Raw genomic sequence first — 56,375 nt, 5'->3', positions numbered from 1 at the left:
GGCTGATGAGGCGGCCGGTCACCCCGGTCACACGCCGCGAGCTCCAGGCGTTCGGCCTCGTCCTGCACGGTGAGCCGCCCGAAGAACTGCTGTCGCCCGTGCCGGACGCGGAGCTGCGTGCCTTCGTCGTGCGCGACCAGAAGGAGTTCTGGCGGCCCGCGCTCGACAAGGCCCGGCGGTGGGAGCAGGACGTGTGGGTCGACCTCGGCATGGTCACCTTCGCGCGGGCGACGGTCACGCTGGAGGACGGGCGTCTGATCTCCAAGCGTGAGGCCCTGGAGCTGCTGCCGGGCCTCGGCGCACCCGGCGTCGTCGTCGACGACATCCGGCGGCGGCGCTACGGCGACCCGGCGCCGCACGCCGACGGGTGGGCGGCACGGCGGGCCGGCCTGACGCGGAGTTTCCTGGGCCCGGCGATCGACGGTCTGGTGGCCGCGTACGAGCCCGTCACGCGCGGTTGACGGCCCTCCGTCGCGCGTGGCTGACGCCGTCACGCGCGGTTGAGACCTGTACCCGCCGACGAGGGGCCGCGGCTCACGTGCGCGTGGGCCGCGGCGCGGGGCTCACGCGCGGGTGAGTGCCGACTCCGCCGAGGGGCCGGGCAGGTCGGCGACGGCGTCCGGGCGTTCGCGCAGCGAGAGCAGGACGCGCAGCACCGCGATCCAGACCAGGCAGGACCCGAGCATGTGGAGGCCGACCAGTGCCTCGGGCAGGTCCGTGAAGTACTGGACATAGCCGATGACGCCCTGGGCGAGCAGCACGAGGAACAGGTCACGGGTCCGGTGCAGCGGGCCCTTGGGGGCGTCGACAGCCTTGAGCACGAACCACAGGGCGAAGGTGAGCGTCACCACGATCCAGGCCAGCACGGCATGCAGCTTGGCCACGTTCTCCCAGCCGACGTGCATGCGGTCGACCTCGCTCGAGTCACCGGCGTGGGGGCCCGCACCGGTGACGACCGTGCCGACCGCGATCAGCAGGACTGCGGCGGCGACCAGGAACCACACGAGCTGCTGCACCGACTTGCCGACGAGCGGACGCGCCTCGGCGTCGCCCTCGCGGGTGCGCTGCCACATGAGGGCCGCGACGGTGATGAGCGCGGTGGAGAGCAGGAAGTGGGCGGCGACCGTGTACGGGTTGAGGCCGACCAGGACGACGATGCCGCCGAGGATCGCGTTGCTCATGACGATCCAGAACTGCGCCCAGCCGAGCCGGGTGAGGCTGCGCCGCCACGGCTTCTGCGAGCGGGCGGCGATGATCGCCCAGCCGACGGCCGCGCACAGCACGTACGTCAGCATGCGGTTGCCGAACTCGATGGCGCCGTGGAAGCCCATCGCGCTCGTGGCGGTGAGCGAGTCGTCGGTGCACTTCGGCCAGGTCGGACAGCCGAGGCCGGAGCCGGTGAGCCGTACGGCGCCACCGGTGACCACGATGACGACCGCCATCACGAGCGCGGCGAGGGCCGCGCGCCGGACGGTCCGGGACGTCGGGGTCCAGCGTCCGGCGATGAAGGCGAGGGGGTTGCGCACCGCGCTGATCGCGTCGGCTCGGGTCACGTTTGGCACGCACACCATCGTAGGGGGCCGCTTGTGCACGTCTTCACGAGGGCCCCGCACCCGGGCATGGCGCTACTCCCAGCGGAAGAACCGGCCCGCCGCGGCGAGGCCCACGACGGCCCACCCGGCGAGGATGCCGAGGTCGCCCCACGGCATGCCCGCCCCGTGCTGGAGCACGTCGCGCAGCCCGTCGGAGAGCGCGGAGATCGGCAGCAGGCCGAGGACGTCCTGGGCGCCGGACGGGAACCTGTCGAGCGGCACGACGACCCCGCCGCCGACCAGCAGGAGCAGGAAGACGAGGTTGGCGGCGGCCAGCGTCGCCTCCGCCTTCAGCGTGCCCGCCATGAGCAGGCCGAGTCCGGAGAAGGCGGCCGTGCCCAGCACGAGCAGGAGCAGCACGGCGAGGGGGTTGCCGTGCGGCGACCAGCCCAGCGCGAAGGCGATCACCGTGAGCAGCACGACCTGGAGGACCTCGGTGACCAGGACCGACACGGTCTTCGCGGCCATCAGGCCCCAGCGGGGCAGCGGGGAGGACGCGAGCCGCTTGAGGACGCCGTAGCGCCGCTCGAAGCCGGTGGCGATGGCCTGCCCGGTGAACGCGGTCGACATCACGGCGAGCGCGAGGATGCCCGGCGCGAGGAAGTCGACCGCCTCGCCCTTGCCGGTGTCGACGACGTCGACCGAGCTGAACAGCACCAGCAGGAGCGTCGGGATGACGACCGTCAGCAGGAGCTGCTCGCCGTTGCGGAGCAGCATCTTCGTCTCCAGCGCCGCCTGCGTGCCGATCATGCGGGGCAGCGGTGCGGCGCCGGGCTTGGGCGTGTAGGTGCCGGCGGTGGTCACGAACGCAGCTCCTCGCCGGTCGGTTCGAGACCGTGTCCTGCCGGGGGGCGAACCCCGGACCCCCGGCCGACGTAGAGGCGAACCCGGGTCATGCGCGCAGCTCCTTGCCGGTCAGTTCGAGGAAGACGTCTTCGAGGGTGTGGCGCTCGACGGAGATCTTCTCCGGCAGCACGCCGTGCTGGGCGCACCACGAGGTCACGGTCGCCAGCAGCTGGGGGTCCACCTTGCCGGTGACCCGGTAGGCGCCGGGCGTCAGCTCGGCGGCCGTGCAGTCCGCGGGCAGGGCCTTCAGCAGGGAGGCCACGTCGAGTCCGGGGCGGCCGGTGAACCGCAGGGTGTTCTCGGCGCCGCCCCGGCACAGCTCCTCGGGGGTGCCGTGGGCGATGACCCTGCCGGTGTCGATGATCGCGACGTCGTCGGCGAGCTGCTCCGCCTCGTCCATGTGGTGGGTGGTGAGGATGACGGAGACACCGTCGTCGCGCAGGTCGCGGACAAGGTCCCAGGTCGCGTGGCGGGCCTGGGGGTCGAGGCCGGCGCTCGGCTCGTCGAGGAAGACCAGCTCGGGGCGGCCGACCACGGCCATGGCGAGGGCGAGGCGCTGCTGCTGGCCGCCGGACAGGCGCCGGTAGCTGGTACGGCCGCAGCTGCCGAGGCCGAGCCGCTCGATGAGGGTGTCCACGTCGAGGGGGTGCGCGTGCAGCCGGGCCACGTGGCGGAGCATCTCGTCGGCACGGGCGCCGGAGTAGACGCCGCCGGACTGGAGCATGACGCCGATGCGGGGGCGCAGCGCGGCGGCATCCCGGACCGGGTCGAGGCCGAGGACACGCACGGTGCCCGAGTCGGGTCTGCGGTAGCCCTCGCAGGTCTCGACGGTGGTGGTCTTGCCGGCGCCGTTGGGGCCGAGTACGGCGGTGATGCCCGCCTCGGCCACCAGGTCGAGGCCGTCCACCGCGGTCTTCGTGCCGTACCGCTTCACCAGGGCCTGGACCTGGACGACGGGCTCGCTTCGCATGAGGCGCAATTCTAGGGACGTCGTCGGGGTGCCGGGGCGCCGGGGGCCGTATCGACCGCGAGCTCGCGCGGGCGGTGCAGCGCGAGCCAGCGCTCCGCGTACGCCACGGCGTCGGCGACCGGGAAGAGCCGGGCGACGGCGGCGCCCACGGTGCCCCGGACGACGGGGCGGTCCCGTTCGTAGTCGGAGCCGAGCGCGTCGAACCCGTCCGAGGTGATCGACACCTCACGGACCGTCCGCCAGCCCTGGGGGGACGGCCGCCCCACGTCGACGACGGGCGACGCGATGCGGTACTCGGCCAGATGGAAGCTCGTGCAGGTGTCGTAGCCGGCCCCCAGCAGCAGGACGCGGGCGCCGTCGGCCTCCAGGCGGGCCAGCGGGCTCCGCTCGCCGAGCCGGCAGTCGGGCGCGTGGCCGTCGAGGATCGCCGCGGCGCGTGGACCGAGCGCCGCGAACGAGGTCTCCGGGTGCGCGCTGCGCAGGGCGCCCGGCCAGGTGCGCACGGTCTCCGGGATCACGCCGACGCCCCGGCTGGGGGTCACCCGCGGGTCGTACACGGGCATGGTGGCGCGGATGGTCGCCCACCACTCCTCGGGCACGGGCGGATTGCTCCACAGCGCCGGGTCGGACAGGTCGCCGGACTGCGTGGGGACCACCAGGGTGCCGTCGGGACCGAGCGTGTCGAGCAGTGCCTGGACGGCGGCGACCGGGCCTCCGTTCACCCAGCCGAGGGCGCTGAGCGAGGAGTGCACGAGAAGTGTCTCCCCGGGCCGCACCCCGAGCGTGCGAAAGTCCGCGGCGAGGGTGTCCCGCGTGACGAGTGGGCCGGTCGGAGGGGGTATGGGCATGGTTCGGGAGTCTCCCGGACGGCCTGGCCCGGCGCCACCGAATTGATCGATCAAAGATCGTTTCCGCAGGTCATCTTAGGTATACCTAAGTGATGCACGGCACCGCCGACTGTCGGGGCGCGGCTTGTCAGGCTCTGAGGAATTACGCAACAATGGCGTTGTGAAAAACGTTGGCGAGGCTCCGCGAGAGGATCTCGCGGCCGGGTTGCCCACACGCAACCGGGTCGCGCGGTCCATCCTGGACCACGGCCCGTCGACCGTGGCCGACCTCGCCGGGCGGCTGGAGCTGACCCAGGCCGCCGTGCGTCGCCACCTCGACGCACTCGTCGCCGACGACGTCGTGGTCGCGCGCGAGCAGCGGGTCTACGGAGCGCGCACCCGCGGCCGTCCCGCCAAGGTGTTCGCCCTGACCGACTGCGGCCGGGACGCCTTCGACCAGTCCTACGACAAGCTCGCCGCCGACGCCCTGAGCTGGATCGCGGCCCGCGAGGGCGGGGACGAGGCGGTCCTCTCCTTCGCCCGCGCCCGGATCGCCGCGCAGGCCCGCGCCTACCGCGAGGCCGTCGACGCCGCGGACCCCGAGGAGCGCACCGAAGCGCTGGCCAAGGCCTTGAGCGCCGACGGGTACGCTGCTACGGCGCGCAGCGCGCCGCACCCCCAGCGGGGCGAGCAGCTCTGCCAGCACCACTGCCCCGTCGCCCACGTCGCCGAGCAGTTCCCGCAGTTGTGCGAGGCGGAGACCGAGTTCTTCTCCCAGTTGCTCGGCACGCACGTCCAGCGGCTGGCGACCATCGCCCACGGCGACGGGGTGTGCACCACCTTCATCCCCAAGATTTCCAAGAACACCGACAACGCATCTGCAAGCACGGCCGGGAGGAACCCCGCATGACTCTCCCCACGGAGACTGCCCACCCCGAACTCGAGGGTCTGGGCAAGTACGAATACGGCTGGGCCGACTCCGACGAGGCCGGCGCCTCTGCCAAGCGCGGTCTGAGCGAGGAAGTCGTCCGGGACATCTCGGCCAAGAAGAACGAGCCGGAGTGGATGACCAAGCTCCGCCTCAAGGGCCTGCGTCTCTTCGACAAGAAGCCCATGCCCAACTGGGGCTCGGACCTGTCGGGCATCGACTTCGACAACATCAAGTACTTCGTACGTTCCACGGAGAAGCAGGCGGAGTCCTGGGAGGACCTGCCCGAGGACATCAAGAACACGTACGACAAGCTCGGCATCCCGGAGGCGGAGAAGCAGCGTCTCGTCGCCGGTGTCGCGGCCCAGTACGAGTCCGAGGTCGTCTACCACCAGATCCGCGAGGACCTGGAGGAACAGGGCGTCATCTTCCTGGACACCGACACGGCGCTGAAGGAGCACCCGGAGCTCTTCAAGGAGTACTTCGGCACCGTCATCCCCGTCGGTGACAACAAGTTCGCCTCGCTGAACACGGCCGTGTGGTCGGGCGGCTCGTTCATCTACGTGCCGAAGGGCGTGCACGTCGAGATCCCGCTCCAGGCCTACTTCCGTATCAACACGGAGAACATGGGCCAGTTCGAGCGGACGCTGATCATCGTCGACGAGGACGCCTACGTCCACTACGTCGAGGGTTGTACGGCGCCGATCTACAAGTCGGACTCTCTGCACTCCGCGGTGGTCGAGATCATCGTGAAGAAGGGCGCCCGCTGCCGCTACACGACCATCCAGAACTGGTCGAACAACGTCTACAACCTGGTCACCAAGCGCGCCGTGGCGTACGAGGGCGCGACCATGGAGTGGATCGACGGCAACATCGGCTCCAAGGTCACCATGAAGTACCCGGCCGTCTACCTGATGGGCGAGCACGCCAAGGGCGAGACCCTGTCCATCGCCTTCGCGGGCGAGGGCCAGCACCAGGACGCCGGCTCCAAGATGGTCCACATGGCGCCGAACACCTCGTCGAACATCGTCTCCAAGTCGGTGGCGCGCGGCGGCGGCCGTACCTCGTACCGCGGTCTGGTCGAGATCGGCGAGGGCGCGGCCGGCTCGAAGTCGAACGTGCTGTGCGACGCGCTGCTCGTCGACACCATCTCCCGCTCCGACACGTACCCGTACGTCGACGTCCGTGAGGACGACGTGTCCATGGGCCACGAGGCGACCGTCTCCAAGGTCTCCGAGGACCAGCTCTTCTATCTGATGAGCCGTGGTCTGACCGAGTTCGAGGCGATGGCGATGATCGTGCGCGGCTTCGTCGAGCCGATCGCCAAGGAACTGCCCATGGAGTACGCCCTCGAGCTCAACCGGCTGATCGAGCTGCAGATGGAAGGCGCGGTCGGCTAGGACCGCCCCCTCGACAGCAGCCAGCAATTTCTGACGCAGGAAGAGAGCAGACCGACAGCCATGGCTGAGGCTCAGAACTCCCCCACCCTCAACTCCGTTCGGGCGGGGGGACCCCCACCGCTGGGGTCCACCACCGCCGGCCAGATCGCGGTGGCCGCCGAGTCGACCGTCGCCACGCGCATGAGCGCGCCCCCGTCCTTCGACGTGGCGGACTTCCCCGTCCCCCACGGCCGCGAGGAGGAATGGCGGTTCACGCCGCTGGAGCGACTGCGCGGGCTGCACGACGGCACCGCCGTCGCGACCGGCGACGGCGTGAAGGTCGACATCGAGGCGCCCGAGGGCGTCGTCGTCGAGACCGTCGGCCGCGACGACGCGCGGCTGGGCAGGGCCGGCACCCCGGTGGACCGCATCGCCGCCCAGGCGTACTCGGCGTTCGAGAAGGCCGGTGTCGTCACCGTCCCCAAGGAGACGGTGCTCACCGAGCCGATCCGCATCGCCGTGCGCGGCGAGGGCGGTGTCGCCTACGGCCACCAGGTCATCGAGCTCGGTGCCTTCGCCGAGGCCGTCGTGGTCATCGACCACACCGGTGACGCGGTGCTCGCCGCCAACGTCGACTACATCCTCGGCGACGGCGCCAAGCTCACCGTGGTCTCCGTCCAGGACTGGGACGACAAGGCCGTCCACGTCGGCCAGCACAACGCGCTGATCGGCCGGGACGCCGGTTTCAAGTCGTTCGTCGTCACCTTCGGCGGTGACGTGGTCCGGCTGCACCCGCGCGTCGCCTACGCCGGCACCGGCGGCGAGGCCGAGCTGTTCGGCCTGTACTTCACGGACTCCGGCCAGCACCAGGAGCACCGTCTCCTCGTCGACCACAACACCCCGCACTGCAAGTCCAACGTCGCCTACAAGGGCGCGCTCCAGGGCGACGGCGCGCACGCGGTGTGGATCGGTGACGTCCTGATCGAGGCCAAGGCCGAGGGCACCGACACCTACGAGATGAACCGCAACCTCGTCCTCACGGACGGCGCCCGGGTCGACTCGGTGCCGAACCTCGAGATCGAGACCGGCGAGATCGTCGGCGCGGGCCACGCCTCCGCCACCGGCCGCTTCGACGACGAGCAGCTGTTCTACCTGATGGCCCGCGGCATCCCGGCCGGCGAGGCCCGCCGGCTGGTCGTCCGCGGCTTCTTCGCCGAACTGGTCCAGCAGATCGGCGTCGACGACATCGAAGAGCGCCTTCTCGTGAAGATCGACGAGGAGCTGGAGGCGTCGGTCTGATGACCACCACCTTCGTACGCGCCTGTGGACTGAGCGAGCTGGAGGACGACACCCCGAAGCGGGTGGAGCTCGACGGCACGCCGGTCTCGGTCGTCCGCACCGAGGGCGAGGTGTTCGCGATCTACGACATCTGCTCGCACGCGAACGTCTCCCTCTCCGAGGGCGAGGTGGAGGACTGTCAGATCGAGTGCTGGCTGCACGGCTCCAGCTTCGACCTCCGCACCGGCAAGCCGTCCGGCCTTCCCGCGACGCGCCCCGTCCCCGTATACCCCGTAAAGATCGAAGGGGACGACGTGCTCGTCTCCCTCACCCAGGAGTCCTGAGGAACCCATGGCAACGCTTGAAATCCACGACCTGCACGTCACCGTCGAGGCCGACAACGCCACGAAGGAGATCCTCAAGGGCGTCGACCTCACCGTGAAGCAGGGCGAGACCCACGCCATCATGGGCCCCAACGGCTCCGGCAAGTCGACGCTCGCCTACTCGCTCGCGGGCCACCCCAAGTACACGATCACCGGCGGCACCGTCACCCTCGACGGTGAGGACGTCCTGGAGATGTCCGTCGACGAGCGCGCCCGTGCCGGCGTGTTCCTGGCGATGCAGTACCCGGTCGAGGTCCCCGGTGTCTCCGTCTCCAACTTCCTGCGCACCTCCGCCACCGCGATCCGCGGCGAGGCCCCCAAGCTGCGCACCTGGGTGAAGGAGGTCAAGGAGGCCATGGAGCACCTCCACATGGACCCGTCCTTCGCCGAGCGCAACGTGAACGAGGGCTTCTCCGGCGGTGAGAAGAAGCGTCACGAGATCCTCCAGCTGGAGCTGCTCAAGCCGAAGATCGCGATTCTCGACGAGACCGACTCCGGCCTGGACGTCGACGCTCTGCGCATCGTCTCCGAGGGCGTCAACCGCGTCCGCGAGACCGGCGAGGTCGGCACCCTGCTGATCACTCACTACACGCGCATCCTGCGCTACATCAAGCCCGATCACGTCCACGTGTTCGCCGGCGGCAAGATCGTCGAGTCGGGTGGCCCCGAGCTCGCCGACAAGCTGGAGAACGAGGGCTACGAGGCGTACACGAAGGGTGGCGCATCCGCGTGACACAGCTGCCGGGCCTCCTCGACACCGAGGCGATCCGCAAGGACTTCCCCATCCTGGACCGTCAGGTCCACGACGGCCGGAAGATCGTGTACCTGGACAACGCGGCGACCTCGCAGAAGCCGCGCCAGGTGCTGGACGCCCTCGCCGAGTACTACGAGCGGTACAACGCCAACGTCCACCGCGGTGTGCATGTGCTCGCCGAGGAGGCCACGGCGCTGTACGAGGGCGCGCGCGACAAGGTCGCCGCGTTCATCAACGCGCCGAGCCGCGACGAGGTGATCTTCACCAAGAACGCCTCCGAGTCGCTCAACCTCGTGGCCAACATGCTCGGCTGGGCCGACGAGCCCTACCGGGTCGACCACGAGACCGAGATCGTCATCACGGAGATGGAGCACCACTCCAACATCGTGCCGTGGCAGCTGCTGTCGCAGCGCACGGGCGCGAAGCTGAAGTGGTTCGGCCTCACCGACGACGGCCGCCTCGACCTCTCCAACATCGAAGAGGTCATCACCGAGAAGACGAAGATCGTCTCCTTCGTGCTGGTGTCGAACATCCTGGGCACCGTCAACCCGGTCGAGGCGATAGTGCGCCGCGCCCAGGAGGTCGGAGCCCTGGTCCTGATCGACGCCTCGCAGGCGGCACCCCACATGCCCCTCGACGTCCAGGCACTCCAGGCCGACTTCGTGGCCTTCACCGGTCACAAGATGTGCGGGCCCACGGGCATCGGCGTGCTCTGGGGCCGCCAGGAACTCCTCGAGGACCTGCCGCCGTTCCTCGGCGGCGGCGAGATGATCGAGACCGTTTCGATGCACTCGTCGACCTACGCGCCGGCGCCCCACAAGTTCGAGGCGGGCACGCCCCCGATCGCGCAGGCGGTCGGACTCGGCGCGGCGATCGACTACCTGTCCTCGATCGGCATGGACAAGATCCTCGCTCACGAGCACGCGCTCACCGAGTACGCGGTGAAGCGGCTCGCGGAGGTCCCCGACCTGCGGATCATCGGCCCGACCACGGCCGAGGACCGCGGGGCCGCGATCTCGTTCACGCTGGGTGACATCCACCCGCACGACGTGGGCCAGGTCCTGGACGAGCAGGGGATCGCCGTCCGCGTCGGGCACCACTGCGCACGACCGGTCTGCCTGCGGTACGGAATTCCTGCGACCACGCGAGCGTCGTTCTATCTGTACTCCACGCCGGCCGAGATCGACGCGCTGGTCGACGGCCTGGAGCACGTCCGGAACTTCTTCGGCTGAGGGGCTGGCTGGAACGTGAAGCTTGATTCGATGTACCAGGAAGTCATCCTGGACCACTACAAGCACCCGCACGGGCGGGGCTTGCGGGATGGCGATGCCGAGGTGCACCACGTCAACCCGACGTGCGGCGACGAGATCACGCTGCGCGTGAAGTACGACGGCGAGCGGATCGAGGACATCTCGTACGAGGGCCAGGGCTGCTCGATCAGCCAGGCCTCGGCCTCCGTACTGAACGAACTGCTCGTCGGCAAGGACGTGTCCGAGGCGCAGAAGGTCCAGGAAACTTTCCTGGAACTGATGCAGTCCAAGGGCAGGGTCGAGCCCGACGACGCGATGGAGGAGGTGCTGGAGGACGCGGTCGCGTTCGCCGGTGTCTCCAAGTACCCGGCCCGGGTCAAGTGCGCCCTGCTGAGCTGGATGGCGTGGAAGGACGCGACGGCCCAGGCACTGGGTGACGAGCCCGACAAGGCTGCGAGGAAGACGGCATGAGCGAGAACGAGACCCTGACGACGAAGCCGGCCTCCGAGGAGGAACTCCGCGAGGCGCTGTACGACGTCGTCGACCCCGAGCTGGGCATCGACGTCGTCAACCTCGGTCTGATCTACGGCATTCACATCGACGACGCGAACATCGCGACGATCGACATGACCCTGACGTCGGCGGCCTGTCCGCTCACCGACGTCATCGAGGACCAGGCCAAGTCCGCCACGGACGGCCTCGTCAACGAACTGCGCATCAACTGGGTCTGGATGCCGCCGTGGGGCCCGGACAAGATCACGGACGACGGCCGCGAGCAGCTTCGCGCGCTCGGCTTCAACGTCTGAGCAACCCCCGCCTCCGACGCGCGAGTCGACGACGGCCCCCGGCAACCGTGCCGGGGGCCGTCGTCGTGGCGTACCGGTCCCGCTTCGCGCTGCCGGGGTTCACCCGGCTTCCCAGCGGCCTCCCAGGGCGGTCTCATTGGGCGCGACAGCGTGGGGTGGTGCCAGAATCCGCTCCACGCGCCGGTGGCGCAGCAGTTCGGCGGGGGTGGGCCGGGCCCGGAGGCCGCCGAAGCCCAGCCTCCCCTCGCAGGCCCGGCGGGACGAACCGCATCTCGGGCGTTCTTGCGACGGACCGCCCACGCCAAGCGGCGGATGCACGCGTGGCGCGGGTGCGGGAACGGGTCCCGCCGCCCGCAGTCCGGCCGCCCTGTCCGGGGCGGCGCGGAGCGCCTCGTGACCCGGCGATCCCTCAGACGCGCGGGTTGGCCTGCGCCGCCCGCAGCAGGACGTCGGCGAGACCTTCGCGGCGGATACGCCGGTCGATGTAGAGCAGGGTGGTGATCAGCGGTATGAAGACCATCGTGAACACCTGGGCGACCACGCTGAGGAGCGTCGAGACCGTGAACGACAGGCCCAGGTGCGGCAGGCTCTGCGCGAACGCGTCCGACATGGTCGTGGGCTGCGGCGACGAGGGGTCGTACGGCTGAGGTCTCGGTGTCGTGAACACCGTGGGGAGTCGCAGCACCAGCGAGACGATCAGCACCGTCACTCCGCCGAGCAGCGTGATCCCGAACGTGCGCCACCAGGCGCCCCGCATCAGCCGCACCGACCGCCGCAGCGCCTCGACCGGCCGGGCGGCCTCCAGCACGGCGGCCGCCGGGGCGAAGGAGAAGAGAACCCAGAGCCAGACCGTCAGCGGCAGGGTCAGCAGCAGGAGCAGGAAGAAGATCCCGAACAGGCTGTCGCTGCGGGCGAGTATCGCCGCGAAGAGCGAGACGACCATCGCGGCGAACAGCAGCATGGGGATCAGCAGGATCAGACCCATGAGCAGGTTCACGCCGAGCACGGACAGCGTGCGCGGCCAGGTGCGGCGCCACACCTGACCGATGGTGGCCCGCCGGCCGAGGACCGCGTCGTGCAGGGTGGCGACACAGGACGCCTGCACGAAGGCGTTCGCGACCAGCACGGCGATCATCGCGAAGGCCCACACGCTGCCGAAGGCGACCAGGACGGGCTGGACGTCGCTCCAGCGCGGGCGCCGGTCGGTGTCGTACAGGACGTCCAGCCGGTCACTCACCGAGAAGTACGCGAGGACCGCCGCGCCCCCGATCAGCACCGCCAGGGCGAGCTGGACCAGCGCGGCGAGCCCGAACAACGGCTTGGCGTACCGGCGCATCGTCGTGAAGGCACCGCCGAAGACATGGTCCACGCCGAGCGGGGCGAGGGGTATGACCCCCGGCTTGGGCGGTGGGGGCGGCGGCGTCCAGCCCCAGCCCGCCGGAGGGCCCCCGTACGGCCCCGCTGGTCCCCACCCCGATGTGTCCGACATTCTTCTTGCGCTCCCATGCTCCGGAAGTCCGACGACTCCGCCCCCACTGTGGTGATCGCGAACGATATCCCGTGTGCCGCCTGGTGCCCATGCTGGAGGGGCGGAGCATTTTGCGTACGGGCGTACGCATCGATAAGTACACTCGTACGCATGGGATATGTGCTGCTCGGCGGAGCCATCGCCGCGGAGGTGGCCGCGACCACCGCCATGAAGTACAGCGACGGTTTCAGCAGACTGTGGCCGTCGCTGGTGACCCTCCTCGGGTACGTCGTCGCGTTCGCGCTGCTCGCCCAGACCCTGAAGACCGTCTCGGTCGGCACGGCCTACGCGATCTGGGCGGGTGTCGGCACCGCGGTCATCGCCGCGATCGGCATGCTGTTCCTCGGGGAGGGGATGGGCACGGCCAAGCTCGCCGGCATCGCCCTGATTATCGGCGGGGTCGTGCTGCTGAACCTCGGCGGTGCGCACTGATGGCCCGCCGGTACGACCCCGAGCGACGGCAGCGGATCATCGACGCGGCGATCCGTGTCGTGGGCGTCAGGGGAATCGCCGGGCTGAGCCACCGGACCGTCGCGGCCGAGGCCGATGTGCCGCTCGGCTCCACCACCTACCACTTCAGGACACTCGACGAACTGATGGTCGCCGCCCTGCGCCAGGCCAACGAGGGCTTCGCCAAGGTCGTCGCCGCGCGCGGCGCGCTGGAGGACCCCCGGACCGACCTCGCCGCCGACCTCGCCGGCCTGGTGGGCGAGTGGCTCGCGGGCGACCCGACCGGCGTGGAGCTGGAGTACGAGCTGTACCTCGCCGCGCTGCGCCGCCCGGCCCTGCGTCCCGTCGCGGCCGAATGGGTCCAGAGCCTCGTGGACCCGCTCGCCCGGCGCACCGACCCCGTGACCGCGAGGGCGCTGGTCGCCCTCATGGACGGGATCTGCCTCCAGGTGCTGCTGACCGGCACGCCGTACGACGAGGCGTACGCCCGCGAGGCGCTGCGCCGGCTCATCGGCTGACCGCACACCGCCGCGCACGGCGTGCGGTCCGGCGGCGTGCGGCCGGCCGCAGAGGGACGGCACCCGGACGTTTGTCGCCGCCGTGGACGACGAAGCGGTCCCCGAATGTCGCCCTGGTCGGCAAGGAGACGAGCGGCCTCGACATCGAGCCGGGCGCACGGTGGGCCCACACGCCGAGACGCCGGGCGCACCGGTTCGCCCGCGCGGCCCCCGCCAAGTTAGGTTTCACCCATGACCGACACGACTGCTACTCGCACCACCGGCGCCGTCGCCGCCGGGCTTGCCACCGTCACCGCCGACGGCACCGTCCTCGACACCTGGTTCCCCGCTCCCGGACTGTCCGCCGAGCCCGGCCCGGCCGGCACCGAGCGGCTGTCCGCCGAGCGCGCGGTGGAACTCCTCGGCGCGGGTGCGGCCAAGGCCGTCGGCCCGGACGCCCGTCGTGGCGTCGAGGTGGTCGCGGTCCGTACGGTCATCGCGTCCCTGGACGACAAGCCGCTCGACGCGCACGACACCTACCTGCGGCTGCACCTGCTCTCGCACCGCCTGGTGAAGCCGCACGGCCAGAGCCTGGACGGCATCTTCGGCCACCTCGCCAACGTCGCCTGGACCTCGCTCGGCCCGGTCGCCGTCGACGACGTCGAGAAGGTCCGGCTGAACGCCCGCGCGGAGGGGCTGCACCTCCAGGTGACGTCGATCGACAAGTTCCCGCGCATGACGGACTACGTCGCCCCGAAGGGCGTCCGCATCGCCGACGCCGACCGGGTCCGCCTCGGCGCGCACCTCGCCGAGGGCACGACGGTCATGCACGAGGGCTTCGTGAACTTCAACGCGGGCACCCTCGGCACCTCCATGGTCGAGGGCCGCATCTCCGCGGGCGTCGTGGTCGGCGACGGTTCCGACATCGGCGGTGGCGCCTCCACGATGGGCACCCTCTCCGGCGGCGGCAACGTCCGCATCACCATCGGCGAGCGCTGCCTGGTCGGCGCCGAGGCGGGCGTCGGCATCGCGCTCGGCGACGAGTGCGTGGTCGAGGCCGGCCTGTACGTCACCGCGGGCACCCGTGTGACGATGCCCGACGGCCAGATCGTCAAGGCCCGCGAGCTCTCCGGCGCCTCCAACATCCTCTTCCGCCGCAACTCGGTCACCGGCGCGGTCGAGGCCCGGCCGAACAACGCCGTGTGGGGCGGCCTCAACGAGGTCCTGCACAGCCACAACTAGCCCCGCCCGCCCGCGCCGTGTGCCCTCCCGCCGTCCGCGGGAGGGCACACGCGTCACCGGGGCAGGGCCGCGGCGAACTCGGCCAGCGCCGTGAAGTCGTCCTGGCCGAGACCCAGCCGGGGACTGACGTGGCGCAGCAGGGCGGGCGCGGGGTGGCGGGCGGCGACGTACGCGTCGTCGGCCGGGCTCTGTTCGTCGTCCACCCACGCGAAGGGGCGGTCCTGCGCGTACGCGACGATCCGCTCCGTCTTCCAGTGCACCCCGTCGGGCCGCTCGGCGAACAGGGCGCCGGTGAAGTCGACGTACGGGATCTCGGGCAGCCCGATGACGGGACCGATCCAGCGGTTCGCCGCGTCCATCCAGGTGGTCGCCCAGCACAGGTCGTAGTCGAGGGCGAGGAGCGCCCGGCCGTGGTCGGGGTGCAGCCACACCCGCAGCGGCCTGCCCGGCGTCAGGGCCACCCGGATCGTCGTGTAGCCCGCCGGACGGCGCTCCGGCTGGGCCGCGTACGGATTGAGAGGCCCGTCGACGTCGAGGAACAGCAGCGGTCGGCTCACCCCGTCACGGTAAGGGACGCCTGCCGGGACCGGCTCCGAAATTCTTCCCGGGGCCAGGCATAGCGGCGGCCGGGCCCGGGCGTCACAAGGGGCACAGGGGTGGTTCACCGGGGCCGCCGGGGAAGAGAAGGTGACGATGGATGCCGAGGCGCAGGAGAGCTTCCGACAGTTCGTGGCCAACCGGTCGTCGGCTCTGCTGAAGACCGCGGTGCTGCTCAGCGGCGGGGACCGGCACGCGGCCGAGGACCTGTTGCAGAACGCCCTGATCAAGGCCGCGGGACGCTGGCACCAGATCGACGAACCCGAGGCGTACGTACGGCAGATCCTGTACCGGCAGCAGGTGAGCCGGTGGCGGCTGAAGTGGCCGCGACGCGAACTGAGCGTCGCGGAGCCGCCCGAGACCGCGCCCGGCGCGGACCTCTCCTACGCCGCCGAACTGCGCGTCGTGATGCGCGGGGCGCTGGCCCGGCTGACCGCACGGCAGCGCACCGTGCTGGTGCTGCGCTACTTCGAGGACCTGCCCGAGGCCGATGTGGCCCGCGTGCTGGGCTGTTCGGTCGGCACCGTGCGCTCCACGGCCCACCGCTCCCTCGCCCGACTGCGCACGCTCGCGCCGGAACTGGCCGCCCTGAGCTCGGCCGGTTCCGAGCCGCCGTCCCGTGACTACCTGCCCGTGGAGGTCCGTCCATGAACGTCGAGGAACTGGTGCGCGACTCCCTGCGGGAGCAGGCCACCGAACAGCCGCCGGCCGCACCGGGGTTCGCCGACCGGGTGCTCGCGGTCCGTCGGCGCCGCCGCATCCGCAGGCTCGCCTCCGTCGCCACCGCCACGGCGGCCGTGGTCGCGATCGCGGTCGGGGTGCCGCTGCTGGACTCCGGCAAGAGCGATGTGCGGCCGTCCGGGGGCGTGCAGCAGCATTCCGACCAGTCGCCGCCGCGACAGGAGATCGCGGTGGGGCAGACGGCGCTCGCCGCGTACTACACCTGGCGGACCGTGCCGCAGACCGGCGACCGGGGCATCGGCGTACGCACGTACTGGCTGCTCGACCCGGCGACCGGCAGGTATGTGAAGGACTCCCGGTGGGCCTTCGTCGCCGTCGCGCCGGGTCTGCGGACGGCCGCCGTGCTGGAGCAGACCCTGCCCGTCCGCCGGATCGGCCTGCTCGACCTCGCGACGGGGGAGGTCGAGCGGTGGATCCCGGTCGAGCACCGGGTCGGCGCACTCGCCTACTCCTACGACGGGACCAGGCTCCTGGCGACGACGTACGACGAGAACCCCGATGTGCGCGCCAAGGCACAGAACGCCAAGGGCGGCTGGGGCTGGGGATCCGCGTTCGCCCCGTCGAGCCGCACCGGCTTCTACGACCTCGACGTGGCCTCCGGCGAGGGCGCCTGGACCGGGGTCGCGTCCGACCGCAACGACCTCTCGCGCGGGGATTTCTCCTACAGCCGCACCGGCGATGAGGTGTACGCGCGCGTCATCGGCGAACGGGACGGGATGCAGCAGTTCTACGACCTCGACGGCGGCAAGATCGCCGCCCCGGCGGACGAGAGGTACCTGCGCGCGGACGTCGGCGCCCGGCTTTCCCCGAACGGCCGGCTCGCCGCGCTCGGTCTGGCGAAGGAGGTCGCCCCCGGGAAGTCGTACTCCTCGATCCGCGATCCCCGCACCGGCAAGGAGGTCACCAAGGTCCGCGGTAGCGACCTGCTCGCCTGGGCCGACGACCGGCGGCTCATCGCCTGGGAGCGGGTGACCGGCCTGGACGAGCCGTACCGGGCCCGGCTGGTGCTGGTGACGATCGGCAGCGACAGGATCGTGCCGCTGAGCGGGGTCCAGAAGGAGATGTACGACGAGCTGAAGGCGTGGCAGCCCGTCTTCGCCCGCCGCTGATCAGCCCGCGGTGAATTCGTCGTACACCGCGCGCAGTCCGTCGGCCGTCTCCCGGCCGGCGGGCCGCAGTGGCTGCCTGACCGGGCCCGCGGGCAGGCCCAGTGCGCCGAGCAGCGCCTTGGCGGTGACCGAGCCCGGCAGGCCGGCCGCCATCATCGCCTCGACCAGCGGGACGGCCCGGCGCTGGAGCCGGGCCGCCTCCGCCGTGTCGCCCGCGTCGAACGCGTCCAGGATCGCCCGGAACTGACGGGGCGCCGCGTTCGCGACGGTGCTGATGTAGCCGCTCGCGCCGATCGCGCGCAGCGCGAGGACGTACTCGTCGCAGCCCGCGTAGTACGCCAGCTCGGTGCGGGCCAGCACCTTCTGGGTGCCCAGCAGGTCGTACGCGCAGTCCTTGACCGCCACGATCCTCGGGTGCCGGGCGAGCCGGATCATGGTGTCCGGCTCGATGCGGGTGCCGGTGCGTCCCGGGATGTCATAGAGCGCGAGGGGCAGACCGACGGTGTCCGCGATGTCCAGGAAGTGGGCCTCCAGGGCGTCCTGCGGGGGCCTGCTGTAGTAGGGGGAGACCACCAGCAGGCCGTCCGCTCCTGCCTTTTCGGCCTGGAGCGAAAGTTCGACCGTGTGCCGCGTGTCGGCGGTGCCCACCCCCGCCACGAGCGCCGCCCGGTCGCCCACCGCCTCCCGCACCGCCCGCACCAGCGAGGCCTTCTCCGCATCCGTCGTGGTGGGGGACTCCCCGGTGGTGCCGGACAGCACCAGCCCGTCGCAGCCCTCGGTGACCAGCCGGTCGGCGAGCCGCTGGGCACCGTCGAGGTCGAGCGCGCCGCTCTCCGTGAAGGGCGTGATCATGGCGCACAGGGCGCGGCCGAAGGGTGCGGCGTGCGTCGGTGCCGGCGTCGTGGAGTCGGTCTTGTCAGTGGTCATGACGGTAGTCTCGGCATCCTGACCGTGAAGCTCCACTTAATTCTCCTACGAGGTACATGCAATAGACGCTAAGGAGTTTCGTCTCCGTCCGCCGGGCGTGCGCCCGCGAGAAGCGGCGGCCCTGGTGCCAACTCGCCCTGTTGTGGGTCACTATGACCGGGAGGACAGTCGTCGGCAGATCGCGGGAGGCGTCGTGAGGGAGGCGCCGGGACGGGCTCGACCTCGACCACGGTCGAGGTCGAAGGGTGGTAAGTGGACGAGCGAACAGGCCCACGAGGCCTTCGTGAAGACGCACCGTCAGGAGCGCGCCGACGAGATCGACACCGCCGTCGCCGGCATCGAGCGGCTGGGGCCCGGACGTTTCCGGCGCCACCGCAGCGTCGGTCCGGCGGACCGCGGCGGGCGCGTCCCAGGCTGCGTCGTGATCGTCGACGTGGAGTTCGAGAGCCCGGACCCCGGCCGGCAGCGCGCCTGGGCCGACGCCGTCCTCGAAGCGCTGGAGGGCGAGCCGAACCCGCATCCCGGCGGCATCGGCGCCCACTTCCACCTCGGCGCCGACGGCACCCGGGTCCTCGACTACGCCGAGTGGGAGAGCGCCGAGGCGCACCTCGAGGCCCTCGCCGCGCCCGGGGGCGGGATCGGCTCGGCGACGGCCCTGTGGGAGCGGGTCCGGACCTGGCCGGGACTGAAGAGCAGCACGGTCACCCGGTACGAGCGCATCTTCGGGCTCGTACCGGACTGACCCGCGCGCCGCCGGCCCACGGCTCGCCTCGCGGGCACGGCCATCGCCCGACTCACCGAACACTCCATCCGTCTGGACAAAAAAAGTTTTCGGTGAGACGGTGGGGTCATGTTGGACGTGACCGTGATCGAGGACGCAGAGGCAGCCGCCGTCTCGCTGGACCCCGTACGGGCCCGGCTGCTGGCCGAGCTGGCCGCCGGGCCCGCGTCGGCCGCCATGCTGGCCGGCAAGGTCGGACTGCCCCGGCAGAAGGTGAACTACCACCTCAAGGCGCTGGAGCGGCACGGCCTGGTCGAGCTGGCGGGGGAGCGCCGCAAGGGCAACGTCACCGAGCGGCTCATGCGCGCGACCGCCGCCTCGTACGTCATCTCACCGCTCGCCCTGTCCGCCGTGCAGCCCGATCCGGACCGCTTCCGCGACCAGCTGTCCGCCCGCTGGCTGCTCGCCCTCGGCGCCCGGCTGGTCCGGGACGTCGGTTCACTGGTCACCGGTGCGGCGAAGGCCCGCAAACGGCTGGCGACCTACGCGCTGGACGGTGAGGTCCGCTTCGCCTCGGCCGCCGACCGCGCGGCCTTCGTCCAGGAGCTGACGGCCGGTGTGAGCGCCCTGATCCGCAAGTACGACGCTCCCGGCGCCGACGGCGGACGGGACCACCGGATCGTCGTCGCCCTCCATCCGACACTCAAGGACACCGCCGAGACCGGCACCGCCACGACGGACCCCGTGGTGACGGAGAAGGCGGTGACGGACGCGGCCGGCGCGGAGGACGCGATCGCCGAGGCCGCCGACACCGGCCGGCCCACCCCCGAGAACGACCCCGAGACCCACTGAGCAGGAGCCCCCATGTCCAAGGAATTCGAGATCGCCCGCGAGTACGAGGTCGACGCCACGCCCGAGCAGGTGTGGGACGCCCTCACCACCGGAACCGGGGGCTGGCTGTGGCCCATGGAGTTCGACGGCGAGCATCGCGTCGGCCCCTTCGGATCCACCCTCACCAACTGGGACCCGCCGCACCGGCTGACCTCCCGCAGCGAGGACGTGGGGTTCCCCACCCAGAGCCTCAACCAGCTGGACAACACCATCGAGCCGCGCGACGAGGGCCGCCGGGCCTGGGTGCGCTACGTGCACAGCGGGATCTTCACCGACGACTGGGACAACCAGTACGACGGCGCGAGCAAGCACACCGACTTCTATCTGCACACCCTGCGCCAGTACCTCACGCACTTCGCGCCCCGCCCGGTCGCGTTCACGACGCTCAACGGACCCGAGGCCTCGCAGGCGTCCGACGCGTTCACCGCCGTGGGCCGGGCCCTGGGGCTGTCCGACGACACGGCCGAGGGCGCCAAGGTGTCCGCCCGGGGGCCCGGGGGCCGGACCCTGGACGCGGTGGTCGACTACCGCAACCCGTACTTCATCGGGCTGCGGACCGACGACGCCCTCATCCGCTTCTTCGGGCGCAACCACTGGGGCGCGCCGGTCGGCATCAGCGTCCACGACTTCGCGACGGACGCCGACGCCGGGCGCGACGAAGCCGCCTGGCAGGGCTGGCTGAACGGCGTGTTCGGCACCCCGTAGACGCGCCGGGGCCGGCCCCCGTGGGGGCCGGCCCGTGCCGCGGTGTCGCCACCGCGAGCGGACAGAGCAGGAGCCCGGCCCCCCGGACGACGGGGCCGGGCTCCTGCTCGCACCGGGCTACGGCCTGAACCGCAGCACCTGCGGGTCGTGGTCGCTGATCTGGTCGTGGAACTCCGAGTTGACGTGCACGCTGTCGTACTCGAAGTCGCAGTCCCGGCGGATCGAGGGACTGACCAGGATCTGGTCGAGGACCTGGCTGTTGCCCTGGTAGTCGTAGGTGTAACGCTCGCTCTTCGGCAGCGACTTGATCGCCGACCAGAGTTCGCCGTCACCCTCCAGGATCTTCACGGTGTCCGAGAACTCGAAGTCGTTCATGTCGCCGAGGGCGATGACGTCCGCGTTCTTCTGCGCCTTCAGGACCTCGTCCACGAAGGTGTTCACCAGCGTCGCCTGCGCGTGCCGCTGGGTCTCCGAGCTGCGCGTCGGCGGCTGGTACTGCGAGGTCAGACCCTGGTCGCCGCCCTTGGAGTTGAGATGGTTGGCGATCACGAAGACGGTCCTGCCGCGGAAGACGAACTCGCCCGCGAGCGGCTTGCGGCTGCTCTTCCACGCCTCGTCGGCCGGGGCGATACGGCCCGGGGACGCGGTCAGCTGCGCCTTGCCGTGCACCCTGGTGACGCCCACCGCGGTCGTCGAGTCGCCGCCCGCGCGGTCGGTGAAGGACACCCGCTCGGGGTTGAAGAGGAAGACCTGGCGGATGTTGCCGCCGGGCTCGCCGCCGTCCTGGTCGTTGACCGGGTCTATGGAGCGCCAGTCGTACTCGGGGCCGCCCGCCGCGACGATCGCGTCGATCAGCTTGTTCACCGTCTGGTCGGCCGCGACCGTGCCGTCGTCCGTCGCGCCGTTGTTGTCCTGGATCTCCTCCAGGGACACGATGTCGGGCGACCGGAGGTTGTTCACGATCGCGGACGCGTGGGCGGCGAAAGTGGCGTCGCCCGGGTCCAGGTTCTCGACGTTGTACGTCGCGACCGCCAGCTCGCCGCGCGCCTGCTTCTTCGTCGTCTCGCGCTCCAGGCCGCCCTGCTCCAGGGTGCCGAGCTGCCCGGCGACGAGCGTGTAGCCGCCGAACTGGTTGAAGTCGAGCGGGCCCGTGGTGTCACCCGCGAGCTCGTCACCGACATTCGCGACCGGGAAGCCGGCCGTCGGGCCCAGGGACTGGATCTGGATCCGGCCAGTGTTCTGCGAGGTGTACGAGCCGTACACCGAGCCGCCCCGGTGGCTGGCGTGCTCGCGCGGCTTCACCGTGACCCACAGCTCGCTGTACGGGTCGGTGGCGGTGACCACGCGGGCGTCGCTGACCTGGACGTTCATGCCCTCGAGGGACTCATAGTAGTCCAGGGCGTACGTCGCCGGCTCCAGGGGCAGAGCGTTGATCGAACCGCTCGCGGCGGTGTCGCCCGCGGGCGCGTAGGCGTCCGGCACGGACCGGGCGTCGACGACCGTCGCGGCCGGGACGGCGTTGCCGCCGGAGACGACGGTCACCGTCGGCTTGGTGATCTCCGTCAGTGACTGGTTGCCGCTGGAGGCACCGCCCGGGACGTACTCCGAGACCGTGCCCGTCACCGTGACCGAGTCGCCGACCGCGACCTTCGGGGCGGAGCTGGTGAAGACGAACACGCCCTCACTGGTCGCCGGGTCGTCGTCCGGGGTGGGGTCCTGGATCCAGAAGCCCTTGGACGAGCCGTAGGTGCGCACACCGGTGACGATGCCGGCCACATCCGTGACCTTCTGGCCCGCGAGCGGGGAGATCCGGGTGGTTCCCTGGATGTCGTGGATGTGGACGGTGTCCGCGTGAGCGGGCGTGGTGAGCACCACGGCGGAAAGGGTGGAACAGACCGCGGCGACGGTCAGCGCGCCTGTGCGCGCGGTTCTCCTGCTCGGCAAGGGAATCCCTCCGGGGACGTACGTGAGCGCCGGGACGAGGGTGGAGCTGTGGTCGAACGCGTCCTGCGTGCGGGCCGGTGACGCGCGTAGAAGCCGGCGGATCGCTGACCCGTTCGACTTCTACGCGCGTCAATCTCGTGTGTGGCGAGGGGAGTTGTCAAGGTTTCCGTGGTGTACGGGGGTTGTCGGGGACATGAACCAGGCGGCATGGGTGGAAATCCGTCTAGGCTGAGCGGTCGGCACGGATTCCCCGGCGGCCCTCGGATCCTCGCGTCCGGGGACTCCTCCTCGGGTCCGGTGCGGGTACAGGGAGACGCTCCGCGCCCGTTTTCAGGCGCTCTGCGGCTTCTTGTCGCCGCTCGCCACTGTTTTACGATTGCCCTGCTTGTCCTGGTTGTTCGGAGGAGAACCCAGCCGATGTCAGACAGCTCCCCCCTGCCGCCGGTGCGGCTGCACTCCGAAGCGGAGCTGGCGCGGGACGCGCTCGCCACCCCGCTGCTCTCCCGCGCCGCCCGGCTGGCCCGCTGGGCGGGTCCGGACACACGGGTCGGCGCGGGGGGCGAGCTCGTCGAGGAGCAGCTGCCCGAGGCCGCCGCCCACCTCGGGCTCTTTGGGGACGACGCGGCGGCCTTCGCCGCCGTGGCCTGGGGAATGGCCGTGGACACCGGGCTCGTCGAGATCGTGGACGAGGAGGAGGGCACCGTCCGGCCGGGTGAGGACCTCGCCCTTCTCACCTCCGGCGCCCCGCAGGACGTCCTCGGCGTGTGGCTCGCCCTGCTCGACACGGTGCTCGCCGACGCGAGCGTGCCGGACCTCGACGACCTGGTCGACGCGATGGGGGAGAGCGGCGAACTCGACCTCTCCTCGCTGGACTGGGACCCCGAGGCGGAGGCCGAGTTCCTCGAAGGGGTGCTCGGCAACTTGTACCTGCTCACCGTGGGCGACGACGGCTCCGGCGACGGGACGGTGCCGCTGCCCGCGCTCGCCGCGTCGGTGATCGTGCCCGACGGCATGAGCGAGCCCAGCGACGACGTCCTGGAACAGGTGTCGGACGCGATGATGCGGCTCGACGGCCAGTTCCGGCTGCTGGAGCCCGCCGGGCTCGTCGACTTCCAGCCCGTCGACGAGGCCCTCATGGCGGACGCCGAGGACCCGGCCGCCGACGTCGACACGGACGTGTCCCGGTACGGGATGGTCCGGCTGACTCCGCTCGGCCTGTACGGGCTGCGTGCCCGGCTCCTCGAAGCGGGCCTCGACGCTCCCGCGGTGGGCGACCTCGCCGACAAGGGGGCGGACGCGCTGCTGGACGGTACGGCCGTGTTCCCGCCGACGGCGGCGCAGGCCGAGACCGAGCAGTGGCTCGCCCTCCGCGAACCCCTGCCCGCCGCACGCGAGTTGCTCGCCGCTGCCCGCGGGGGCGACGCCGGTGGGCCGCTGCGGCGGCTGCGCTGTCAGCAGGCGCTGTCCCTGGTCGGCCTGGAGGCCGAGCCCGCGCTGCGGGACGTCCTCGACGACGCGGAACTCGGTGGCCTCGCCCGGGTCTGGCTCTCCGAACACGGTGTGCCCGACGTGCCCCCGCCGTCCGAGGCGATGGTCTTCTGGCTCACCGTCGACACGGTGGCGGCCCAGCTCGCCGCCGAGGGCAACTCCGAGGAACTCCAGGCCCTCGTGGAGGGGCTGGCCCAGCAGCACGGCGGCTTCTTCGCCGCGGCGTGGCGGGTCGGCCATCCGGCCACCGCGGACGTCCTGGAGGCCATGGGGCGCCTGCACCCCGACAAGAAGGTCGCCAAGGAGGCCCGCAAGGCCGCTTTCAAGGCACGCTCGCAGCAGCGCGGCTAGCGGAACGCGCGGTACGCCGGGCGCGACCCCGCCGAGGGGGCGCCCGGCGTGGTCGGCGTCGTGCTGCGCCCGGCACGGTCGCCGCTCGGAGGCGCCCGGGGCCGGCGCCGTCGTGGGGTGAACCGGTGCCCCGCGGCGCCGTCGCCACGTGTGAGTTCCCCGTGGACGCGATCCGGTGCGGCCGGAGGCCGTGTGGGGGCCCAGTGGCCGGTCGTCCCGGAGCGGAGAAGCGGGACTCCAGGGGCGGCGGTCGTCCCCGGTGACGTCCCGTGCCCGTGGAGTGGCCGGCCGGCGCGATCGGGTGCCCGGTGAGGGGACGAGAGGGGGCGGCGTGCGTCCGGGGTCCTGGTGGATTCATGGAAGGGGGACCGGTGAAGTCGGCCGGTGTTCAACTCCCGTTCAGTCGCGGGCGGGAGCGTGTGGCCGCAACCGAGGTCGCCACCGCCCCCCACGACAGTCCCCCTCCACCGTCACAGGAGACAACACATGTCGCTCACCCGCAGGGACTTCGCCAGACGATCCGCGATCACCGGTGCCGGAGTCGCACTGGCCGGCAGCGTAGGCGCGCTGGCGACCGCTCCGAACGCCCTCGCCTCCACGGAGACGGACACCGACGGCGCCGGCGAGGCTTCGGGGGCGAAGCACGGCGGCGTCGGCTACGGTCCGCTGCTCCCCGACCCCGACGGCCTGCTCGCCCTGCCCGCCGGGTTCTCATACCGCGTGATCACCTACAGCGGCAGGACCAAGCTGGAGTCGGGCGAGTTCACGCCCTCCAACCACGACGGCACGTCCACCTTCCGCGGTCCGCGCGGCGCCACCCTCCTGGTCAACAACCACGAGCTCAAGGGCCCCCGCGCCGACTGGCCGCACCCCGTTCCGCTCACCGAGGGCCTGGTCTACGACCCCGCGGCGTCCGGCGGCTGCACGGTCGTCGAGGTGCGGCACGACAAGGTCGCCGAGTGGGTCGGCATCGCGGGCACCTCCACCAACTGCGCCGGCGGAAACACCCCTTGGGGAACCTGGCTCACCTGCGAGGAGACCGAGGACAAGGCCGGCCAGAACGGCATGACCAAGGACCACGGGTACGTCTTCGAGGTCGACCCCGTGGACCGCCGCCGCAACCGCGGCCCCCAGCCGATCAAGGCGCTGGGCCGCTACGCCCACGAGGCCGTCGTCGTCGACCCCAAGCGCGGTCGCCTCTACCTCACCGAGGACGCCGCGGGCCCGAACGGCCTCCTCTACCGCTGGACCCCGCCGCAGGGCTTCGAGCACGGCCATGGGCAGCTCGCCACCCTCGCCGACGACGCCGGCTCGCTCCAGGCGTTCAAGTGCTTCGACTCCGGTGGCAAGTTCGTCGACGACCTCTCCCGCGCCACGAAGATCGGCACGGTCTACGGCGTGGACTGGGTGGACGTGCCCGACCGTGACGCGAAGACCACCTCCGTGCGCAAGCAGTTCACCGACGGCCAGGTCACCCGCGCCCGCAAGCTCGAAGGCATGTGGTGGGGCGACGGCGGCGTCTACATCGTCTCCTCCTACGCCCGCGGCGAGAGCCCCGTCCAGCACGACGGCGCCGTCTGGTTCTACGACCCCAAGCGCCGCACCCTGACGCTGAAGGTCCTCATCGGCGTCAACCCCGACCCGTCGGCCGACGGCGCCTTCGACGGCCCCGACAACATCACCGTCTCCCCGTACGGCGGCCTCGTCATCGCCGAGGACGGCGAGGGCGTCCAGCACCTCTTCGGCGCCACGGACAGCGGCCGTACGTACCCGATCGCCCGCAACGAGCTGAACATCGGCAGCGAGGAGGAGCCCGAGTACAGCGAGTTCACCGGCGTCACCTTCTCGCCCGACGGCAGCACCCTCTTCGCCAACATCCAGGACCCGGGCATCATGCTCGCCATCACCGGCCCCTGGAAGCGCCAGAAGCGCGGCTGAACTCCCTCGGACGACAGCGCGCATTAATTCGCTCGCCCGGCCCGCGGCCGCCCTCCTAAAGTGATGCACGTCCAGGTGCGAAGGCAGGACCTACTTCCACTCATAATGGGGCGGCCGCGGGTTCGAGTCCCGCCACCGGTACAACGCGCCGGTGTAGCTCAGGGGTTAGAGCACCTTGTCGGTTCCGCCGACCTCGATCTCTGGACACCACAACTTCATGCACCTCCCGGTGCGCGGGCTGCGGCTACTTCTTCTCTCAAAGGAATCCAGAGCCGCCGCCGACTTGATCTCGGGGGGCGTAGCACAAGGTGGGTGCCCGGTGCGCAGGCAGCGGATACTTCAGGGACCTGGTCAAGGAATTGGTGCGGGTTCGAGTCCCGTCATCGGTTCAGAGCCGGTGTGGCGGAAATGGCAGACGCGCCAGGTTATAGCCCGTCGCCGATATCGACCTCGGTCACCTTCCTTTTGTTGCGCCTCCCTCCGAAACAGCCACGAATTCGGGGGAATTCATCATGACGCGATTCAATCGCAAGGGCGTGCGGGCGCAGCCCGTCTCGCGGGTCACCTCCACGGGCCGCGTGCTGCGTACGTACGAGGGCGGCCGGGGCCGCGAGCGTGACGCGCGCTCCGAGCTCTTTCTGCTGGCGGTGTCCCACTTCGCCGCGGACACCTTCTACGAGCGGGCCGAGGACCGCGACGACCGTTTCGCACGGCTCGTGCGGCAGCTCGCCGTGGAGGACCCGGCCTGGACCGCCGGTCTGCTCGGCTGGCTGCGCGGCGAGGGCAACCTGCGGACCGCCTCGATCGTGGGCGCCGCCGAGTACGTGAAGGCACGGCTGGACGCGAGCGCCACCGACGGCCCCTCGAACCGCCAGGTCGTGGCCTCCGTGCTGCGCCGGCCGGACGAGCCGGGCGAGCTGCTCGCCTACTGGACCGCCATGTACGGCCGCAACGTGCCCAAGCCCGTGAAGCGCGGCGTCGCCGACGCCGTACGCCGTCTCTACAGCGGAAAGTCGCTGCTGAAGTACGACACGGCGTCCAAGGGCTACCGCTTCGGCGACATCCTCAACCTGGTGCACGCGGCGCCGGACCCGGACAAGCCGTGGCAGGGCGAGCTGTTCCGCTACGCGCTGGACCGGCGGCACAACCCGGACGTGGCGGTGCCGCCCGCGTCGGACCGTGTGCTGACCGCACACCGCGAGCTGATGACGCTGCCCGTCGCCGAGCGGCGTGCCGTCGTGACGGCGCCCGACGGAGCCCAGCGGCTCGCGGCCGCCGGCATCACGTGGGAGGCGCTGGCCGGCTGGCTCCAGGGGCCGATGGACAAGGTGGCCTGGGAGGCCGTGATCCCGTCCATGGGTGTGATGGCGCTGGTGCGCAACCTGCGCAACTTCGACGAGGCCGGTGTGTCCGACGAGGTCGCCGAGCAGGTCGCCGCGCGGATCAGCGACCCGGCGGAGGTGGCGCGTTCGCGGCAGTTCCCGTTCCGCTACCTCGCCGCGTACCGGCACGCGCCCTCGCTGCGCTGGTCGTACCCGCTGGAGCGGGCGCTCGGTCACTCGCTGGCGAACGTGCCCGCGCTGCCGGGCCGGACGCTGGTGCTCGTGGACCGCTCGGGGTCGATGTTCTACTCGCAGATGTCCGACCGCTCGCGGCTCAACCGGGCCGACGCGGCGGCGATCTTCGGAACGGCGCTCGCGCTGCGGGCGGCCGACGCGGATCTGGTCGAGTTCGGCACCACGAGCAGCCGGGTGAAGTACCGCAGGGGCGACTCGGTGCTCAAGGTGCTGGAGCGTTTCGGCAGCCTCGGCGGCACCGAAACGAGCGAGGCGGTGCGCAAGCACTACAGGAAGCACGACCGGGTCCTGATCGTCACCGACGAGCAGGCCGCGTACAGCCACTCCGGCGACCCGACCGAGCAGGTCCCCGCCGACGTGCCGGTCTACACCTGGAACCTCGCCGGATACCGGGCGGGTCACGGCCCCTCCGGGCGCCCCGGCCGGCACACCTTCGGAGGCCTGTCGGACGCGGCCTTCCGGATGGTGCCGCTGCTGGAGAGCGCCCGGGACGCCGACTGGCCGTGGGCGGTGTGACGGCCGGGGGGCCTGCCGCGGAGCAGGAGCGGGAGCCGGGAACCTTCTTCGACACCGTGGTGGTGTGCTCGGTGACCGGGTCGACCCGGGCGGGCATGGTCGCCGGGGTCGCCGCCCTGGAGGAGGCGGGCGGAAGGCCGCGGGCGTCCTCGGGATCGACGCGTCGGCGGAGCCCGCCCGCACCCGGGAACAGATCGCGAGGCTCGCACGCGACACCGCCCGGCTCATCGGCGTACGGAGGGAACCCGACGAGGCGGACGTCGAGCTCGACGAGCGTCACCACGCGGGCACGTACGGGATCCCCGACGAGACGACGCTGGAGGCGATGCGGCTCGCCGCGCGGACCGAGGGCATGGTCACCGACCCCGTCCACGAGGGGAAGTCGATGGCCGGGATGATCGACCTCGTCGCGCGCGGCGAGCTGGGCCGGGACTCCACCGTGCTCTACGCCCACCTCGGCGGGCAGCCGGCCCTGAACGCGTACAGCGCGCTCTTCTAGCCGGCCCGCCGCCGTCCCTTGATCACGATCGCCGACACCAGCAGCGCGGCCAGCGCGATCAGCGATCCGATGCCGAACGCGCGGGCCGCGCCCGCGGTGAGGATCTCGGCCGGGGAGCCGGTCGTGTGCCGGGTCGCCGTGCCGAACACCGTGACCAGGACGGAGAGCCCGAGGGTGCCGCCGAGCCACTGAAGGGTCTGGAGCAGGCCGGAGGCGGCACCCGCCTCGCGGGGCTCGACGCGCGCGAGGATGGTCGCGTTCAGGGGCATGAAGCTCAGGCCGACACCCACGCCGAGCAGCAGCAGCGGGCCGAGCAGCCCCGCCAGGTAGCCGTCGCCCGGTGCCAGCCGCCACAGCCAGGCGCCCGCGGCGACGAGCAGGGCCATGCCGGTGAGCAGCACCGGCTTGGCGCCGAGGCGCTGGAGCAGCCGTGGCACGCACCGCACGGTCGTGAACATCGCCAGTGTCATGGGCAGGAAGGCGAAACCCGCGCGCAGCGGGCTGTACTCCAGCACCCGCTGGCTGAACAGGGTGAGGAAGTAGAACGCGCCGAACATGCCCGCGGGCAGCAGCAGGACGCCCGCGTAGCCGCCCGCCCGGTCGCGGTCGGCGAACAGGCGCAGCGGCATGATGGGCTGCTGCGCGCGCGCCTCGATCAGGGTGAAGCCCGCGAGCAGGGCCGCCGCGACGCCGAAGCCGAGCTGTGCCTGCGCGTCGCCCCAGCCCTGGTCCGACACCCGGATGAACGCGTAGACGAGGGAGGTCGTCCCGGCCGTGCCGGTGAGCGCTCCCGCCGCGTCGAACCGGCCCGCGTGGCGGGGGGTCTCGGCCGCGAAGCGGGGGAGGGCGAGGGCCACCGTGAGGCCGATGGGCACATTGATGAGCAGGGCCCAGCGCCAGGAGGCCCAGGAGGTGAGCATGCCGCCGAGGACCAGCCCGACCGAGGCGCCGATGCCCGCCATGGAGGAGTAGACGCCGAGGGCGTGGTGGCGGCGGGGGCCGTCCGGGAAGTTCGTGGTGATCAGGGCGAGGGTGCTCGGAGCGATGAGGGCGGCGCCGACGCCCTGGAGCGCGCGGGCGGCGAGCAGCCAGCCGCTCTCGGCGGCGAGTCCGCCGAGCAGGGAGGAGGCGGCGAAGAGGAGCACGCCGGTGGTGAGTGTGCGGCGGCGTCCCGCGATGTCGCCGACCCGGCCGCCGAGGAGGAGCAGACCGCCGAAGGCGAGGGTGTAGGCGTTCAGGACCCAGGACAGGCCGGTCGGGGTGAAGCGCAGGTCCGTCTGGATGTCGGGCAGGGCGACGTTGACGACGGTGGAGTCGACGCCGACCATCAGATACGCGGTGACGATGACGAGCAGGGCGGGGCCGAGCCCGGCGGTTCCGGATGACGCGGAGGGTGCGTCGGCAGTGGTGGACGGTGCGGACGGGGTGGACATGGGATGCTCCCTGTCTCTTGTCCCCGACGGATGCGTGCGGGCAGCACCGACCGCCCGCGAAGGTAAGCGGGGACTATCTCCGTTTAGTCCTCGTTAAGATACGGAGACAGTCCCCGGTTGGCAAGGAGTATCTGAATGGCGCAGGTCAAGCCGATGCGGGCGGACGCGCGGCGGAACTACGAGCGACTCCTGAAGGAGGCCGCGCTCGCCTTCGCCGAGCACGGGGAGGGCGCGTCCCTCGACGACATCGCCAAACGCGCCGGCGTCGGGTCCGGGACGCTGTACCGGCACTTCCCCAACCGGCAGGCGCTGTTGGAGGCCGTGTACGTCGACCGCATCGAGGAGATCGCGGCCCGCGCCGACGCTCTCGCCGCCGAACTCCCGCCCGGCGCGGCGCTGGTGGAGTGGCTGAACGAACTGAGCGACGGCATGATCCAGGTCCGCGGCCTCAAGGCGCTCCTGGGATCGGCGGTCACCGACGGCAGCTCCGCCGTGGTCACGGCCTGCGGCAACTCGGTGAAAGGGGCCGCGGCCCGTCTGGTCGGCGCGGCCCAGCGGGAGGGCACCCTGCGCGCGGACGTGGAGCCGATCGACATCCTGCGCCTGGCCCACGGCGTGGCCACGGCGTCGGAGCTGGCGAACGGCGAGGGCAAGCACATCCGGCGCTATCTGTCCCTGCTGACGGAGGGCCTGCGTCCCTGACGGAGGCCCTGCGTCCCTGGAGGGGGCGGGCGGCACCGGCTCACGGCCGGGGCGAGCAGAACACATGGCACGGCGGTGGCGACCTGACGTCACCACCGCCGTCCGCGACGTGTGCCGGACCCGGCCCCCGTGCGCCGTCCCCGGGGGCGGGTCCGGCGGGGGTCAGAGCGCCTGGGCCGCCGGCTTCACCATGCCGCGGACCGTGCGGGACTTGACGAAGTCGCCCATGGCCGTCATCTCCCACTCGCCGGAGAACTGCTTGATCAGCTTGGCCATCATGACGCCGGTCTGGGCCTCGGCGTTGGTGAGGTCGAAGCGGACCAGCTCCTCGCCGGTGGCGGCGTCGAGGAGACGGCAGTAGGCCTTGGCGACCTCGGTGAACTTCTGGCCGGAGAAGGAGTTCACCGTGAAGACCAGGCCGGTGACCTCCTGGGGCAGGCGGCCGAGGTCCACGACGATCACCTCGTCGTCGCCCCCGCCCTCGCCCGTGAGGTTGTCGCCGGAGTGCTTGATCGCGCCGTTCACGATGGAGAGCTTGCCGAAGTAGCAGCTGTCGATGTGGTTGCGCTGGGGACCGTACGCGATGACCGAGGCGTCCAGGTCGATGTCCTTGCCGCGGTACGCGGGCTCCCAGCCGAGGCCCATCTTCACCTGGGAGAGGAGCGGACGACCGCCCTTGACCAGGGAGACGGTCTGGTTCTTCTGGAGGCTGACCCGGCCCTTGTCGAGGTTGATCTTCCCGGTGCCGGGCGGGGTGGCGGGCGGAGCCGGGGGAGAGGCCGGGCCGGGCGGGACGGCGGCCGTCCGCGGGTCCAGCGGCGAGGCCGGCGGCGTGACGGGCGGCGCGGGCGGCGGGGCGAGGGGCTGCGCGGGGGCCGGTGCCGGCTCCTCCACGGTCACGCCGAAGTCGGTGGCGATGCCCGCCAGGCCGTTCGCATAGCCCTGGCCGACGGCCCGGGCCTTCCAGGCGCCGTTGCGCAGGTAGATCTCGATGACCACCAGGGCCGTCTCCGTGCCCAGACGGGGCGGGGTGAAGGTGGCCAGGACCCCGTTGTCGTCCGCGTTGCGCACGGTGGCGGTGGGCTCGATGCCCTGGAAGGTCTGGCCCGCCGCGTCCGGGCTGGCGGTGACGACGATCTTCTCGATGCCCGGGGGGAGCGCCGTCGTGTCGACCGTGATCGCGTCCGGGGCGGTGCCGCCGCCGGAGCGATAGGTCACACCGGGGCCCGCGGGCTGGTTGTAGAAGATGAAGTCGTCGTCGGAGCGCACCTTGCCGTCGGCGGTGAGCAGCAGGCCCGAAACGTCGAGCCGCACCGGGGCGGTGACGTCCACCGTCACGCGGGAGACGGGGAGAGGGATGTTCGAGCCGGGGGTCATAGCTGTCATGCCGGGGATAACGAGCGGGGCCGCTTTACCGTTCCCTTACCCAAGGAATGATTCCAGTGACCTCGTCGGTCCCGTGAGTCCCGTCGGTCCCGTCCACTCCGTGAGTCCCGTCGGCTCCCACCTGGTCAGTCCTGTCGGGCCCATCCGTCCTGTCAGTCCCTGTCGGTTCCGTCGGTCCCGCCGGCCTCGTCCGAGCGCGTGCGGAGCGGTCCGTTTCCGGCCGCGTCCGTCCACCCCGCTGCGCCTCGCACCGCACGGGTCCGGACCCTTCGTACCGCTCCGGGACCGGACCGCCCGCATCCACCCCAGGGCGGCTACGGAACCACGACGATCTTGCGCCCCACACCCTTCGCGAACTGCTCCAGCGCCTGCGGGTAGCTCGTCAGCGGCAGCCGGTCGCTGATGAACACGTCCGGATCGAGCACCCCCGTGGCGAACAGTTCCGCGGCCCGTTCGAAGCTGTGCAGCACCGCCATCGACCCGGTGACGGTGATCTCCTGGTTGTAGATGCGGTAGGGATCGATGGTGACCCGGGTCGCGTAGTCGGCCACGCCGAACTGGAGGAAGGTGCCCGCCTTCGCCACCCGGTCCAGGCCGTCCTGGATCGCCGCCGCGTTGCCCGTCGCGTCGATCACCACGTCCCAGCCCTGCGGGCGGTCCAGTTCGTCGGCCCCCGCCGCGGCCGCCGACACGCCCAGCTGCCGGGCCGTGGCCAGCCGTTGCGGGTTCACGTCCACCACGTCCACGCTCGCCGCGCCCGTGCGCTTGGCGAGCTCCAGCATCATCAGGCCCATCGTGCCGGAGCCGTAGACGAGCACATGGGCGCCGAGACGGGCGTTCAGCACGTCGTAGCCGCGGACCGCGCAGGAGAGCGGCTCGACCAGGGCGGCGTCCTCGGTGCGGACGTGCCCGGGCAGCTTCACGCAGTTGGCCACGGGTGCCACCGCGTACTGGGCGGCGCCGCCCGCCGTCGTGACGCCGATCGCCGCCCACCGCTCGCACAGGTTGTTGTGGCCCGTGCGGCAGTACCGGCACTCGTAGCAGTACAGGGAGGGGTCCACCGCCACCCGGTCGCCGACCGCGAGCTCCGTGACCCGGTTGCCCACACCGACCACCTCGCCCGCGAATTCGTGGCCGGGCACGATGGGCAGTTCGGGCGCGAACTCGCCCTGGAGGATGTGCAGGTCGGTGCCGCACAGGCCGCAGGCGGCGACCTCGACGACGACCTCGCGGGGGCCTGGCGTCGGGTCCGGGACCTCGGCGACGACGGCCTTGCCCACGGACTCGATGACGGCGGCCTTCATTTCACGGCTCCCAACGACAGGCCCTGGACCAGCTTGTCCTGGGCGGCGAACCCCGCGGCGAGCACCGGCAGGGAGATGACGAGCGACGCGGCGCACACCTTCGCCAGGAACAGCCCCTGGCTGGTGATGAAGCCGGTCAGGAAGACGGGCGCGGTCTGTGCGACAACCCCCGTGAGCACCCGGGCGAAGAGCAGCTCGTTCCAGCTGAAGATGAAGCAGATGAGTGCCGTCGCGGCGATGCCGGGCAGGGCGATCGGGGCGACCACGCGGGCCAGGACCGTCGGCAGCCTGGCGCCGTCGATCTGCGCGGCCTCGATCACCGCGACCGGCACCTCGGCGAGGAAGGACTGCATCATCCACACCGCGATCGGCAGGTTCATGGAGGTGTAGAGGACGACCAGGAGCCAGATGTTGTCCAGCATCCCGGTGTTCTTCGCGAAGAGGTAGATCGGCAGGAGGCCCGCGACCACCGGCAGCATCTTCGTCGACAGGAAGAAGAACAGGACGTCGGTCCACTTCCGCACCGGCCGGATCGACAGCGCGTACGCGGCCGGCAGGGCCAGCAGCAGGACGCAGAGGGTGGAGACCACCGACGCCACCGTGGAGTTGACCAGCGCGGGCCACGGGCTCGCACCGCCTCCGGTGCCGAAGAACTCGCGGTAGCCGTCCAGGGTGAGTGCGGCGCCCAGGGAGGGCGGGTTGGTCGCGGCGTCGGACTCCGAGTGGAAGGACGTCAGGGCCATCCAGGCGATGGGCAGGAAGAAGACGACTCCGGCCAGCCAGGCCACCAGGCCCAGGCCCGCACCCCGGGCGCGGACGGTGCGGCGGGGACCGCGGGTGCGGCGGGATCGTACGGGTACGGCGGTGGCGCTCATGCGCGGGACACCTCCTCGCGGAACAGGGACGACACCACGCGCAGGGCGAAGGTCGCGATGATGATCGAGCCGATGACGACCAGGACGCCCGCGGCCGACGCGAGGCCGTTCTCGTGGGCCTGGTAGAAGCTCTGGTAGACGGTGTAGGGCAGGTTCGCGGTGCCCAGGCCGCCGGAGGTGAGGGTGAAGACCGCGTCGAAGTTCTGGACGATGTAGATCGACCCCAGGAGCGCGCCCAGTTCGAGATAGCGGCGCAGGTGGGGAAGGGTGAGGTGGCGGAAGATCTGCCAGTCGCTCGCGCCGTCCACCCGCGCGGCCTCGATCTGCTGATGGTCGCGGCTCTGCAGCCCGGCCAGCAGGATCAGCATCATGAACGGCGTCCACTGCCAGACCAGGGAGGCCTCGACCGCCGGCAGCGGGTTGTCCGAGATCCAGTCCGGCTGGGGGCCGCCCACGATGTGCAGGAGACCGTTGAGCAGGCCGTACTCGGGGTTGTAGAGCACGTGTTTCCAGAGCAGTGCCGCCGCCACCGGGACCACCAGGAAGGGCGCGATCAACAGGGTGCGGACGATGCCGCGGCCCCGGAACCTGCGGTCCAGGAGCAGGGCGAGGCCGAGGCCCACGACCAGGCTGACCAGCACCACGGTGACGGTCAGCACGATCGTCGTCCAGACCGAGTGCCGCAGGTCGGCGTCGGTCAGGACGTCGGAGTAGTTGCCGAGGCCGGTGAAGTGCCGGGCCTTCGGGTAGAGGGCGTTCCAGTCGAAGAAGGAGATCACCAGCGTGGCCACGAAGGGCAGCTGGGTCACGGCGATCATGAAGATCAGGGCGGGCAGCAGCGGGGCGCGGGTGGCCCAGGCGCGCAGCCGGGAGGACGGCCTGCGCAGGGTGCGTACGGGAGTCGCGGCCACGGGGGCCGTCGTCGTGGCGGTCATCGTCCCTCGTACTCCTTGGAGATCTTCTCGGCGAGCTTCTGGGACTTGCTCAGGGCCGAGTCGACGGACTGGCGTCCGGCGATGGCCGCGCTGATCTCCTGCGAGACCTTGGTGCCGAGGTCGGTGAACTCGGGGATGCCGACGAACTGGATGCCGGGCGCTGGGCGCGGCTGCACCCCGGGGTCGTGCGGCCGGGCCCCTTCGATGGCCTCGCGGGTCATGTCCTGGAAGGCGGCGGCCTCCTTGCGGTAGGCGGCGTTCGTGTAGGTCGAGGCGCGCTTGCCCGCCGGGACGTCGGACCAGCCGGCGGTGTCCCCGACCAGCTGCTCGTACTGCTTGCTGGACGCCCAGGAGATGAACTTCCAGGCCTTGTCCGAGTTGTGGGAGGCCTTCTGCATGCCCCAGGCCCAGGTGTAGAGCCAGCCGGAGGAGTCGGTCTTCTCGACCGGAGCCGGGACGTAGCCGAGCTTGCCCTTGACCGGGGAGTCGGCCGCCTCCAGCAGGCCGGCGGCCGACGTGGCGTCGTACCACATGGCCGTCTTGCCCTGCGTCATGTTGTTGAGGCACTCGGCGAATCCGGACTGGGCCGCGCCGGACTCGCCGTGCTCGCGGACGAGGTCCACATAGAACTTGGTCGCCTTCACGAACTCGGGGGAGTCGAGGCGCGCCTTCCAGTCCTTGTCGAACCAGGTGCCGCCGAAGGTGTTCACGACCGTGGTGAGGGGGGCCATCAGCTCGCCCCAGCCGGGCAGGCCGCGCAGACAGATGCCCTTCATGCCCGACTCCGCGCCGTCGGCCTGTGCGGCCAGTTCGCCCACCTGTTTCCAGGTGGGGTGCGCGGGCATCGTGAGCCCCTTCCTCACGAACACGTCCTTGCGGTACATCAGGAAGGACGACTCGCCGTAGAACGGCTGGCCGTAGAGCCTGCCGTCGTCGGCCGTCAGGGACTGCCGCATCGGCTTCAGGATGTCCTGCTCGTCGTAGGTGCCGTCGTCGCGCACGTACGAGTCCATCTCGTGCAGCCAGCCGTTCCTGGCATAGATCGGTATCTCGTAGTTGCTCAGCGTGGCGACGTCGTACTGGCCCGCCTGGTTGGCGAAGTCCTGGCTGATCTTGTCGCGCACGTCGTTCTCCGGCAGCACGGTGAAGTTCACCTTGATGCCGGTCTCTTCGGTGAAGTGCGCCTTGGTGAGCTTCTGGAGCTCCACCATCTGAGGGTTGTTGACCATCAGGACGTTGATGGAGTCGCCTCCGGAGCCCGCGCCGCCGGCCCCGGTCCAGCAGCCGGAGAGCAGCGGGGTGAGCAGCGTCCCTGCGGCGACCGCGGCGAGCAGCGCGCGCGGCCTCCGTCGGCTCGGGGTTCGCATGGATCACTCCTGGACGTATAGGGAGATAAAGGGCGCGACCGGGCGCGGCGGGCCCCTGGGGAGGGTCGGTTGGGTTTCTGGATGTGGTGAGGGTTAGGGAGGTGAGGGAGAGCGGGTGAGTTGGGTTCTCAGACTCGGATGACCTGGGGGCCTTGCAGGGAGTAGCGGTGCGCCTCGGGCGCCGGGAGCAGCGTGCTGGTGACGATCGCCTCCAGGGCGGTGACGTCGGCGAACCGGCAGAAGCTGACCGCGCCGAACTTGGTGTGCACGCCCGCGAAGACGGTGCGCCGGGAGGCCCGGATCGCCTGGGCCTTGACCTCGCTGACCGCCGGGTCGGGGGTGGTGAGGCCGTGCTCGCGGGAGATGCCGTTCGCGCCGATGTAGGCGAGGTCGATGACGAAGCCGGCGAGCATCTTCGTCGTCCAGTGGTCCACGGTCGCGAGCGTCCCGGGACGGACCCGGCCGCCGAGCAGCAGGACGCTGGTGTGGTCCGCCTCGGCGAGCGCGCCGGCCGTGGCCAGGGACGCGGTGACCACCGTCAGCGGCCGGTCCCTGGGCAGTGCCTCGGCGATGAGCTGCGGGGTGAAGCCCTCGTCGACGAACACGGTCTCGGCGTCCCCGAGCAGCTCGGCCGCCGCGGCCGCGATCCGGCGCTTCTCGGGCACATGGCTCGTGGTGCGGAAGGCGAGCGTGGTCTCGAAGCCGGCGCTCTCCACGGGATAGGCGCCGCCGTGGGTGCGGCGCACCAGACCGTGGTCCTCCAGGGTGCGCAGATCGCGCCGTACGGTCTCCTTGGCGACGCCCAGTTCGGCGGCGAGTGCGGTGACGTCGACCGAGCCCGCACGGCGTGCGGCCCGGACGATCTGGCGCTGCCGTTCCTCCGCCGTCATCGCCGTCATGGCCGTCACCCGCTCTCTCGCGCACCGTCGCACACTGCCCGTTCGGGCCCGGTGGGCCCTTGAGGCAAGTTCTACAGCGGGTTCTCGCCACTGACCAGGCTTGTTGCGTGCCCGATGATGCCCGGTCGTGCCCGTTTCGCGTGACGGCTGCCCGCGGCGGACCTGGTGCGGAGCGGGGGCGGAGGGGGGAACGGGCAGGGTGCGTGCCCGAACGCGGGAGCGGGCGGGCCCGTTCGGTGCCCGCCCGCTCCCGGGTCGTCGTCCTGTGCCGCTGTGCCGGGCCGCCGTCAGTGCGGCCAGATCGGCGGGCGGGTGGTGAAGTGGCCGCCCAGGTGGGCGTGGTCCGGGTTGTCCGGATCGAGCTCGCCCTGCTCGGCGATCAGCTTCTCCGCGTACCGTTCGGAGTCGTCCCGCGGCTCGTAGCCCAGTGCCCGCGCGGTCGACAGGTCCCACCACAGGCGGGTGTTGGCGGACGAGCCGTAGACGACGGTGTGCCGTACGTCCTCGGCGGTCAGTGCCGCGTGGAAGAGGCGGGCCCCGTCCTCGGGACTCATCCAGACGGAGAGCATGCGCACGCTCGTCGGCTCGGCGAAGCAGGAGCCGATCCGCACCGAGACGGTCTCCAGACCGTGCCTGTCCCAGTAGAGCTGCGCGAGGTCCTCGCCGAACGACTTGGACAGTCCGTAGAAGGTGTCGGGGCGGCGCGGGGTGTCGATCGGGATGAGCGGGTCCTCGCCCTGCGGGCGCGGGGTGAATCCCACCGCGTGGTTGGAGGAGGCGAACACGATCCGGCGTACGCCCTCCTCGCGCGCCGCTTCGTACAGGTTGTACGTCCCCTCGATGTTCGCCTTGAGGATCTTGTCGAAGGAGGCTTCCAGGGAGATGCCCGCGAGGTGGATGATCGCGTCGACGCCCCGGACCGCCTCGCGCAGCGCCGCTCGGTCGGAGAGGTCCGCGGTGATCGCGTCGGGTTCGCCCTCGACGGGCAGCAGGTCGAGGAGGCGCAGCTCGTAGCCGTAGTCCGGCAGCAGTCCCCGCATCAGGGTGCCGAGTCCGCCGGCGGCGCCGGTGAGCAGAACGGTGCGGGGAGCGGGCATGCGGGTGTCTCCTCGGTGCGGGGCGATGTGCCACGGCGGGCGGCCGTATCCATGTACGACATTCACATCCATGGACACGCTAGGGAGCGCCGACCTGCTCCGTCAAGTGTCGCGCGGAGGTGGTGAATCCGCTGCGGTGTTGCGGGTTTGCGCGCTTGACCCGTCCTGAGGTCGCGAATTAGCGTGGGCGTGTTCAGAAATATAGACGTGGATCAGAAACGTGCACCGGTGAGCACTTGTCTAGGGAGAGCCCGTGACCTCAGCCCCTCTCGCCGCTCGACTGAGTATCCCGAGCGGGCCGTTGTTCTTCCCCGTCACCGCGTACGGCCCCGACGGCTCCGTCGACCTCGACGTCTACCGCGAACACGTGCGGCGCGGTGTCGAGGCCGGAGCGGCGGCCGTCTTCGCCTGCTGCGGCACGGGTGAGTTCCACGCGCTCACGCCGGAGGAGTTCGAGGCGTGCGTGCGGGCGGCGGTGGAAGCGGCCGCGGGACGCGTGCCCGTCGTCGCGGGCGCCGGATACGGGACCGCGCTGGCCGTCCGCTACGCGCGCCTGGCGGAGGCCGCCGGGGCCGACGGGCTGCTCGCCATGCCGCCGTACCTCGTCGTGGCCGGCCAGGAGGGACTGCTGCGGCACTACCGGGAGATCGCCGCCGCCACCTCGCTCGACATCGTCGTCTACCAGCGCGACAACGCCGTCTTCACGCCGGAGACCGTGGTCGAACTGGCCCGCACGGACGGCATCGTCGGCTTCAAGGACGGGCTCGGCGACCTCGACCTGATGCAGCGCATCGTGAGTGCCGTGCGCAGTGAGGCCCCGGGGAACTTCCTGTACTTCAACGGACTGCCGACCGCGGAGCTGACCGGGCTCGCCTACCGGGGCGTCGGCATCACGCTCTACTCGTCCGCGGTGTTCTGCTTCGCCCCCGAGATCGCGCAGGCCTTCCACCGCGCGCTGAACACCGGGGACGACGAGACGGCGAACCGGCTGCTCGACGGCTTCTACCGCCCCTTCGTCGACCTGCGGGCCCTGGGCCGCGGCTACGCCGTCGCGCTCGTCAAGGCGGGCGTACGGCTGCGGGGCCTGGACGTGGGCGAGGTGCGGCCGCCCCTGCACGAACCGGCCGAGGACCACGTCAAGCAACTGGCACAGCTGATCGAACGCGGCCACGCGCTGCTGGAGGAGGGCCTGTGAAGACGTCCGCGTTCCTCTACCCGTGGGACGTCAACGGAGACCCGGAGGCCGCCGCGCGCACGGCCGGACTCGGCGTCCGGCAGGTCACGCTCGCCTCCGCCTACCACTCCACGCGGGCCCTGACGCCCCGGCATCCCCGGCACCGCGTCGTCACCGCCTCGCACGCGGCCGTGCTGTACCCGGCGGACGATGCGCGCTGGCAGGGGCGCATCCCGCGGCCGTACGCGGCCGGCGACTGGGCGCCCGGGGACGCGTTCGGGGCGGCTGCCGCCGAGCTCGCCGGAGCCGGCCTGGAGGTCCACACATGGGTGGTCCTCGCGCACAACTCCCGCATGGGAGCGGACCATCCGTCGACGTCCGTGGTCAACGCGTACGGCGACCGCTACCCCTGGGCACCGTGTATCGCGCAGCCCGCGACGCGGGCCTACCTCGTCGACCTCGCCGCGGAGGCCGCCGTGCGCCCCGGAGCGCAGGGTACGGAGCTGGAGTCGCTCGGCTGGTACGGGCTGGCCCACCTGCACGCACACGACAAGATCGGCGGGGTGGCGCTCGGCGACGCCGGCCAGTACCTCATGTCGCTGTGCTTCTGCCCGGCATGCCTCGACGGCTACGCCGGACGGGGCCTCGACGCACGGCGGCTTGCGACCGCCGTACGGGAGGCGCTGGACGCGGTGTGGCGCGGCGCGCCGCCGGACGGTGGCTGGGCCGGGGTCGAGAAGCTGCTCGGAGCGGAGGCGGCGGCGGGCACGCGCGCGTGGCGTGACGCGGTCGCCGGGGAACTCCAGGAGGCGGCGGTCGCGGCGGTGCGGGCCGCGGCGCCGGACGGGTTCCAGGTGCTGTTGCACGCGGATCCGGTGTCCTACCACTGCGGCGCGAACGCCGGTGTCGATCCCGCACGCGTGCTGTCCGTGGCGGACGGGGTGGTCGTCCCGTGCACCGGCGGCGCGGGGCTGCTCACCCCCTTCGCCGAGGCCCGCCCGGCCGGCCGGGAGAGCGTGCTGGCCGCCAACTTCACCGTCGTGTCGGGGATGGGCGGACACCCGGCGACGCTCGCGGCGGACGCGGAGCGGGCGGCGGCGCTGGGCGCGACCGAACTCCGCCTCTACCACGCCGGGCTGGCGTCGGACGCGGACCTGGCCGCGGTACGGGAGGCCCTGGCGGGGCTGATCTAGCGGCCGGCGCCGCAGGCATCCGGCGTTCGAGGGCGAGGCCGCCCGGGCAGCCGGAGCGGGGGCTGTGGGGTTGGCAGCCCCCGGGGTGACGGGGCGGGCAGGGGGCGAGCCACCCGGTCCTACCCCGGCACCGACGCCCCGGACCTGCGCAGCAACGGCCCCACCGTGACCAGACGGGCGACCCCCAGCGCCACCAGCAGCACCCGATGGCCGACCAGCTCGACCAGCCCCGCACCGACGGCCAGCCCCACGGCGTTGGGCGCGTACAGCAGTGTGCCCGCCGTCGCGGTGACACGGCCGAGCAGATGACCGGGAGTCTCCCGCTGGATGGCGGTGTACGCCGCGACCAGGACGCACGGCAGTCCGACACCGACGGCGACGCACGAGCCGAGCACCACGGCGTCGGAGGGGACCGCGCGCAGCGCGACCGCGACGGCGGTGAGCGCGATCCCGTACCCGGCGAACCGCCGTTCGCCCAGACGGCGCAGGAGCGGTCCGGAGGCCGGCCCGACGGCGACGGACCCGACGCCCTGGGCGACGTACAGCACACCCACGTACGCGGGGGAGTGCCCCAGCCCTTCGGCCACGGCGTAGACCGTCGCGCCGTTCAGCCCCGCGAAGAGCATGGTCGTGCCCCCGGCCAGGACCAGGGTCCGCAGGTCGCCGTGGCGCCACAGGGCACGCGCGCCCATCGCGGTGCGGGCCGGCCACCCCTCCGTCGTCCCCCTGGGCGGCGGGGTCTCACGGACGCGCAGCAGCGCGAACACGCCGGCCGCCGCGGCGAACGTCACCGCGTCCAGCAGCGCGACCGGCGCGCCCCCGTACGCCGCGTACAGGCCGGCCCCGGTGAGCGGGGCGACCAGCTTCGTGCCCTCGTTGACCGCCATGCGCAGACCGTTGAAGTCGCCGAGGAGCGGGGTGCCGACCGCGGAGGCGAGCAGGGCGGACTCGGCCGCGTCCTGCACGACCCCCGTCGCGCCGTAGACCAGGAGCACCGCGAACAGGACCCACAGGCGGTCCGGCGCGTCCACGGTGAGCAGCAGGGGCAGCAGCGCGGCGAGGGCCAGGTTCGAGGTGATCAGGAGCGGTCCGCGGCGGGCGCGGTCCGCAAGGGTGCCGAGCGCGGGACCGATCAGCGTCGGGGCCCACAGCGTGAAGACGCACAGGGCCGCCAGGCCGTCCGAGCCGGTCAGGTCCTTGACCCAGATGCCGCAGACCAGCCACATCGCCGACGATCCGAAACCGGAGATCACCGCTCCGGTGAGGTACAGCGCCGCGTTGCGGTCGCTCAGCACTCGGGTCACTGTCCATGTCATGGTCGGTGATCGTGGTTCTAAGGCGGCTGCCCGGGGATCGGGCGATCGCCCTAGGGTCCGGCCTGCGCGGGCCGGGCCGGCGGGCGGCCGATGAGTTTCGGGCGCGACTCCGGTCCACCCGTCAGTGGACACGAATGCTGAGGAGAAGTGGATGAGCGTCGAGATGTTCGACCTCGGGCCGCAGGCCCTGATCGTGGCGCGGCTCGCGGAGGGCGTGATGGACGGGCAGCTCGACAACGAGACGCCCTGTCCGCGATACCCGGTGCACACCATGCTGGGACATCTGGCCGGACTGTCCGTGGCCTTCCGCGACGCGGGCCGCAAGGACCTGGGTCCCACGACGGACACCAGCCCCGACACCTCGCTGCCGGACATCGCGGCCGGCTGGCGGGAGACCCTGCCGAAGGCGCTCGACGAGCTGGCCGAGGCGTGGCGGGACCCGGCGGCCTGGACGGGCGAGACCCGGGCGGGCGGAGTGCCGCTGCCGGGCGCGGTGGCCGCCGCCGTCGCCGCCGACGAACTGGTGGTGCACGGCTGGGACCTCGCCCGCGCCACCGGCCAGGCGTACGAGCCGGACCCCGTCGCCCTCCAGGCGTCGTACGGGTTCCTCGCCGCCGCTGCCGAGGATCCGAGCAGGGGCGGGGGCATCTTCGGTCCCGTGGTGCCGGTGCCCGACGACGCGCCGCTCCTCGACCGGGTGCTCGGGCTGAGCGGCCGCGACCCCGGCTGGAAGGCGTAGCACGCCCACGTGCGGCGGGCCCGGTGGAAATGCCGGGCCCCGAAACGCGGCCCGCGCGTACGCTCCCCGCATGGCCATCGCTCTCACGGTTCTCGGCACCGCCTCTCCGCACCCGCAGCCCGGCCGTCCCTGTTCCGGCCATCTGCTGCGGGGCGGGGGCGCCGAGGTGTGGGTCGACGCGGGGACCGGGACCTTCGCCGCGTTGCAGGAGCACACGGATCCCACGCGGCTGGACGCGATATGGGTCTCGCATCTGCACGCCGATCACTACGCCGACCTGACGGCCGCGCTGTACGGGTTCGCCCACGGAGGGCTCACCCTTCCCGCGCCCCTGCCCGTGTACGGGCCCCCGGAGCTCGCACGGCGGCTCGCCGGCTTCTTCGGGCAGCCCGATACCGGCTTCATGGCCGGGGTGTTCGACTTCAGGCCCCTGTACGACGGTCACGAGGAGCGCGTGGGCGAACTGGTGCTGCGGACCAGGGCCGTCGTGCACGACGTCGAGGCCTACGGGCTGCGGGCCGAGTGCGGCGGCAGTGTCCTCGCCTATTCCGGAGACAGCGGGCCGTGCCCAGCGCTCGACGAACTCGCCTCCGGGGCGGACCTGTTCCTGTGCGAGGCGGACGTCGACCGGCATGGCGAAAGCGAACGCCCGGTGCACCTCACGCCGGAGGACGCCGGCGCGGTCGCCCGACGGGCCGGGGTCGGCGAGTTGCTGGTCACCCACGTGGGGCCGACGCTGACGCCGCAGACGGCGACGGCGCGCGCGGCGGACGCCTTCGGCGGCCGGACCGCGACCGCCCGCGAGGGCGGCACCCGAGCCTTCTGACCGCGCACCGGCCGCTCCCGCCTCGGGGCGCACCCCTGAACAGCCCGTGCGTACCGGTGAGTTCGGTGGGGGCGCACCCCTGAACAGCCCGTGCGCGCCGGTGAGTCCGGTGGCGGTGCGTGCACCTGAACAGCCCGTGTGTACCGGTGAGTTCGGTGGGGGCATGCGCCTGGACAGCCCGTGTGTACCGGCGAGTCCGGCCGGATGTGCACCCGAATACCTCCTGCGCAGCGGCGTGTCCGGCCCGGACGCGCACTCCTGAACAGCTCGTGCGCCACGCACCCCGACTCGCCGGGCACCGCCCCCATGGCCGCCGGTCACCCCGACTTCTTTTGTCCGAAGCGTTGACGAAACACGGCACCGCTCTTACCTTCATCGCGTCGTACTTCGTACGTCATATATGAGACGCGATACGCGAGATCCGATACACGCGATCCGACACGTGAGATCCGAGAGGCGCGCATGACCTCTGTGCCCACCCCGATACCGTCCCGCACGCAATTCGTGCTGGAGGGGATCAAACATCGCATCCTCACCGGGCAGTTGACGCCCGGACAGGCTCTGGTCGAGACCGATCTCGCCGCGCAGTTCGGGGTGTCGAAGACACCGGTGCGTGAGGCGCTCAAGACGCTGGCCGGTACCGGTCTTGTCGTGATGAGCCAGTACAAGGGCGTCACGGTGCGCATGGTGGATGCGGACATGGCGCGCGAGGTGTACGACGTGCGGTTGCTCCTCGAACCGGAGGCGCTGCGCCGGGCGGTGCGCCGCGGGGCCTCCCTCGACGCCGCGCGGGACGCGCTGACCCGCGCCGACGAGGCCGCCGACACCGCGGAACGCTCGCTCGCCAACCGGGAGTTCCATCGCGCCCTGTACGTGCCCTGCGGCAATCCGCTGCTCGGCCGGATGCTCGACGAGGTGCGCGACCAGGCAGCCCTGGTCTCCACGGTCGCCTGGGCCGCGAACCCGTCCTGGGAGCGCGAGGCCGGCGAGCACCGGGAGATCCTGCGGCTCGCCCTCGACGGTGACGCCGACGGCGCGGCGGGGGCGCTGCACGCCCACATCGCGTCGTTCGTGCAACGGGCCTTCCCCCAGGGCCAGGAAGAGGATGGACAGGAATGACTGCGACGTACGAGACCCAGCGGGCGGCGCTCGCCGAGGTCGTGGCGATCCCCGTGACCCCGTTCGCCGAGGACGGCACGATCGACCGCGACACTCACCGGGCCCTGCTGCGCCGACTGCTCGACGGCGGAGTCAGAACCCTGACACCGAACGGCAACACGGGGGAGTTCTACGCGCTGACGCCCGAGGAGCGGCAACTCGTCACCGAGCTGACCGTCGAGGAGGCGGGGGACCGGGCCACCGTCCTCGTCGGCGTCGGACACGACGTGCCCACCGCGATCGCCTCGGCGCGGCACGCACGGGAGCTCGGCGCCCAGATGGTGATGGTCCATCAGCCGGTGCACCCGTACGTCTCGGAGGGCGGCTGGGTCGACTACCACCGGGCCATCGCCGAGGCCGTGCCCGAGCTGGGCGTCGTCCCCTACCTCCGCAACCCGCTGCTGGAGGGCGCGCGCCTGGCCGAACTCGCCGACGTCTGCCCGAACGTCGTCGGGGTGAAGTACGCCGTGCCGGACGCCGCGCGCTTCGCCGCCTTCGCGCGGGACGCCGGACTCGAACGCTTCGTCTGGGTGGCCGGACTCGCCGAGCCCTACGCGCCCTCGTACTTCTCTGCCGGTGCCACCGGCTTCACCTCGGGGCTCGTCAACGTCGCCCCGGCGGTCTCCCTGAACATGATCGAGGCGCTTCGGTCCGGGGACTATCCGGCCGCCATGAAGGTCTGGGAACAGATCCGCCGCTTCGAGGAGCTGCGCGCGGCCAACGGCTCGGCGAACAACGTCACCGTGGTCAAGGAGGCGCTGGCCTCGCTCGGCCTGTGCCGTCGTGACGTCCGCCCGCCGAGCGAGCCGCTGTCCGGACCCGAGCGCGCGGAAGTGGCGGCCATCGCCGCGAGGTGGTCCATATGAAGCGCCAGGAAGACCTCAGAAGCCACCAGTGGTACGGCACGGACGGGCTCCGCTCGTTCAGCCACCGGGCCCGGACGCGGCAGCTCGGCTATCTGCCCGAGGAGCACCTCGGCAAGCCGGTCGTCGCGATCCTCAACACCTGGAGCGACATCAACCCCTGCCACGTGCACCTGCGTGACCGCGCGCAGGCCGTGAAGCGCGGAGTGTGGCAGGCCGGCGGGTTCCCGCTCGAATTCCCGGTGTCGACGCTCAGCGAGACCTTCCAGAAGCCGACCCCGATGCTCTACCGCAACATGCTCGCGATGGAGACCGAGGAGCTGCTGCGGTCGTACCCGGTCGACGGCGCGGTACTGATGGGAGGCTGCGACAAATCGACCCCCGCCCTGCTGATGGGCGCGGCATCCGTCGACCTGCCGACCGTGTTCGTGCCCGCCGGGCCGATGCTCCCCGGGCACTGGCGCGACGAGGTCCTCGGGTCCGGCACGGACATGTGGAAGTACTGGGACGACAAGCGTGCCGGGCTCATCGGGGACTGCGAGATGAGCGAACTGGAGAGCGGGCTCGCCAGGTCGCCGGGGCACTGCATGACCATGGGGACGGCGTCCACGCTCACTGCTGCCGCCGAGGCCCTCGGCGTCACCGTGCCCGGTGCGTCGAGCATCCCAGCCGTCGACTCCGGACACGACCGGATGGCCGCCGCGTCCGGGCTCAGGATCGTCGAACTCGTCCGCAAGGACCGCAAGTTGTCCGACATCCTGACGGCCGAAGCCTTTGCGGACGCGGTGAGCACCGTCCTCGGACTCGGCGGCTCCACCAACGCCGTGATCCATCTGATCGCCATGGCCGGACGGGCCGGGGTTCCCCTCACTCTCGACGACTTCGACCGCATCGCGCGGAGCGTACCGGTGCTCGCCGACGTCCGGCCCGGCGGACGGAAGTACCTGATGGAGGACTTCCACTTCGCCGGCGGCCTGCCCGGGTTCCTGTCACGGATCACCGACCTGCTGCACCTCGACCGGCCGACCGTGTCGTACGACAGCATGCGCGAACAGCTCGACGGCGCACGCGTGCACAACGACGACGTCATCCGCACCCGCGACAACCCGGTCGCGTCGGAGGGCGGGGTCGCCGTCCTGCGCGGCAACCTCTGCCCCGACGGCGCCGTCATCAAGCACATCGCCGCCGAACCGCACCTGCTCAAGCACACCGGTCCCGCGGTCGTGTTCGACGACTACCGGACCATGCAGCGCACCATCAACGACCCCGGGCTCGGCATCACGGCCGACAGCGTGCTGGTGCTGCGCAACGCCGGCCCCAAGGGCGGCCCCGGCATGCCCGAGTACGGAATGCTGCCCATCCCCGACCACCTGCTGAAGCGGGGTGTCCGGGACATGGTGCGGATCTCCGACGCCCGGATGAGCGGCACCAGTTACGGCGCGTGCGTGCTGCACGTGGCGCCCGAGTCGTACGTCGGCGGGCCGCTCGCCCTGGTGCGCAGCGGTGACACGATCACCCTCGACGTCGAGGCCCGCACCCTTCGGCTCCACGTGGACGACGAGGAGCTGGAGAACCGCAGGGCGCGGTGGACGCCGCCGCCCGCCCGGTACGAGCGCGGCTACGGCGCGCTCTACAACGACCAGATCACGCAGGCCGACACCGGCTGCGACTTCGAGTTCCTGGCCAGGCCGGGGAAGGTGCCGGACCCGTACGCCGGGTGACCCCGAGCCGGGGGCGGGGTTGCCCGCCCCCGCATACGGGGTCCCCGATCCGCACCCGGGGTCTCCGATCCGCACCCCGGGTCCCCGGACCGCACGTCCGCGCGGCCGACATCCCGAACGAGATCCGCGAAGCGCTTCAGCCAGACGCCCGCAGCAAGCGCTTCCTGCACAGTCCGTGAACGACCGGTCGCACCTACCGGACAGACCCACCGCAAGCGAACGGAGAACAGTCATGGCCCAAGCCGCAGCCGTGGCGAAACCGCCCGCGCCGGCCCGGCGACGCCGTGCCTCCGCGACGCCGCACAGGCTCCCGTATCTGCTGATCGCCCCGGCGGCGCTGCTGATGCTGGGCTTCATCGCCTACCCCGTCATCAGCGTCTTCTACTACAGCCTGCAGAACTACAACCCCACCAAGCCCTGGCGCAACGGCTACGCGGGCTTCGACAACTTCGTGCACGCCTTCACCGACGACCCCCAGTTCTGGGACACGCTGACCTTCAGCGCCAAGTGGGTCGTCGTCGAGGTGGGTCTCCAGCTGCTGTTCGGACTCGCGCTCGCGCTGATCGTCAACCAGACCTTCGTGGGACGGGCGGTCGGCCGCGCGCTGGTCTTCTCACCGTGGGCCGTCTCGGGCGTGCTGACCTCCGCGATCTGGGTGCTGCTCTACAACTCCCAGACGGGCATCACCCGTTACCTCGCGGACGCGGGCATCGGACAGTACGGCACCAGCTGGCTCTCCGACACCTCCACCGTCTTCCCGGCCGCCGTGGTCGCCGATCTGTGGCGCGGCGTGCCGTTCTTCGCGATCCTCATCCTCGCCGACCTCCAGTCCGTCTCCAAGGATCTGTACGAGGCAGCCGAGGTCGACGGCGCGGGCCGGGTCCGGCAGTTCCTGCACATCACACTGCCGCACCTCAAGGACGCCATCGTCCTGTCCACACTGCTGCGCGCGGTGTGGGAGTTCAACAACGTCGACCTGCTCTACACCCTGACCGGCGGAGGCCCCGCGGGCGAGACGACGACACTGCCGCTCTACATCGCGAACACCAGTGTCGACGCCCACAACTTCGGCTACGCGTCGGCCCTGACCACGGTCGCGTTCGTGATTCTGCTCTTCTGCTCGATCGTCTACCTGCGACTGAGCAAGTTCGGAGGCGGGGACAAGTGATCACCAAGGACGCCGGGACGATCGCTCCGGCCGCACCCGCACCGGCGGCCGAGGAACCCCGGCCGACCGCATGGAGGACGAGGCGGGCCTGGGACGAGGTGCCCCGCTGGCAGATCTACTTCCCGCTGTCGGTCTACCTGCTCTTCACCCTGGTCCCCTTCTACTGGATCCTGCTGTTCGCGCTCCGCCCGGCCGGCTCCACCTCGCTCGTGCCGTGGCCCATGACCTTCGACCACTTCGACAAGGTGTGGACCGAGCGCAGCTTCGGGACCTACTTCCAGAACAGCGTGCTCATCGCGCTCGCCACCCTGGTACTGACGACCGTCGTGGCCCTCGCCGGTGGATACGCGCTCGCCCGCTTCGACTTCAGGATCAAGCGCGGCTTCATGCTGGCGCTGCTGTGCTCCCAGTTCGTGCCGGGGGCGCTGCTCCTCGTGCCGCTCTTCCAGATCTTCGCCAAGCTCCAGATGATCAACTCGCTGGGCAGCGTCGTCATCGCCGAGACGGTCTTCCAGCTGCCGCTGTCGATGATCCTCATCAGCGGGTTCATCAGGAACGTGCCGTACTCCCTGGAGGAGGCCGCCTGGGTCGACGGCTGCGACCGCTTCAAGGCCTTCCGGATCGTCGTGCTCCCGCTGCTGCGGCCCGGACTGATCGCTGTCGGCTCCTTCGCCTTCGTGCACGCCTGGAACCACTTCCTGTTCGCCCTGATGTTCCTCAGCGACCAGGGCAAGCAGACCATCCCGGTCGGCCTCAACACCCTGATGAGCTCGGACAGTGTCGACCTCGGCGCGCTCGCCGCCGGCGGAATCATCGCCGCCGTCCCCGTCGTCATCGTCTTCGCCTTCATCCAGAAGTGGCTGATCACGGGATTCAGCGCGGGGGCGGTGAAGGGATGAGCCACCAGCCTCCGGCGCCCGCCGCGGGCGGGCCGACGAGCCCGCCCGCCCGGGACCTGCCGCTGCCCGTCGTCCTCGCGGGCGCCCGCGGCCACGGCGACTGGCACCTGCGCAACATCCGCCGTCTTCAGGACGAGGGCCTCGTACGGCTCGCCGGCATCTGCGAGCTGACCCCGCTCACGGACGCGGAGCTGGACGGCCGGCAGGTCCAGCAGTCCGCCGACTTCGGCGCCCTGCTCGACTCCACCCGCGCGGCGATCGCCGTGATCTGCACGCCCATCCCCACCCACACCGACCTGGCGCTCACCGCCGCGGGCAAGGGCGTGCACCTGCTGCTGGAGAAGCCGCCGGCCCCCTCGTACGCGGAGTTCCGCAGGATGGCCGACGGGGTCGCCGCGGCCGGCGTCGCCTGCCAGATCGGCTTCCAGTCGCTCGGCTCGCACGCCGTGCCCGCCGTCCGGGAACTGATCGCCGAGGGTGCGATCGGCCGGGTGCTCGGGATCGGCGGGGCCGGAGCGTGGGCACGGGACGAGGCGTACTACCGGCGTGCGCCGTGGGCGGGCAAGCGCCGCCTGGACGGCGTGGACGTCGTCGACGGCGTGCTGACGAACCCCCTCGCCCACGCCGTCGCCACGGCGCTCGCCCTCGGCGGCGCCACCCGCGCCGAGGACGTCACCGGGATCGAGACCGAGCTGCTGCGCGCCAACGACATCGAGTCCGACGACACCTCGTGCGTGCGCGTCACCACGGCCGGCGGCCTGATCACCGTGGCCGCGACCCTGTGCGCCGAACGCCCCGACGAACCGTACGTCGTGGTGCACGGCAGCGCCGGGCGGATCACCTTCTGGTACAAGCAGGACCGCGTTCTCGTGCAGCGCTCCGGGTACGGCCCCGCGGAGACCGACTTCGGCCGGACGGACCTGCTGGAGAACCTGGTCGCCCATCTGAGGGACGGCACGGACCTGCTGGTCACACCCGAGTCGACGGGTGCCTTCATGAAGGTCGTCGAAGCGATTCGGCAGGCGCCCGATCCCCGCGCCCTGCCCGAGGACAGCTGGACCCGGGTGCCCGGCGAGAACCGCCGGGTCGTGCACGGCGTCGACGGCCTGGTCGCGGCGGCCGCCGACACCCTCGCCCTCTACGCCGAGCTGGGCGCCGTCTGGGCGCCGCCGAAGGAGGTGAGCACCGGATGAACGAGGAGTCGCTGGTCCTGCGCGTGGCGGGCCGCCCCGTCGGCCGCTATCTCACCCGGCCCGCACTGCCCGCCCGGCTGTCGCCGCGCCCGTACCTGCACCCCGTCACCACGCTGGCCGGCACCGCCGTCACCGAGCTGAGCCCCGCCGACCACGCACACCACCTCGGCGTCGGTGTCGCCGTACCCGACGTCGAGGGGCACAACTTCTGGGGCGGGCGCACCTATGTCCGTGACCGGGGCCCCACCGAACTCGACAACCACGGCGCTCAGCGGCACACCGCCTTCCAGCTGCGCGACTTCGACGGCTTCGTGGAGGAGCTGCGCTGGGTGGCCGCGGGCGGCGAACTGCTGCGCGAGCGGCGCACGGTGGCGACCACCGGACTGACCGGGTCGGCCTGGGCGCTGGACTTCACCTTCTCGCTGACGAACACCACCCGGGGCACGCTGTCCATCGGCAGCCCGGCCACCAACGGGCGGCCCGGCGCGGCCTACGGGGGCTTCTTCTGGCGCGCCCGCAAGGAGGCCGAGGCGCCACGGGTGTTCACCGCCGACGCCGAGGGCGTGACCGCGGTGCACGGCCGGCGCGCCGACTGGCTCGCCCTCGCGGGCGCCACCTGGACGCTCGTCTTCGCCGGCGCCACCACGGCGACGCGCCACGACCCGTGGTTCGTGCGCACCGCCGAGTACCCGGCGGTGGGTTCCTCGCTCGCCCACGAGGAGCGGCTGCCCGTCGCCGCCGGTGACACGGTCGTGCGGCGGATCGTCACCGTCGTCGCCGACGGCCGGCTCGACCGGGCCGAGGCCGCCGCGCTCGTCCGCAAGGTGGTGAGTCCCTGATGGCCCTGCCCTCCGCCGACCTCGGCGACGGAACCTACCGCAACCCCGTCCTGGACGCCGACTGGTCCGACCCCGACATCCTGCGGGTCGGCGACGACTTCTACCTCACCGCCTCCAGCTTCGGCCGTGCTCCTGGCCTGCCGCTGCTGCACTCCCGCGACCTGGTCAACTGGACGCTCGTCGGACACGCCCTGCCCCGCCTGGAGCCCGCGGCGGGCTTCCGCACCCCCCGGCACGACTGCGGGGTGTGGGCCCCGTCGCTGCGGCACCACGACGACCGCTTCTGGATCTTCTGGGGCGACCCCGACCACGGCGTCTTCCAGGTCAACGCCCCAGGGATCCGGGGCCCTTGGACCCGCCCGCACCTGGTCGAGGAGGGCAAGGGGCTGATCGACGCCTGTCCGCTGTGGGACGAGGAGAGCGGCGAGGCCTATCTCGTGCACGCCTGGGCCAAGTCCCGTTCGGGCATCAAGAACAGGCTCACGGGCCACCGCATGCGCCCCGACGGCACGGGCCTGCTCGACGAGGGGAAGGCCGTCGTCGACGCCGACCGGATCCCCGGCTGGTTCACCCTCGAAGGCCCGAAGCTCTACCGGCACGACGGCTGGTTCTGGATCTTCGCGCCCGCCGGGGGAGTGGAGACCGGCTGGCAGGGCGTCTTCCGCTCACGCGACTTCTTCGGACCGTACGAGGAGCGAGTCGTCCTGGAGCAGGGCGACACCGACGTCAACGGCCCGCACCAGGGCGGCTGGGTGCGCACCGGCGGCGGCGAGGACTGGTTCGTGCACTTCCAGCAGCGCGGCCCCTACGGGCGGGTCGTCCACCTCCAGCCGATGCGCTGGGAGGAGGACGGCACACCGGCCGGCGGATCCTGGCCGGTGATCGGTGCCGGGGGAACGCCGGTCGCCGTGCACCCAAAGCCCGCTCTGCCGCCGCAGCCGTTGTCCGCGCCCGCCACGGACGACGACTTCCCGGGGGGCCGCTTCGGGCGCCAGTGGCAGTGGACCGCCAACCCGCAGGACGGCTGGGCCACCCAGCACTCCGGGGACGGGCTGCGGCTGAGCTGTGTGCGCACGGCCGACGCGCACGACCTGCGCAGACTGCCGCACGTGCTCACCCAGCGGCTGCCCGGCGCCGCCGCCGGCGTCGAGGTCGGGCTGCGGCTCGACAGCGAGGAGCCGGGCGCCCGGGCCGGACTCGCCGTGCTCGGGGAGGCGTTCGGCTGGATCGGGCTCCAGCGGGAGACCGACGGATCGGTGCGGCTCGTGCACCGGTTCGCCGAGCCGGCCGCCGAGTACGAGCGCGACGCCGCGCACTCCCGGGTGGCACCCGACGGGCGCGCCCGGCTGTGGATCGAGATCGGCGCGGGCGCGCGCTGCCGCTTCTCGTACGACGTGGGCGACGGCCGAAAGTCCTCGGGACAGGTCTTCGCCGCCACGCCCTGGCGCTGGGTCGGCGCCCTGCTCGGGCTCTTCGCGCTCGCCCCGGCGGGCGCGGGTCATGCCGGCGCCGCCACGTTCACGCGGTTCCGTGTCACCGCGGCCCCCTGAGGGCCGCTCCCGATGCACGCACACCGGTGCGGCGACACCGCAGTCGCCGCACACCCACAAGACCCCACAACCCCGTTGAATCCAGAAGAAGAGAGCCGACCAATGAAGATCAGCATCCGTAGAAGCAGGCGTGCCGCGACGGCCGTCGCCCTGGGTTCCGTGCTCGCGCTGACCGCCACCGCCTGCGGCGACGACGGCAGTGGCTCGGCCGGTGACAAGGGCGGCGAGGGCTCCGGCAAGGGCGAGATCACCTTCTGGGACAACAACGGCGGTGTGCGCACCGACATCTGGAAGCAGATCATCGCTGACTTCGAGAAGAAGTACCCGGACATCAAGGTGAACTACGTCGGCATCCCCGCGGCGAGCGCCCAGTCCAAGTACGACACCGCCATCCAGGGCGGCGGTCTGCCCGACGTCGGCGGTGTGGGCACGGCGATGCTTGCCGAGGTCGCGGTCCAGGGCGCGCTGGAGCCGCTGGACAGCCGGGTCGACAAGAGCGCGCTGAACGGCAGGCTCAGCAAGAACCTGCTGGACAGCAGCCGGGCCGCGGGCGGCGGCGACATGCTCTACCAGGTGCCGACCTCCGCCAACAACGGCACGCTGTGGTACCGCACCGACCTGTTCGAGAAGGCCGGTCTGGACGCCCCGACGACCTGGTCGAAGTTCTACTCGGCGGCCGACAAGCTCACCGCCAAGGGCAAGAACGCGTTCGGCTTCACCATCCGGGGTGGCGAGGGCGCGATCGCGCCGGCGCTGGACGCGGTGTACGGCCAGACCGGCATCACCTCGTTCTGGAACGGAGACAGGACCACCGTCAACGATCCGAAGAACGTGGCCGCGCTGGAGAAGTACGTGGCCCTGTACAAGAAGGACACCCCGTCCGCAGACGTCAACAACGACTTCACCAAGATGGTCGCCCAGTGGGACAGCGGCACCATCGGCATGCTCAGCCACAACCTCGGCTCCTACCAGGACCACCTGAAGGCCCTCGGCGCGGACAAGTTCCGCGGCATCCCGAACCCGACGCAGGACGACGGCACGCGCGTCCAGGTGTCCAACCCGGTCGACGGGCTGAGCCTGTTCAAGTCGAGCAAGAACAAGGCCGCAGCCTGGAAGTTCATAGAGTTCGCGCTCTCGGCCGAGGAGAACTCCAAGTTCAACGAGTCCGCGGGCCAGGTGCCGGCGAACACCGACGCCGCCAAGGACGAATGGATCCAGCGGGCCGAGCCGACCAAGCTGGCGGCCGAGGCGCTCAACGGGGCCGGCACCAAGATCGTGCAGCTGCCGTACTACCTGCCGGACTGGAACACCATCTCCAAGGCCGACAACGAGCCGAACTTCCAGAAGCTGCTGCTCGGCAAGATGACCGCGAAGCAGTTCCTGGACACGCTGGCCGACCAGCTCAACGCCGCGCAGGCGGACTGGAAGAAGAACCACGGATGACCCGCCCGGACGCGCGGTGAAGCGACTGCGCGGCCGTCGTCCGGCCGTCGGGCCGGCCGGTCGCGCAGTGCCCCGCGCCCCTGCCGGGGCGCGGTTCCCGCCCTCTGTTGAAAGGCACGACGAGATGTCCCTGAGCCGAAGACAGGTCACCTCGGCGGCGCTCGCCGTCGTCCCGCTCGCCCTCGCGGCCACCGGCACCGCCCGGGCCGCGCACCGGCGCCGCACCCTCTACATCGCCGGCGACGCCACCGCCGGCCAGAAGTACGCCGACGCGGCGCCCGAGACCGGCTGGGGCACGGCCCTGCCGTTCTTCCTGCACGACGGTCTCGCCGTCGCCGACCACGCGGTGAACGGCCGCAGTTCGAAGAGCTTCATCGACGAGGGCCGGCTGGACGTCGTCCTCGACGCGATCCGCCCCGGCGACCTCCTCGGCGTCCAGTTCGGCCACAACGACGAGAAGAGCGCCGGCCCCCGGGGCGCGGGCACCCCGCGGCGCGGCAGCGCGGCGGCGCCGCCTCGACGACGAGATCCCCGTCGACGGGGCGCGGGCCCGGGGCGCGCGTCCGGCGAGACCTGGATCACCTGGCCCACGACCTGACCGAGCACCACCCGCCATCCGACCCGACGGGAAGAGAGCCGCACCATGAACGCACAGGAATGGCATGGGCATGCCACACGACGTCCGGCGACACGTGCCGCGGCGCTGATCGGCTGCACCGCCCTCGTCCTCGCCGTCACCGGCACCACCGCCGAGGCCCGCTCAGCCGACCCCGCCCGGCAGACGCTCGCGGCCCGCGACGGGTGGGCCTCCGCGGGCACCGGCACCACCGGCGGATCCACCGCCGACGCCGCGCACGTCTACACGGTCACCACCTGGGACGGATTCAAGGCCGCCCTGGCCGCCGGCGGCGCCGCCCCGAAGATCATCAAGGTGAAGGGCACCATCGACGCCAACGCCGACGGCTGCGACTCCTTCGCCGCCGACGGCTACGACTTCGGCGCCTACCTGCAGAAGTACTCGCCGGAGAACTGGGGTTACGACACCGACCTGTCGGCCGAACCCGACGACAGCCCCGAGGGACTGCGTCGCGCCTCCGCCGCCCGCCAGGACACCGCCATCAAGGCCTCCGTCCCCGCCGACACGACGCTGATCGGCATCGGCGAGGACGCGGGCTTCAAGGGCGCCAGCCTCCAGATCAAGGACGTCGACAACGTCATCGTCCGCAACCTCGCCTTCGAGAGCCCCCTCGACTGCTTCCCGCAGTGGGACCCCACCGACGGCGACACCGGGAACTGGAACTCCGAGTACGACAGCGCCGTGGTGTACGGCTCCACGCATGTCTGGCTCGACCACAACACGTTCACCGACGGGGAGCACCCGGACAGCAGCCTGCCGACGTACTACGGCCGGATCTACGAACAGCACGACGGAGAACTCGACATCGTCAAGGGCGCGGACTACGTGACCGCCTCCTGGAACGTGTTCGCCGACCACGACAAGACGATCCTGATCGGCAACAGCGACAGCGCGGCGACCGCCGCCGTCGACCGGGGACACCTG

51 protein-coding genes and 3 pseudogenes (2 of these 54 running past the window's edge) are annotated in these 56,375 nt (G+C 71.5%); 37 read left to right on the top strand and 17 right to left on the bottom strand.

The genetic code is table 11. From position 1 onward, the window contains the following. Positions 1-461, top strand: partial view of a nucleotidyltransferase domain-containing protein gene (locus H305_RS0128295; RefSeq protein ID WP_037765572.1) — the 3' portion only. Its footprint begins 307 nt before the window's first position; only the last 461 of its 768 coding nucleotides appear in the window; its start codon lies beyond the left edge, outside the window; the stop codon is at positions 459-461. A gap of 102 nt (positions 462-563) precedes the next feature. Here the strand turns inward: H305_RS0128295 and H305_RS0128290 are convergent, their stop codons facing one another. From H305_RS0128290 to H305_RS0128275, 4 genes are all read right to left on the bottom strand, one after another. Then, positions 564-1,571, bottom strand: a complete 1,008-nt coding sequence (locus H305_RS0128290; RefSeq protein WP_037765570.1) for a COX15/CtaA family protein — start codon at positions 1,569-1,571, stop codon at positions 564-566. A 54-nt stretch (positions 1,572-1,625) separates the two neighbouring features. After that, a complete protein-coding gene (locus tag H305_RS0128285; RefSeq protein ID WP_234021078.1) occupies positions 1,626-2,342 on the bottom strand; it encodes an ABC transporter permease in 717 nt (238 codons plus the stop codon). Positions 2,343-2,484: 142 nt separating this feature from the next. After that, positions 2,485-3,408: an ABC transporter ATP-binding protein gene (locus H305_RS0128280; RefSeq protein WP_028803412.1), complete on the bottom strand. Its 924-nt coding sequence runs from the start codon at positions 3,406-3,408 to the stop codon at positions 2,485-2,487. 11 nt (positions 3,409-3,419) lie between these two features. Beyond that, entirely contained in the window at positions 3,420-4,256 is an 837-nt protein-coding gene (locus tag H305_RS0128275; RefSeq protein ID WP_028803411.1) for an aminoglycoside N(3)-acetyltransferase, read from the bottom strand. 160 nt (positions 4,257-4,416) lie between these two features. Here H305_RS0128275 and H305_RS0128270 point away from each other — a divergent pair, with 160 nt between their 5' ends. From H305_RS0128270 to H305_RS0128235, 8 genes are read left to right on the top strand one after another with little or no spacing between them, the layout of a single operon-like run. Then, positions 4,417-5,145 carry a helix-turn-helix transcriptional regulator gene (locus H305_RS0128270; RefSeq protein ID WP_028803410.1) on the top strand — a complete coding sequence of 243 codons (729 nt, stop codon included), beginning with the start codon at positions 4,417-4,419 and terminating at the stop codon, positions 5,143-5,145. Continuing rightward, a complete protein-coding gene (gene sufB / locus H305_RS0128265) occupies positions 5,142-6,563 on the top strand; it encodes a Fe-S cluster assembly protein SufB (protein WP_028803409.1) in 1,422 nt (473 codons plus the stop codon). The genes H305_RS0128270 and sufB overlap by 4 nt, the downstream gene beginning before the upstream one ends. A 60-nt stretch (positions 6,564-6,623) precedes the next feature. Next, positions 6,624-7,841: a Fe-S cluster assembly protein SufD gene (gene sufD / locus H305_RS0128260; protein WP_028803408.1), complete on the top strand. Its 1,218-nt coding sequence runs from the start codon at positions 6,624-6,626 to the stop codon at positions 7,839-7,841. Further along, positions 7,841-8,164 (top strand): non-heme iron oxygenase ferredoxin subunit, encoded by a 324-nt coding sequence (locus H305_RS0128255; protein WP_028803407.1) that lies wholly within the window; start codon positions 7,841-7,843, stop codon positions 8,162-8,164. The genes sufD and H305_RS0128255 overlap by 1 nt, the downstream gene beginning before the upstream one ends. A 7-nt stretch (positions 8,165-8,171) precedes the next feature. Further along, the gene (gene sufC / locus H305_RS0128250) at positions 8,172-8,936 is read left to right on the top strand and encodes a Fe-S cluster assembly ATPase SufC (RefSeq protein WP_028803406.1); all 765 of its coding nucleotides are present in this window, start codon (positions 8,172-8,174) and stop codon (positions 8,934-8,936) included. Beyond that, positions 8,933-10,189, top strand: a complete 1,257-nt coding sequence (locus H305_RS0128245; protein WP_028803405.1) for a cysteine desulfurase — start codon at positions 8,933-8,935, stop codon at positions 10,187-10,189. Before sufC ends, H305_RS0128245 begins: the two co-directional genes overlap by 4 nt. A 15-nt stretch (positions 10,190-10,204) precedes the next feature. Beyond that, a complete protein-coding gene (gene sufU / locus H305_RS0128240; RefSeq protein WP_028803404.1) occupies positions 10,205-10,678 on the top strand; it encodes a Fe-S cluster assembly sulfur transfer protein SufU in 474 nt (157 codons plus the stop codon). Beyond that, positions 10,675-11,013: a metal-sulfur cluster assembly factor gene (locus H305_RS0128235; RefSeq protein ID WP_028803403.1), complete on the top strand. Its 339-nt coding sequence runs from the start codon at positions 10,675-10,677 to the stop codon at positions 11,011-11,013. Before sufU ends, H305_RS0128235 begins: the two co-directional genes overlap by 4 nt. Positions 11,014-11,422: 409 nt before the next feature. Here H305_RS0128235 and H305_RS0128230 read toward each other — a convergent pair whose 3' ends face one another. Then, entirely contained in the window at positions 11,423-12,382 is a 960-nt protein-coding gene (locus tag H305_RS0128230) for a hypothetical protein (protein ID WP_078629283.1), read from the bottom strand. A gap of 270 nt (positions 12,383-12,652) precedes the next feature. Between H305_RS0128230 and H305_RS0128225 the strand changes: the two genes are divergently transcribed. The 3 genes from H305_RS0128225 (at position 12,653) to dapD (ending at position 14,730) form a co-directional block, all read left to right on the top strand. Continuing rightward, positions 12,653-12,973 carry a DMT family transporter gene (locus tag H305_RS0128225; protein WP_028803401.1) on the top strand — a complete coding sequence of 107 codons (321 nt, stop codon included), beginning with the start codon at positions 12,653-12,655 and terminating at the stop codon, positions 12,971-12,973. After that, a complete protein-coding gene (locus tag H305_RS0128220; protein WP_028803400.1) occupies positions 12,973-13,509 on the top strand; it encodes a TetR/AcrR family transcriptional regulator in 537 nt (178 codons plus the stop codon). The genes H305_RS0128225 and H305_RS0128220 overlap by 1 nt, the downstream gene beginning before the upstream one ends. Before the next feature lie 231 nt (positions 13,510-13,740). Then, on the top strand, positions 13,741-14,730 hold the full coding sequence (dapD, locus tag H305_RS0128215) for a 2,3,4,5-tetrahydropyridine-2,6-dicarboxylate N-succinyltransferase (protein WP_028803399.1): 990 nt from the start codon (positions 13,741-13,743) through the stop codon (positions 14,728-14,730). A 53-nt stretch (positions 14,731-14,783) separates the two neighbouring features. On the opposite strand, the gene H305_RS0128210 is transcribed toward dapD, so the two are convergent. Next, positions 14,784-15,287 (bottom strand): hypothetical protein, encoded by a 504-nt coding sequence (locus H305_RS0128210; RefSeq protein WP_028803398.1) that lies wholly within the window; start codon positions 15,285-15,287, stop codon positions 14,784-14,786. A 136-nt stretch (positions 15,288-15,423) separates the two neighbouring features. Here H305_RS0128210 and H305_RS0128205 point away from each other — a divergent pair, with 136 nt between their 5' ends. Then, positions 15,424-15,978, top strand: coding sequence for a SigE family RNA polymerase sigma factor (locus H305_RS0128205; RefSeq protein WP_028803397.1), 555 nt, complete (start codon positions 15,424-15,426; stop codon positions 15,976-15,978). After that, on the top strand, positions 15,975-17,177 hold the full coding sequence (locus H305_RS0128200; RefSeq protein ID WP_028803396.1) for a hypothetical protein: 1,203 nt from the start codon (positions 15,975-15,977) through the stop codon (positions 17,175-17,177). The genes H305_RS0128205 and H305_RS0128200 overlap by 4 nt, the downstream gene beginning before the upstream one ends. Here the strand turns inward: H305_RS0128200 and dapA are convergent, their stop codons facing one another. Then, the gene (gene dapA / locus H305_RS0128195; protein ID WP_051371028.1) at positions 17,178-18,104 is read right to left on the bottom strand and encodes a 4-hydroxy-tetrahydrodipicolinate synthase; all 927 of its coding nucleotides are present in this window, start codon (positions 18,102-18,104) and stop codon (positions 17,178-17,180) included. A 250-nt stretch (positions 18,105-18,354) separates the two neighbouring features. On the opposite strand from dapA, the pseudogene H305_RS47245 reads away from it, so the two are divergent. From H305_RS47245 to H305_RS0128180, 3 genes and pseudogenes are all read left to right on the top strand, one after another. Next, a pseudogene (locus tag H305_RS47245) lies at positions 18,355-18,846 on the top strand (antibiotic biosynthesis monooxygenase); the annotation flags it as partial. A 108-nt stretch (positions 18,847-18,954) separates the two neighbouring features. Next, positions 18,955-19,677: an ArsR/SmtB family transcription factor gene (locus H305_RS47240; protein ID WP_078629281.1), complete on the top strand. Its 723-nt coding sequence runs from the start codon at positions 18,955-18,957 to the stop codon at positions 19,675-19,677. Positions 19,678-19,689: 12 nt separating this feature from the next. After that, positions 19,690-20,421, top strand: a complete 732-nt coding sequence (locus H305_RS0128180; protein WP_028803394.1) for an ATPase — start codon at positions 19,690-19,692, stop codon at positions 20,419-20,421. A 117-nt stretch (positions 20,422-20,538) separates the two neighbouring features. Here H305_RS0128180 and H305_RS0128175 read toward each other — a convergent pair whose 3' ends face one another. Further along, positions 20,539-22,365 carry an endonuclease/exonuclease/phosphatase family protein gene (locus H305_RS0128175; RefSeq protein WP_028803393.1) on the bottom strand — a complete coding sequence of 609 codons (1,827 nt, stop codon included), beginning with the start codon at positions 22,363-22,365 and terminating at the stop codon, positions 20,539-20,541. Positions 22,366-22,782: 417 nt separating this feature from the next. Here H305_RS0128175 and H305_RS0128170 point away from each other — a divergent pair, with 417 nt between their 5' ends. The 4 genes and pseudogenes from H305_RS0128170 to H305_RS47235 all read left to right on the top strand — a co-directional run. Next, a complete protein-coding gene (locus H305_RS0128170; RefSeq protein WP_028803392.1) occupies positions 22,783-24,204 on the top strand; it encodes a hypothetical protein in 1,422 nt (473 codons plus the stop codon). A gap of 486 nt (positions 24,205-24,690) precedes the next feature. After that, complete coding sequence (locus H305_RS0128165) at positions 24,691-26,142, top strand: alkaline phosphatase PhoX (protein ID WP_028803391.1); 1,452 nt, start codon at positions 24,691-24,693, stop codon at positions 26,140-26,142. A gap of 512 nt (positions 26,143-26,654) precedes the next feature. Then, positions 26,655-28,235, top strand: a complete 1,581-nt coding sequence (locus tag H305_RS0128160; RefSeq protein ID WP_028803390.1) for a TROVE domain-containing protein — start codon at positions 26,655-26,657, stop codon at positions 28,233-28,235. Continuing rightward, positions 28,187-28,734: pseudogene (locus tag H305_RS47235) on the top strand (pyridoxal-phosphate dependent enzyme); the annotation flags it as partial. The gene H305_RS0128160 and the pseudogene H305_RS47235, both read left to right, overlap by 49 nt. On the opposite strand, the gene H305_RS0128150 reads toward H305_RS47235, so the two are convergent. Continuing rightward, positions 28,731-30,167: an MFS transporter gene (locus tag H305_RS0128150; protein WP_028803389.1), complete on the bottom strand. Its 1,437-nt coding sequence runs from the start codon at positions 30,165-30,167 to the stop codon at positions 28,731-28,733. The pseudogene H305_RS47235 and the gene H305_RS0128150 sit on opposite strands and share 4 nt — an antisense overlap. Before the next feature lie 135 nt (positions 30,168-30,302). On the opposite strand from H305_RS0128150, the gene H305_RS0128145 reads away from it, so the two are divergent. Then, complete coding sequence (locus H305_RS0128145; RefSeq protein WP_028803388.1) at positions 30,303-30,869, top strand: TetR/AcrR family transcriptional regulator; 567 nt, start codon at positions 30,303-30,305, stop codon at positions 30,867-30,869. A 162-nt stretch (positions 30,870-31,031) separates the two neighbouring features. On the opposite strand, the gene H305_RS0128140 is transcribed toward H305_RS0128145, so the two are convergent. From H305_RS0128140 to H305_RS0128110, 7 genes are all read right to left on the bottom strand, one after another. Next, positions 31,032-32,246: a TerD family protein gene (locus tag H305_RS0128140; protein WP_028803387.1), complete on the bottom strand. Its 1,215-nt coding sequence runs from the start codon at positions 32,244-32,246 to the stop codon at positions 31,032-31,034. A 323-nt stretch (positions 32,247-32,569) separates the two neighbouring features. Next, the gene (locus H305_RS0128135) at positions 32,570-33,559 is read right to left on the bottom strand and encodes a zinc-dependent alcohol dehydrogenase family protein (RefSeq protein WP_028803386.1); all 990 of its coding nucleotides are present in this window, start codon (positions 33,557-33,559) and stop codon (positions 32,570-32,572) included. After that, on the bottom strand, positions 33,556-34,434 hold the full coding sequence (locus tag H305_RS0128130) for a carbohydrate ABC transporter permease (RefSeq protein WP_028803385.1): 879 nt from the start codon (positions 34,432-34,434) through the stop codon (positions 33,556-33,558). Before H305_RS0128130 ends, H305_RS0128135 begins: the two co-directional genes overlap by 4 nt. Continuing rightward, positions 34,431-35,369, bottom strand: coding sequence for a carbohydrate ABC transporter permease (locus H305_RS0128125; RefSeq protein WP_028803384.1), 939 nt, complete (start codon positions 35,367-35,369; stop codon positions 34,431-34,433). The genes H305_RS0128130 and H305_RS0128125 overlap by 4 nt, the downstream gene beginning before the upstream one ends. Then, positions 35,366-36,736, bottom strand: coding sequence for an ABC transporter substrate-binding protein (locus tag H305_RS0128120; protein WP_028803383.1), 1,371 nt, complete (start codon positions 36,734-36,736; stop codon positions 35,366-35,368). The genes H305_RS0128125 and H305_RS0128120 overlap by 4 nt, the downstream gene beginning before the upstream one ends. A 128-nt stretch (positions 36,737-36,864) precedes the next feature. After that, complete coding sequence (locus H305_RS0128115; RefSeq protein WP_028803382.1) at positions 36,865-37,635, bottom strand: DeoR/GlpR family DNA-binding transcription regulator; 771 nt, start codon at positions 37,633-37,635, stop codon at positions 36,865-36,867. Between the two features lie 287 nt (positions 37,636-37,922). Further along, positions 37,923-38,732, bottom strand: coding sequence for an NAD-dependent epimerase/dehydratase family protein (locus H305_RS0128110; RefSeq protein ID WP_028803381.1), 810 nt, complete (start codon positions 38,730-38,732; stop codon positions 37,923-37,925). A 253-nt stretch (positions 38,733-38,985) separates the two neighbouring features. Here H305_RS0128110 and H305_RS0128105 point away from each other — a divergent pair, with 253 nt between their 5' ends. Both H305_RS0128105 and H305_RS0128100 read left to right on the top strand, forming a co-directional pair. Further along, positions 38,986-39,927, top strand: a complete 942-nt coding sequence (locus H305_RS0128105; protein ID WP_028803380.1) for a 5-dehydro-4-deoxyglucarate dehydratase — start codon at positions 38,986-38,988, stop codon at positions 39,925-39,927. Then, positions 39,924-41,099, top strand: a complete 1,176-nt coding sequence (locus H305_RS0128100; protein WP_028803379.1) for a hypothetical protein — start codon at positions 39,924-39,926, stop codon at positions 41,097-41,099. Before H305_RS0128105 ends, H305_RS0128100 begins: the two co-directional genes overlap by 4 nt. A 119-nt stretch (positions 41,100-41,218) precedes the next feature. Here the strand turns inward: H305_RS0128100 and H305_RS0128095 are convergent, their stop codons facing one another. Continuing rightward, positions 41,219-42,415: an MFS transporter gene (locus H305_RS0128095; protein WP_028803378.1), complete on the bottom strand. Its 1,197-nt coding sequence runs from the start codon at positions 42,413-42,415 to the stop codon at positions 41,219-41,221. A gap of 151 nt (positions 42,416-42,566) precedes the next feature. Between H305_RS0128095 and H305_RS0128090 the strand changes: the two genes are divergently transcribed. The 13 genes and pseudogenes from H305_RS0128090 to H305_RS0128030 all read left to right on the top strand — a co-directional run. Then, positions 42,567-43,154 carry a TIGR03086 family metal-binding protein gene (locus H305_RS0128090; RefSeq protein ID WP_028803377.1) on the top strand — a complete coding sequence of 196 codons (588 nt, stop codon included), beginning with the start codon at positions 42,567-42,569 and terminating at the stop codon, positions 43,152-43,154. A 70-nt stretch (positions 43,155-43,224) separates the two neighbouring features. Further along, positions 43,225-43,980: an MBL fold metallo-hydrolase gene (locus H305_RS0128085; protein WP_028803376.1), complete on the top strand. Its 756-nt coding sequence runs from the start codon at positions 43,225-43,227 to the stop codon at positions 43,978-43,980. 462 nt (positions 43,981-44,442) lie between these two features. After that, positions 44,443-45,099, top strand: coding sequence for a GntR family transcriptional regulator (locus tag H305_RS0128080; RefSeq protein ID WP_028803375.1), 657 nt, complete (start codon positions 44,443-44,445; stop codon positions 45,097-45,099). Then, a complete protein-coding gene (locus H305_RS0128075) occupies positions 45,096-46,004 on the top strand; it encodes a dihydrodipicolinate synthase family protein (protein WP_028803374.1) in 909 nt (302 codons plus the stop codon). Before H305_RS0128080 ends, H305_RS0128075 begins: the two co-directional genes overlap by 4 nt. After that, positions 46,001-47,722 (top strand): L-arabinonate dehydratase, encoded by a 1,722-nt coding sequence (araD, locus tag H305_RS0128070; RefSeq protein WP_037765561.1) that lies wholly within the window; start codon positions 46,001-46,003, stop codon positions 47,720-47,722. The genes H305_RS0128075 and araD overlap by 4 nt, the downstream gene beginning before the upstream one ends. 232 nt (positions 47,723-47,954) lie before the next feature. Next, a complete protein-coding gene (locus H305_RS0128065) occupies positions 47,955-48,890 on the top strand; it encodes a carbohydrate ABC transporter permease (RefSeq protein ID WP_028803372.1) in 936 nt (311 codons plus the stop codon). Continuing rightward, positions 48,887-49,789 (top strand): carbohydrate ABC transporter permease, encoded by a 903-nt coding sequence (locus H305_RS0128060; protein WP_028803371.1) that lies wholly within the window; start codon positions 48,887-48,889, stop codon positions 49,787-49,789. Before H305_RS0128065 ends, H305_RS0128060 begins: the two co-directional genes overlap by 4 nt. Next, positions 49,786-50,982, top strand: a complete 1,197-nt coding sequence (locus H305_RS0128055; RefSeq protein ID WP_078629280.1) for a Gfo/Idh/MocA family protein — start codon at positions 49,786-49,788, stop codon at positions 50,980-50,982. Before H305_RS0128060 ends, H305_RS0128055 begins: the two co-directional genes overlap by 4 nt. Beyond that, entirely contained in the window at positions 50,979-51,821 is an 843-nt protein-coding gene (locus H305_RS0128050; RefSeq protein ID WP_028803369.1) for a PmoA family protein, read from the top strand. Before H305_RS0128055 ends, H305_RS0128050 begins: the two co-directional genes overlap by 4 nt. Continuing rightward, positions 51,821-53,371 (top strand): glycoside hydrolase 43 family protein, encoded by a 1,551-nt coding sequence (locus tag H305_RS0128045; RefSeq protein WP_028803368.1) that lies wholly within the window; start codon positions 51,821-51,823, stop codon positions 53,369-53,371. The genes H305_RS0128050 and H305_RS0128045 overlap by 1 nt, the downstream gene beginning before the upstream one ends. Positions 53,372-53,473: 102 nt before the next feature. Continuing rightward, positions 53,474-54,814, top strand: a complete 1,341-nt coding sequence (locus tag H305_RS0128040) for an ABC transporter substrate-binding protein (protein WP_028803367.1) — start codon at positions 53,474-53,476, stop codon at positions 54,812-54,814. 124 nt (positions 54,815-54,938) lie between these two features. Then, a pseudogene (locus tag H305_RS47230) lies at positions 54,939-55,380 on the top strand (rhamnogalacturonan acetylesterase); the annotation flags it as partial. Positions 55,381-55,457: 77 nt separating this feature from the next. Next, positions 55,458-56,375, top strand: the 5' portion of a protein-coding gene (locus tag H305_RS0128030) for a pectate lyase family protein (protein WP_028803366.1). 414 nt of this gene lie beyond the right edge of the window; the window shows 918 of its 1,332 coding nt (coding positions 1-918); its start codon is at positions 55,458-55,460; its stop codon lies off the right edge, out of view.

It is taken from the genome of Streptomyces sp. 142MFCol3.1 (assembly GCF_000424945.1).
Lineage (GTDB): Bacteria > Actinomycetota > Actinomycetes > Streptomycetales > Streptomycetaceae > Streptomyces > Streptomyces siamensis.
This window is presented reverse-complemented; position numbering and strand designations above follow the sequence as displayed.

What these genes read in the sequence shown, in the direction of transcription:
- H305_RS0128225 (WP_028803401.1), top strand. Translation starts at nt 12,653, where the DNA reads ATGGGATATGTGCTGCTCGGCGGAGCCATCGCCGCGGAGGTGGCCGCG.
- H305_RS0128050 (WP_028803369.1), top strand. Translation starts at nt 50,979, where the DNA reads ATGAACGAGGAGTCGCTGGTCCTGCGCGTGGCGGGCCGCCCCGTCGGC.
- H305_RS0128040 (WP_028803367.1), top strand. Translation starts at nt 53,474, where the DNA reads ATGAAGATCAGCATCCGTAGAAGCAGGCGTGCCGCGACGGCCGTCGCC.
- sufC (WP_028803406.1), top strand. Translation starts at nt 8,172, where the DNA reads ATGGCAACGCTTGAAATCCACGACCTGCACGTCACCGTCGAGGCCGAC.
- H305_RS0128080 (WP_028803375.1), top strand. Translation starts at nt 44,443, where the DNA reads ATGACCTCTGTGCCCACCCCGATACCGTCCCGCACGCAATTCGTGCTG.
- H305_RS0128125 (WP_028803384.1), bottom strand. Translation starts at nt 35,369, where the DNA reads ATGACCGCCACGACGACGGCCCCCGTGGCCGCGACTCCCGTACGCACC.
- H305_RS0128065 (WP_028803372.1), top strand. Translation starts at nt 47,955, where the DNA reads ATGGCCCAAGCCGCAGCCGTGGCGAAACCGCCCGCGCCGGCCCGGCGA.
- H305_RS0128180 (WP_028803394.1), top strand. Translation starts at nt 19,690, where the DNA reads ATGTCCAAGGAATTCGAGATCGCCCGCGAGTACGAGGTCGACGCCACG.
- H305_RS0128280 (WP_028803412.1), bottom strand. Translation starts at nt 3,408, where the DNA reads ATGCGAAGCGAGCCCGTCGTCCAGGTCCAGGCCCTGGTGAAGCGGTAC.
- H305_RS0128275 (WP_028803411.1), bottom strand. Translation starts at nt 4,256, where the DNA reads ATGCCCATACCCCCTCCGACCGGCCCACTCGTCACGCGGGACACCCTC.
- H305_RS0128220 (WP_028803400.1), top strand. Translation starts at nt 12,973, where the DNA reads ATGGCCCGCCGGTACGACCCCGAGCGACGGCAGCGGATCATCGACGCG.
- araD (WP_037765561.1), top strand. Translation starts at nt 46,001, where the DNA reads ATGAAGCGCCAGGAAGACCTCAGAAGCCACCAGTGGTACGGCACGGAC.
- H305_RS0128120 (WP_028803383.1), bottom strand. Translation starts at nt 36,736, where the DNA reads ATGCGAACCCCGAGCCGACGGAGGCCGCGCGCGCTGCTCGCCGCGGTC.
- H305_RS0128115 (WP_028803382.1), bottom strand. Translation starts at nt 37,635, where the DNA reads ATGACGGCGATGACGGCGGAGGAACGGCAGCGCCAGATCGTCCGGGCC.
- H305_RS0128130 (WP_028803385.1), bottom strand. Translation starts at nt 34,434, where the DNA reads ATGAGCGCCACCGCCGTACCCGTACGATCCCGCCGCACCCGCGGTCCC.
- H305_RS0128170 (WP_028803392.1), top strand. Translation starts at nt 22,783, where the DNA reads ATGTCAGACAGCTCCCCCCTGCCGCCGGTGCGGCTGCACTCCGAAGCG.
- sufD (WP_028803408.1), top strand. Translation starts at nt 6,624, where the DNA reads ATGGCTGAGGCTCAGAACTCCCCCACCCTCAACTCCGTTCGGGCGGGG.
- dapA (WP_051371028.1), bottom strand. Translation starts at nt 18,104, where the DNA reads ATGACCACTGACAAGACCGACTCCACGACGCCGGCACCGACGCACGCC.
- H305_RS0128045 (WP_028803368.1), top strand. Translation starts at nt 51,821, where the DNA reads ATGGCCCTGCCCTCCGCCGACCTCGGCGACGGAACCTACCGCAACCCC.
- H305_RS0128200 (WP_028803396.1), top strand. Translation starts at nt 15,975, where the DNA reads ATGAACGTCGAGGAACTGGTGCGCGACTCCCTGCGGGAGCAGGCCACC.
- H305_RS0128135 (WP_028803386.1), bottom strand. Translation starts at nt 33,559, where the DNA reads ATGAAGGCCGCCGTCATCGAGTCCGTGGGCAAGGCCGTCGTCGCCGAG.
- H305_RS0128150 (WP_028803389.1), bottom strand. Translation starts at nt 30,167, where the DNA reads ATGTCCACCCCGTCCGCACCGTCCACCACTGCCGACGCACCCTCCGCG.
- H305_RS0128110 (WP_028803381.1), bottom strand. Translation starts at nt 38,732, where the DNA reads ATGCCCGCTCCCCGCACCGTTCTGCTCACCGGCGCCGCCGGCGGACTC.
- H305_RS0128055 (WP_078629280.1), top strand. Translation starts at nt 49,786, where the DNA reads ATGAGCCACCAGCCTCCGGCGCCCGCCGCGGGCGGGCCGACGAGCCCG.
- dapD (WP_028803399.1), top strand. Translation starts at nt 13,741, where the DNA reads ATGACCGACACGACTGCTACTCGCACCACCGGCGCCGTCGCCGCCGGG.
- H305_RS0128095 (WP_028803378.1), bottom strand. Translation starts at nt 42,415, where the DNA reads ATGACATGGACAGTGACCCGAGTGCTGAGCGACCGCAACGCGGCGCTG.
- H305_RS0128085 (WP_028803376.1), top strand. Translation starts at nt 43,225, where the DNA reads ATGGCCATCGCTCTCACGGTTCTCGGCACCGCCTCTCCGCACCCGCAG.
- H305_RS47240 (WP_078629281.1), top strand. Translation starts at nt 18,955, where the DNA reads ATGTTGGACGTGACCGTGATCGAGGACGCAGAGGCAGCCGCCGTCTCG.
- H305_RS0128140 (WP_028803387.1), bottom strand. Translation starts at nt 32,246, where the DNA reads ATGACCCCCGGCTCGAACATCCCTCTCCCCGTCTCCCGCGTGACGGTG.
- H305_RS0128290 (WP_037765570.1), bottom strand. Translation starts at nt 1,571, where the DNA reads ATGGTGTGCGTGCCAAACGTGACCCGAGCCGACGCGATCAGCGCGGTG.
- H305_RS0128285 (WP_234021078.1), bottom strand. Translation starts at nt 2,342, where the DNA reads ATGATCGGCACGCAGGCGGCGCTGGAGACGAAGATGCTGCTCCGCAAC.
- H305_RS0128075 (WP_028803374.1), top strand. Translation starts at nt 45,096, where the DNA reads ATGACTGCGACGTACGAGACCCAGCGGGCGGCGCTCGCCGAGGTCGTG.
- H305_RS0128090 (WP_028803377.1), top strand. Translation starts at nt 42,567, where the DNA reads ATGAGCGTCGAGATGTTCGACCTCGGGCCGCAGGCCCTGATCGTGGCG.
- H305_RS0128145 (WP_028803388.1), top strand. Translation starts at nt 30,303, where the DNA reads ATGGCGCAGGTCAAGCCGATGCGGGCGGACGCGCGGCGGAACTACGAG.
- H305_RS0128235 (WP_028803403.1), top strand. Translation starts at nt 10,675, where the DNA reads ATGAGCGAGAACGAGACCCTGACGACGAAGCCGGCCTCCGAGGAGGAA.
- H305_RS0128255 (WP_028803407.1), top strand. Translation starts at nt 7,841, where the DNA reads ATGACCACCACCTTCGTACGCGCCTGTGGACTGAGCGAGCTGGAGGAC.
- H305_RS0128205 (WP_028803397.1), top strand. Translation starts at nt 15,424, where the DNA reads ATGGATGCCGAGGCGCAGGAGAGCTTCCGACAGTTCGTGGCCAACCGG.
- H305_RS0128165 (WP_028803391.1), top strand. Translation starts at nt 24,691, where the DNA reads ATGTCGCTCACCCGCAGGGACTTCGCCAGACGATCCGCGATCACCGGT.
- H305_RS0128160 (WP_028803390.1), top strand. Translation starts at nt 26,655, where the DNA reads ATGACGCGATTCAATCGCAAGGGCGTGCGGGCGCAGCCCGTCTCGCGG.
- sufB (WP_028803409.1), top strand. Translation starts at nt 5,142, where the DNA reads ATGACTCTCCCCACGGAGACTGCCCACCCCGAACTCGAGGGTCTGGGC.